Origin of the sequence: Nonomuraea sp. NPDC003804 (genome assembly GCF_040610675.1) — a bacterium.
Lineage (GTDB): Bacteria > Actinomycetota > Actinomycetes > Streptosporangiales > Streptosporangiaceae > Nonomuraea.
This window is the reverse complement of the sequence record NZ_JBEXMT010000009.1, coordinates 112,922-170,297: the sequence shown is the minus strand read 5'-3', so window position 1 is coordinate 170,297 and position 57,376 is coordinate 112,922. Positions and strand designations below refer to the sequence as shown.

Sequence of the window (57,376 nt, the reverse complement as noted above, 5' to 3'; positions counted from 1 at the left end):
CCATGCTGACGGGGCCGTCACGAGCGCCCCCATGAATGGGACTGGGAGATCCGTTATGAAGCGTGCACTGATCGCATTAGGTATCGGCTTGGGCCTGGTGGGCTCCACCGTCGTCTCCTCACCGGCTCTGGCCGCGAGCCCGGTGATGCTCCCTCTGGCCTCCAGCGTGTCGGCTGCTCAGCAGGCCGCGACGTTCTGGCTCGCCGACGGGGCCGCCAACCTGAAGAGCGCCACACCCTACGCCGTCCAGACCGTGGTCCATGGGGAACGGACGTCCACCGCCATCGCCCCCGACGGCAAGCCCGGCCTGGTCGCGCCGATGCCGGGTCCGCTCTCGCTGACGGGAAAGCTGCCGACTACCTCGGGCAAGGTGTTCTTCGTCGGCGCCGACGGTCAGCCGCACTGGTGTACGGGCACCGCCATGCGGTCGAACTATCGCAACCTCGTCGCCACCGCCGGTCACTGCGTGTACGACACCCAGCGCGCAGGCGCCGCGCTCGACAAGTGGGTCTTCGTTCCCGGCTACTCCGAAGGCACGACCCCGTCGGGCCTGTACGTCGGAAAGCAGGCCGTCGCCCACTACGACTTCGACGTGTACGCCGACTACGACCGCGACTTCGCCTTCGTGAACGTGTACAACGGCGTCGTCTCGTCCTCCTCCGGCGTGCTGACCGATGCCGGCAGGCTGGTCGACAGCGTCGGCGGGCAGGGCTTCCTCTACAACCAGCCGACGCCTTCCTCGGTCGACGTCTTCGGCTACCCTGCCGGCTTCAACCCCGACGGAACCCAGCCCTACACCGGCCACACCCTCGAATCGTCCACCGGGCCGACATTCCCCGTGAAGCTTTCCGACCTCTCCGCCGACCGACCCGTCGGTGTCGACTCCCGGTTCACCGGTGAGGGCTCCCTCGGCTCCTCCTGGCTGTACCACTACAGCCGAGACAGCCGCCTCGGCTACCTGAACGGCATAACGATCAGCGTCTCCGACACCGACGGCGACGACCGCTACGACACCAGCGTCTCCCCGTACTTCGACGGTGAAGTGGCTGCGGTCTACTCCGCCGCGAACCAGCTCGCGAGCGGTCCCATCGTGTAGAAGGCCGCTGCGCCCGCCCCGCCGGGCGGGCGCAGCGTTGTTCGGGTGGAACTCGGCGTGTTCGTCGCCTTCGAAGGCCTCGATGACGAGGCCGAACAGCACTCCGTCGAACCTGCGCTGGAAGGGCCGGATGGCGATGTCGTCGAAGCGGACGCCGGGGAGGGCGTCGGGCGGATCTTCTCGACAGGTTGTGCCGGTTTCGTACGGCAGGCGACGCCCGGACGGCTGATGTGGGATCGACACCCGCCGCCGGGCCTGGTCTCAGGACGTGATGACGACCTTGCCCGGAGCGTGCCCCTCTTCCTGATACCTGATGGCCTCAGGGATCTCCTCGAACGGGTAGACCCGGTCGATGACCGGGGTGACCTTGCCGTCTTCGATGAGCTCGGTCAGCGTCAGCAGGTTCCGCTTGTTCTGCGTGCAGCGGACCACGTCCGCCAAGGCCATCCTCTGGGACACGAACGGCGACACCGCGAGCGTCGAGAACATGCGGCCGGCGGGTCGCACCCATCGGCCGGCGGGCCCGCCGACGACGACGTAGGTGCCCTTGGGGGTCAACGCCCGCCGGCAGGCCGCTCCCGGATGGCCGCCCGCGACGTCCAGCAGCAGGTCGTAGCGCTGCCCGTTCCGGGTGAAGTCCTCTCGGGTGTAGTCGATGACCTCGTCCGCGCCGAGCGACCGGACCAGGTCCACGTTCCGCGTGCTGCAGACGCCGGTGACCTTCGCGCCGAACGCCTTGGCGATCTGCACGGCGAACGTGCCCACGCCTCCTGAGGCTCCGTTGACGAGCACACGCTGCCCCGGCTGAACGCGTCCCTGGTCGCGCAGTCCGATCAGGGCGGTGCCGGCGGCCATCGGTACCGCGGCCGCCTGCTCGAACGACAGGTTCGTCGGTCGCGATGCCAGTTCGCCTTCCCGGACGCAGACGTACTCGGCGAAGCCGCCCTGCTTGGGCATCGCGAACACCTCGTCGCCGAGGCGGAACTCTGTCACGTCCTTGCCGACCGCCTCGACCTGCCCCGCCACGTCGGCGCCCAGGACGCTGATGTTCGGCCTGCGCAGTCCGGGGCCGCCGCCCATCAGGCGCGCGATGTACGGCTCGCCTCTCATGAAGTGCCAGTCGTACGGCTGGACGGAGGTGGCGCGTACCCGGACCAGCACCTCGTCGTCGCCTGGCACGGGCGTCTCGATCTCGACGAGATCCAGGACGTCGGGTGAGCCGTACGAGCGCAGGACGAACGCCTTCATCACATTCTCCTCATCCACGGCGAGTGCGGACTTCCATCGGGGGCCGTCACGCTCCCGCATCGACGGCGTGTCGTGAAAATCAGCGTAGAAGGCGTGGTCAGGGGGCTCATCAGCCGAAAGTACGCCCGTTTGGCGGACGATCGGCCAGGTCAGGCAGGGCCGTTCTGCCGATGACCCGCCGTCGCCTCAGCCGTCACGATCGAAGGCATGACCGACGAGAGCCCGGCGGGACGCCTGCCGTCGCCGCAGCCGCCGCGAGCCGGCCGGTTGAAGGACGGCCGGAGCGAGGCCACAGCCCCGTCCTCGAGGGCGGGGTGGCTCGTGCCGACCGCGCTGATCGTGCTCGGCGCCGTTCCCGTGGTCGCCGGTGCCGTACGCCTGACCGAGCTTGCCGGCGGCGCGGCGATCACGCCGGAGAACGGACGGTTCTTCGCGGCGCCCCTGCCCGTGGTGCTGCACATCATCGGCGCCAGTGTGTACAGCGTGCTGGGCGCCTTCCAGTTCGCGGCGGGGTTCCGCCGCCGCAGGCCGGGCTGGCACCGTGTCGCCGGGCGGCTGCTGGTTCCGTGTGGACTCCTCGCGGCGCTGGCGGGGCTGTGGATGTCCCTGTTCTATCCTCGCCCCGAGGGTGACGGCGCACTCCTCGCGGGGTTCCGGCTCGTGTTCGGCGCGGCCATGGTCCTGTCCTTGCCCTGGGCCTGGCCGCGATCCGGCGGCGGGACGTCGCCGGGCACCGCGCCTGGATGGTCCGTGGTTACGCGATCGGCCTGGGCGCGGGCACGCAGGCGGTGGTGCTGGCGCTCTGGTTCCTGCTCATCGGCACGCCCGGCGAGATCTCCAGGGCGCTGCTCCTGGGCGGCGGCTGGGTGATCAATCTCGCCGTGGCCGAACGGATCATCCGCGGCGGGACCCGCCCTTCTCAGGGCCGCTGGACACGGTTGGTCTCGTAGGCCCACATGGCGATCTCGACGCGGTTGCGGGCGCCGAGCTTGGCCATGAGGCTGGCGATGTGGGACTTGACGGTGCTGAGTGAGATGCGTAGCTCGTCGGCGATCTCGTTGTTGGTTCGCCCGCGTGCCACAGTGGCCAGGATCTGTTCTTCACGTTCCGTGAGCACCTCGACGGGGTGCGCGGGGGGAGAGGCGGGCCCGGTACGGGCGAAGGCGCCGAGCAGCCGGGCGGTGATGCTCGGAGCGATGAGCGCGTCGCCGCTGGCGGCGGCGTGGACGGCCTGCGAGAGCAGGTGTGCGCCGGCGTTCTTGAGCAGAAACCCGCGGGCGCCGGCCCTCAGGGCGGCGTAGACGTACTCGTCGAGATCGAACGTGGTGATGACGACCACGGCGAGGGGGTCCTCGACGGACGGCCCGGCGAGGGAACGGGTCGCCTCGATGCCGTCGAGGCCTGGCATGCGGATGTCGAACAGGCACACGTCCGGGCGCAGGCGCCGCGCGAGCTCGACGGCTCGCCGCCCGTCGGCGGCCTCACCGATGACCTCGATGTCCGGCTGGGCGTCGAGGATCATCGAGAGCCCGGTACGGACGATCTCCTGGTCGTCGGCGACGATCACCCGGATGCTCATGTCACCGACCCGGTTCGAGGCAGCACCGCGGTCACCGTCCATCCCCGGTCGGGGTCGGGGCCGGCGACGCAGGTGCCGCCGAGCAGGTCGGCGCGTTCGATCATGCCGATGAGCCCGTACCCCGGCGACCCGGTCTGGCGCAGGAGGCTGCTGTCGCCGTCGTCGCTCACGCGCAGGCGCACCGACGTGTCGTCGGCGGCGACGCGGACCACGATGCGGGTGGCATGGCGCGCATGCCGCCTGGCGTTGGTGACCGACTCCTGGGCCAGGCGGTACAGCGCGGCCCCGACCAGCGGGGGAAGGTCGTCGAGGTCGCCCGAGATCTCCACGTCGACGGCCGGGACGGAGGGGCCCTGGCTCGCGAGCCGTTCGAGATCGGCGACGCCCCGTCCGGGCGCCAGGTCCGCCTGCTGGTCCTGGCGAAGGACACGGACCATGGTGCGCATCTCGGCGAGGGCGCGCGCCGCCTCCGCCTCGATCACGTGGAGTGCCTCGGTCGCGGCGTTCGGCCGCGACGCCGACGTGGCGATGCCCGCCTGCGCGCGGATCGCCATCGCCGAGACGTGATGAGCGACGGTGTCGTGCAGGTCGCGGGCCAGCTGTTCGCGTTCGAGCAGCTTGACCTGGTCGAGCTCGCGCATCCTCGCCCTGGCCCGGTACCGGGACGCCACTCCCAGGGCGATGGCCGACGACATGACCGCGAACGCCGCCACCGCGTCGGCGAGGACGATGCGGTCGAAGACGATCGAGAGGAGGACCGCGACGAGCATGATCGCCAACCCGGCCGCGGCCTCGCGTCCCGACCCCCACCGGAACAACGCGTACACCAGGACCAGCAGGTACACCATCGTGTACGTCTCCGGAGACTCGCCGCCCGTCAACAGCGGGGCCAGGCTCGTGGTTCCGAAGGCGATCGCGAGCATCGGCAGCGGTCTGGTCCTGCGCCACAGCAACGTGGGCACCAGCCCGAGAGTGACCAGCACCGAGACGGCCCGCCAGGGAAGGTCCGGCCGCAGGGCTCCCTCGAGAACCGCGATCGGCACGAGGACACCCACGAGCGCCCAGTCCCGCCACACCCGCGGTGGCGGGTCGGGGGGACGTGGCTCGTTCCACGCGGAGCGAAGGAGGCCGTACACCAAATCATGGTAACGAGTGCCCCTGTCCAGCCCGAAGAGCAAGTTCACATTTCCCGCGGGATCGGACGTTACGGCGGGAGCGCTTGCCGACCCCTTGGCGGTCGTCCCCGGCGTACCGGAGCCGGCGTAGCTCGGGGTGGTGCTCGTAGGCGATCCGGGCTCGCCGCCTCCGGCAGCCCTGCCGGAGGCGGCGAGGTCGCATCACGCGACGGCGGTCCCCTCGAGCTCGACCATCAGGTCGGGGATCGCCAGCCGTGTCACCCCGAGCATCGTGGTGGCCGGTGCCACCCCGGCGGCGCCCAACCGCGACGCCAGCACGCCGTAGTGCTCGAACAGCCGATCGACGTCGGTGGTGTAGACGTTGAGCCGGACGAGGTTCGCGAGGGACATGCCGGCCTCGCCGAGCACGGCTTCCAGGTTGTCGATGCTCAGCGCCAACTGCGCCGCCATGTCATCGGCATGCTGGGGCTTGCCGTCGCCGCTCATCGCGGTCTGCCCGGCGCAGTACAGGGTCCGGGTGTGCCCGGAGACGACCTCACCCTGGTTGTAGCCCAGCTCCACCGACCACGGCCACGGGTTGACCGCCGTTCGCTCCACTGCCATATCAGCTCCATAGGATTCGTCGACATTACGGACGCCCGTCGGCTCGGTAGCCACCGCCTTTGACGTCGTGTTGCCAAGCCTCTCGGCAAATCACGACATCCTGTGTCGTGTATCCCTGTAGGGTTTTTGGATGCGCGCTGACCGGTTGGTCTCGCTGGTGCTGCTGCTGCGGCAGCACGGCCGGCTGTCCGCAGCCACGCTGGCCCGCGAGCTGGAGGTATCCACCCGCACCGTGCTGCGCGACATCGAGGCGCTGTCCGCAGCCGGCGTCCCGGTCTACGCCGAACGCGGCCGGCACGGCGGGTTCGCGTTGTTGCCCGGCTTCCGGACCGAGCTCACCGGACTGAACCACGACGAGGCCCTTGCCCTGCTGATCGCCGGATCGCGGCGCGGCGCGCAGGCATTCGGCCTCGGCTCGGCGCTCGCTTCGGCGATGCTCAAGGTGGTTGACGCGCTACCCGAAAGCTATCGGGACACCGCGGCCGGCGCGGCCGAGCGATTGCTCATCGACCCGGAGACCGACCTCCTCTCGCGTCGGCTGGTCGCTGAGGAGGTGCCTGACGCCGTAGTGGCCGAGGTCCGGCGCGCGGTGCTCGCCGGACACAGACTGCGCATCCACTACGCGGCTGTGGACCAGACGCCGAAGTGGCGCACGGTGGACCCGATCGGCCTGGTCACCGTACGCGACCAGGGCTACTTGCTGGCCACGAGGTCCGGCGCGGACCGCACCTACCGGCTGTCCCGGGTCCTGTCCGCCGAGGAACTCCCCGAACCGGCACAGCGTCCAGACCGGGTCGATCTGGACCGGGTCTGGCGGCAACGCAGCACGCAGTTTCGGACCGGCGGCGACCAGGTCACCGTGCTGGTACGGGTGGACCCGGCCCGGCGGGAGGACCTGGTGGGCACCGCGCTGGCCGTCCTCGCCGAGGAACTCGACTCGGACGGCCGGCTGCGGCTGGAGGTGACCTTCCAAGATCCGAGACACGCCGAATGGGCGCTGTGGCAGCTGGCCACGAACGCGGAAGCCCTGGCCCCGCAGTGGTTGCGCAACTCCCTGCGCGACCGCGCCGCCGCGATCGCCACCCGCTACGGAGCGTCCTCCTGAGAGTCGCCGCCTTCTCCGGGCCGCCGCCTGGTAGGTGCCGAGCGCCGAACGACGCGTGCACAACGCGCGGCGCCGCCTTGCGGCAGACGGTCATGGTCTGTTCGTCCGACGGCGGCCTTGATCTGAGTGGAGCACGTCGACCTTGCCGGCGAGTACGTCGGCGGCTCTACCCGCCGCGGGCAGCGCGACGGAGCTTCGCGAGCGGCACGGCTGGCCTGTCTGGGGGTTTGATCGATCACCCTGAGTGGCAGGAGCGTCGACAGGGATCGCGAGGCATGGTCAGGCGACCAGGCGCAACCAGGCTTCCGCGAGTGCGGCGTGACCGGCCGGCGTCGGGTGCACGCCGTCCGCAGCCCAGTACTCCGGTCCGGTCGTCGCGGCGAGCTCGGCGAACATGCCGTCGGCGGCGAGCAGGTGCGCGCCGTACTTGAGGGCGAGCTCGCGCACGACCTGGATCTTCGGGTCCAGGTCGGCGCGCCACTTCTTCCGGTCCTCTACGCCGAGGTGCGCGTCGCCGACCTCGACACGGCCGCGAATCGGCAGGAGGAACGGCTCGACGAGGACCAGGTCGGCGCCGGCCTCGGCGAGGGGCGCGAGCAGGCGGTCGTAACCTGCCGCGTAGTCCTCCGCGGGGATCACGTAGCCGTCCGGGGCGTACGTGTGCCAGCCGACGTCATTGACGCCGACGAGGATCGACACCACGTCGGGGCGTGCGTCGAGCACGTCCGCCTGCCATCGGGGTTCGAGGTCCATCACCTTGTCGCCCGCGATGGCGGAGTTCAGCCAGGTCACGGCCCGGTCCGGGTGCCGGAGTCCCCACTCGCCCGCGATGCGCAGCGGGTAGCCGAAGCCGAGGCCCTGTTCGCTCTCCAGCCGTTGGCAGTCGGTGATCGAATCGCCGGTGAACATCACGGTGCTTCCCGGTCGGAGGGTGATCGTCATGTGTTCTCCTGAAAGTCGGGTCAAGTGGTGTCAACGTTGCCCATGGCAGTGATGGGGGGCGGGGTAGCTGCTTCAGATCGCCGGACTGCCGAACCAACGGCGGGCGGCCCGCTCGAACGCTTCACGATCAGGGACGCGATCACCTGCCCAGGCGACCATGCCGTCAGGCCGGACGAGCACGGCACCCAGTCCGAGGTCGTTTCTCGCCGGCCCGGCTGCGTATCGCATCCGCCCCTCCCAGCTCATCGCTGAGCGGTGGAGGCGTCGGCCGATGCTGAAATCGAGCGCGACGCCTCGCCCGTCCTGCATCAGGTCGCCGAGGCGAGTGCCGTCCTCAAGACGAAGGTCCGGAGCGTTACGGCCGATCAGCGGCTGCTCGCTGCCGAGGTCGTAGCGGATCGACGATCCCGACATCTTGTCGAACACGTAGGTCGTTGCGTCACGGGTCCCGATCAGGTCGCGGATCACGGCCTGCCAGTAGGAGTGGAACGGCCAACCGGGTTTAGTGTCACATCTGTTGACAGTGCTCCATGATGGAGCCGACACCCTCACTGGGCTCATGGCGTGGCAGGGGAAAGCTGATGTGCGAGGAGGCCATCCATGGCGGTACCGACGTTGACCCCTGAGCAGCGGGCTGTGGCGGTGGTTAAGGCCGCCGAGGCGCGGAGGGCGCGTAGCGAACTGTTGGCTGGGGTCCGGGCCGGGACGGTCACGGTGGCGCAAGTGTTCGCCCGGGCGGAGGAAGAGATCGTTGTCCAGAAGACGAGGGTCGTTCAGGTGCTGCGAGCGGTGCCTGGTTATGGGCCGGCGAAGGTCGCCGCGTTGATGGCGACGTGCGGGGTCGAGGCGAAGCGACGCGTCGGCGGACTTGAGGAGGCGCAGCGCGAGCGGCTGCTCACAGCGTTTGCGGGGTAGTTCCTGATCCTCCGCCTGGGTCGGCCCGATGGGCGGGCTGCAGGACCTGGTCCTGCAGACGCTGTCGAAGCTCGGCTTGTTCGGGCGTGAGCGGATCGTCTGGGCGTCGGATGCGGGTTCGGCGGGGGCGGGGGATGTGGTCGGCGTCCTGGAGGCTGGCGAAGTCGGCGTGCGCCTGGGCGACGGCCTCGGGGTATGCCTCCTGCTTCTCGTGCTCGGCGAGCGCTCGGTAGATGCTCGCGACGCTGGGGGCCAGGCCCTTGCGTTTGCCGGTGGGGATGATCAGGTCGGGCTGGATCTGCTCGACCGATTCCCCGTTCGCCCGGCGGCGGAGCACGGTGTGCAGCATGTCGTCGGTGATGACGGGCGGCCGGCCGCCGTGCTTGCCCTTGCGGGCCGCCGCGTCGAGTCCTTCGAGGGTCGACTCGCGGACGTTCTCCCGTTCGGTCTCGGCCATCGCCGCGAAGAACGCGAACAGCAGGCGGCCGGGCCCGCTGGGGTCGTACATCCCGGGCAGGGGCCCGGCGAGCATCTCCAGGACCAGGCCGTGCGCGGTGAGGTGATCGGCCAGGGCGGTGAGTTCGGCGGCGTCGCGGCCCAGGCGCTTCATCTCGTAGACGGTGAAGATGACCCGGCAGTGCGGGGCGTGGGCCTTGATCTGGCGGGCCAGCGCGAGCGCGGCCTCAAACTGTGGCCTTACGCGCACCCGGGTGCTGATCTTCTCGGAGAAGATCTTCTCGCGGCCGATGCCGTGCGCGGACAGCGCGTCCAGTTGCGATTGCAGCTCCTGAGTGAGCGAGCTGCACCGTGCGTACCCGATGCGGATGTCGGCGGTCGGAGCGTCCGGTGCGAGGGCGAGCGGAACCGGGGTGCCGGGGCGCCACGGCTGGCCGGGTCCGCGGTCGGCGGGGGTCGGCACACGCAGGAGCTTGGCGAGCCGGGGCACCTTGGTGAAGCGGCCGGTGTGGTAGGTGCCTGCGACCGCGCCGGAGCGCGCGCGGCACGGCGAGCCGGGCTCGGCCGTGCAGCGGGGGCAGGGGTGCCGCTCGACCTCGTCGGCATCGCGGTCGGCATCGCTGGGGGATGTCTCTTGAGGGGCCGTCATGCCCATGGATACTTTCACAAACATTTCTCAGAAGTACCCCGAACCCATCTTTGCGTGAGAACGAGTTCTGCGAACCGAACCGGGGCTTCGCGATTCCCGCGCAGCTCTTTTTGATCTTGCTCTGGGAATGGATCGTTTATGAGAACGCCGACAGCAGTCGTCGTCGCCCGCCGTTGCCGAAGGAGTGGCTACGCGCCGTGCCCTGGGCGATGCTCTCCGGTGCTTCGGCGGGAGCTCGGTGCACGGCAGGGGCGTGACGGTCGGGGCGGCGTCGTTCGCTTTTGGCTGGCCGTTCTTGCGGCTGCGCCGTGTTCTGGCTCCGGCCCCGGATCTTGCGCGATCTTCACGACGTCGAGCCCGGCGGCACGGGCCTGCGTGGACATCCGCGCCTGGATGGACCAGTGAACGAGGCCCCAAGCCGTTCGCGTGGACCAAGACAGCCGAGGAGATCCTCGAATCCCCCGCTCAATATTGCCGACGAATTTCAGGTGGATGACACTAGCCCCAGCTCAGGGCGGTATCCGACGGTAATCCTGCCAGTGCGGGACCCTGGAGGACCTCGCGGGCGCCGCCGTCTTCCTGGCCTCAGCGGAGTCGGTCTGGGTGACGGGCGGTGATCTGGTCGTGGACGGTGGCGACGCGGTGGTGTGAAAGCAACCGCACCGGCAGGCCGCGCTATCCGGTGGGCGGGTTCCCGGTTACCTGGCGGGCGGTGACCAGGCCTGATTCGTAGGCCGCGATGACCGCCTGGGCGCGGTCGCGCACGGAGAGCTTGTCGAAGATGCTGGTGATGTAGTTCTTGACGGTAGAGAGGCTGAGGCCGAGGGCGCGGGAGATCTCGGTGTTGTCGAGGCCCGTGGCCATCAGCCGCCATACCTCGACCTCGCGGGGTGTGAGTTCGTCCAGGCCCGTGGGTGTCGGCCGGGTGCCGTGAGGCGCCCGTACGTAGGTGGAGATCAGCTGGGTGAGCAGGCGTGGAGCGACGGCGGCGTCGCCGGCGTGGACGGTGCGGATCGCCGCGCTCAGGTCCTCAGGTGAGCTGTCCTTGGGCAGGAACCCGTAGGCTCCGGCGCGCAGGGCGCCCACGAGGTACTCGTCCATGTCGAAGGTGCTGAGGGCCAGGACCCGGCTGCCGGGCACGGTGGAGGCGAGTTCCCTGGTCGCGCCGACTCCGTCGAGGACGGGCATCCTGATGTCCATCACCACGACGTCGGGGCGTAGTTGGCGGGCAAGGGTGACGGCCTGCGCGCCGTTCTCGGCCTCTCCCACGACCTCGAAGGACGGGTCGGGGGAAAGGATCAGCGACAGGCCGCGCCGTACCAGCAACTGGTCGTCCACGATCAGCACTCTGATCGGCGGCGCGGTCATGGGTGCGCCCCTTCGTGCTGGACGGCCTCGTCCGTGGTCAGCGGCAGGTCGGCCACCACGGCGAACCCCCCGTCGGCCTGCGGGCCCGCGGTGAGGGTGCCGCCGTGCAGGGCGACGCGTTCGCGCATGCCGATCAGGCCGTATCCGCCGGCGCGCGCCCCCTCCTGTGGCGGGCTGCCCCCGCCGTCGTCGCGTACTTCGATGGTGACTCGATCCTGACGGTAGGTCAGCTTCATGGACGCGCGGGCTGTCCCCGCGTGCTTGCGGGTGTTGGTGAGGGCCTCCTGGGCGATCCTGAACACTGTGAGGCCGATGGTCGGCGGCAACGGGCGCCACTGTCCGTGGACGCTGAACTCGGTCGGCACTCCGGCGAGGCGGGATTCGGTCGCCAGGCGGTCGAGGTCGTCGGCGTCCGGCTGGGGCTGGGACGGCGCGGCCGGGGGTTCGTCGCCGTCCCGTAGGACGTCCAGGAGCTGGCGCATCTCGCGCAGCGCGAGCCGCCCGGAGGACTCGAGGGTGACCAGGGCGTCCTTGACCACCTCCGGTTCTGCGAGGTTGGCCCGCGCTCCGCCGGCCATCAGCTGCATGGTGGTGATGTGGTGGGCCACGATGTCGTGCAACTCCCGTGCGATGCGGCGGCGTTCGTCGGCCACCGCACGGTCGGCGAGGAGTCTGCGGTTGGCGTCCACTTCCCGCTGCCAGCGGTTCATCGCCATGGCGGCGCCGACGACGATCAGGGTGGTGAGGGGCGGGGTGATCGCGTCCTGCCAGGGCGGAATGCGGCCGTTGCTCTGGCTCAGCAGCGTCACCGCTACCGTGACGACGGCCGCGAGCGCCGTCACGCGGTCGGGGCAGGCCCTGGCGACCGAGTACAGGGCGACCACCAGCACGGCGCCGAAGTGCCAGGGCAGCGGCACGGTCAGGGTGGCAGTCGCGTCGAGTGCCAGGACGGCGGCGAGCGTCGCCACCGGGTAGCGACGCCGGGCCAGCAGCGGAAGGGCTGTCAGCGCGACGAAGAGGAACCCGGTCACGCTCACGGTGTGCCGGCCGTCGGAGGCGTTGAAGAACACGTAGCTGAGCAGGTTCATCACGCAGGCGCCGCCGATCACGAGCGCGTCGTTACGGCTCCACGGCAGCTCCCGGGCATCGCCGGACCCGACGTATCGGCTCCTGGACATGTCTGACTTCCCCCTGTACCAGGCCTCTTGGCCCCCGAACCAGGGTTGCACAGCAGTCGGAATGCTCTCACCGCGCGGACCCGGACTAGGACCAGGGTCCTGGTCGCGGCCGCGGGGGAGGACTCAGGGCCCCGGTCAGGATCATCCGCTGCCAGGAGGTTCGCTGCTCTTCTGACTGATGGTCTGGATACCGGCCGGGAACCCCGGCACCAGGTGAATCTGCCAGGAGGCAAAAATGAGTGTTGGCCAGCGCCGATTCCATGCGGTCGTGGCGACAACGGCCGTGGCCGTGTCGGCCGGTGTGCTGGCGGTGAGCCCGGCGCACGCTTCTTCCCCCGGTTACGACCGGGCGGCCCTGCAAGCGGACCTGGACGCGATCCGCGACGCCGGCACGCTGGGAGTGCAGGCTCGGGTGCTCTCGCCCCGCGCCGATCTGGCCGCATCCAGTGGTACGGCGGTGCTGGGCCGTAAGGTGCCGGTCCCGAGCGGCGGGCATTTCCGGATGGGCAGCAACACCAAGACCTTTGTCGCCGCCGTGATCCTGCAGCTCGAGGCGGAAGGGCGGCTCTCCGTCAACGACAGCGTCGAGCGGTGGCTTCCCGGGCTGGTGCGCGGCAACGGCAACGACGGGCGCGCGATCACCGTCAAGCACCTGCTCCAGCACACCAGCGGCCTGCACGACTCCGTAGGCGACATTGAGAAGAAGATGCACACGGAGCGGGGTTACCGCACTTACCGGTTCCTGCGCATGAGCCCGCGGCGGCTGGTGGCGCTCAGCGTCGGCCATCGACCGCTGTTCGCCCCCGGCTCCCGCTGGAGCTATTCCAACATCAACTACACCTTGGCCGGGATGATCATCGAGAAGGCCGTCGGCAACTCCTGGCGCGAGGAGGTGACGCGCCGGATCATCAAGCCGCTGAAGCTGCGGAACACGACCCTGCCCGGCGACTCCCCGCTCCTGCCCAAGCCGCACGTGCAGTCCTACACCGAGGACGCCAAAACCGCGCGCCCGTTCCGCTCCACCCTGCTCAGCCTCGGCTGGGCCGGCGCGGCGGGCGAGGCCGTCACCACCACAGAAGACCTGGCCAGGTTCTGGCGTGCACTGCTGGGCGGGCAGGTGCTGTCGCAGCAACAGCTGAAGAAGATGATGACCACGGTCCCCGTCGGCGTGCCCGGCAGGGAGTTCGGGCTGGGTATGGCCAAGCAGCGACTGAGCTGCGGAGTCACGGCCTGGACGCACCCCGGCGGCACCCCCGGGTTCATCACCGACAACGCCGTCACCCAGGACGGCCGTACCAGCGTGATCGTCTCCCGGACCACCTACCCCGGCACGCGAGAGCAGGGCCAGGCTACGGCCCGCCTGATCGACAACGCACTCTGCGCCGCCTCCGTCCGCAGGAGCACGTCGTGATCCGCGCCTTGACCGGATATTCCACCAGACACCCATGGAAGGTCATCGCCCTCTGGGCGGTGCTGGGCGTCGCGTTGAGCGCCCTGACCCCGACCCTGTTCGACCGGGTCACCCAGAACCAGACCGGGGACTTCCTGCCTCGCAGCTACGACTCGGCCGCCGCCCTGAACATCGCCAAGGAGCGGTTCGGGGTGAATCCCGACGCGACCACGGTGACGGTGCTGGTCGCCCGCTCCGACGGTAAGGCCCTCAACGCCGCTGACCAGGAGCGGGTCGAGGCCGAGGCGGCGAAGCTGGCCAAGCGCCGGGTGATCATGCCAAGGGAGGACGACGGTCCGCAGCAGTACCTGGTCCCCGACCGCTCCCAGACCCCCACGATCGCCCCGGCGATGACGGCGCCCGACCGGAGTTTCGAGCTGCTCTCCGTCGAACTGATCGGCAATCGTGCGGATAGGGGCGTCCAGGGCGTCTACCGGACCTTCAGGGACGCCGCCCGGACGCAGTTCTCAGAGGCGGGGATGCGTACCGGTTTCACCGGGCCTCTCGCCGACGCCGTCGACACCGTCGATTCCCGCAAGATCGCCACGACGGTCGGGGGCGGGCTCATCATGGGGCTCATCATCCTGCTCAACGTGCTGGTGTTTCGCAGCGTGCTGGCGGCCCTGCTGCCGTTGCTCGCGGTCGCCCTGATCGGCTTCGTGGCCGCGGGTGCCGTCGCGGGCGCCGCGATGATCAGCGGGCTCAAGCTCGACGCGAGCACCCCCGGGCTGATCAACGTGGTCTTGTTCGGCATTGGCATCGACTACCTGTTGTTCCTGCTGTTCCGCTTCCGCGAGGCACTGCGGGCCAGGCCCGAGCAGTCAGCCCGCGAGGTGGCCGGGCAGGTCTCCGGCCGGGTGGGCACCGCGATCACCTCGGCGGCGCTGACCATCGTGGCCGCCTTCGCCACGCTGGGACTGGCGACCTTCGGGCAGTTCCGCTCGATGGGCCCCGCGATCGCCGTCGCGATCCTGGTGATGCTGCTCGGCAGCCTCACCCTGCTGCCGGCGCTGCTCGCGGCCACCGGCCGCAAGATGTTCTGGCCCTCCAGCACGGCCTTGCACCGCGAGACGCGCGAGGGCCGTGCCGCCCGCTTGGGTGAGCTGGTCACGCGACGCCCGCTGATGATGCTGACCGCCTCTGTCGCCCTGCTCGCCGCACTGGCCGCCGGGCTGATCGGCATCCGCATGGACTACGGCCAGGGCAGCCCCGGCACCCAGACCCCCGCCGCAGCCACCGCGGCCGAGATCTCCCATGCGCTGCCGGCCGGCGTGTCGGACCCGACGAGCGTCTTTGTTACCTCCAAGGACGACGGCGCCCTCACCGCCGACCGGCTGGACGGTCTATCCCGTGCGCTCACCCAGGTTAAGGGTGTGGGCCGAGTCGCGAAGACCGTCCTGAACAAGGACCACCGCGCCGCCAGGATCGACCTCTATCCGACCGCGGACCCGCAGAGCCAGCAGGCCCGCGACCTGGCCTCCGGACCGATCAGGGCCACGGTCGCCCAGCACACGCCCGCCGGGACGACGGCACACGTGGGCGGGACCCCGGCGATCATCGCCGACATCTCGACGGCCGTCGAGCACGACCTCACGATCGTGTTCCCGGTCGCGGCCGCGCTGATCGCGCTGATCCTCCTGCTGCTCCTGCGCAGCCTGCTCGCGCCGGTGATCCTGATGCTCTCCGTCGGGCTCGGCTTCGCCGCCACCCTCGGCGCCGCCACCCTGCTGTTCCAGCACATACTCGGCAAGCCGGGCGTCAGCTTCACCCTCCCGCTCGTGTTGTTCCTGTTCGTCGTCGCCCTGGGCACCGACTACAACATCCTGATCACCGACCGGATCCGGGAGGAGATGCGGCGACCAGGTCCGGCCCGCGCCGCCGTGGCCCGCGCCGTACGGCACACGACACCGGCCATCACGACGGCCGGCGTGGTGCTAGCCGCTTCCTTCGCCAGCCTCGCCACGTCCTCGGGCAACGAACAGATCGCCTTCGCGATGACGCTGGGCATCATGGTTTCCGCGCTTGTGGTGTCGCTAGTGCTGGTCCCCGCACTCGCCGCACTGCTCGGTCGGGCCGTCTGGTGGCCGGTCCGCCCTCGACCTACCACGAACCCGCAGGACCGTGCGCCCGAACCCGCCCCGGCACCCGACCGGGCCCCAGCCTCTTGGGGCTCGCCATAGCCGCCGCCCCTGACGGCATGGAAGGGGTACGGCCGGAGTACGCCAGAAACACACCGCTTGGTGCAGGTATCTCGCCTGGTGTCAGCAGCCGTGTCGTCGTGCTCGGAGGTGATGCGGGCAGAGGTCTCCCGCCGAGACTGTTCCGACCCGAGGGAAAGCGCGTACGGTACAAACGGTTCCGGTGCAGGTTCACCCCCGATTACCGCTGACCGGGGGTGCGCAGCGGCCGGAAGTTGCCCTCGCGCACAGCCTCGGGCAGGGAGAAGTTGTAGCGGCCCAGGAAGTTGAGCCACTCGAAGCCGAGCGGGGACAGGCGGGCGATATCGGCGGTGGCTATCTTCTTGCCCTCGGCGCGGATCTGTTCCAGCGCGCGGGCCGTATAGACGGTGTTCCACAGAATGCAGACGTTGGTTAGCAGGCCCAACGCCCCTAGTTGATCTTCCTGCCCTTCCTTGTACCTCTGGCGTAGCTCGCCTTTCTGCCCGTGGAAGATCTTGCGGGCCAGGGTGTGGCGGGCTTCTTGCCGGTTCAGCTGGGTGTTGACCCGCCGGCGCAGCAGTTCGTCGTTGAAGTAGGAGGCCAGGTAGACCGAGCGATCCAGCTTGCCCAGCTCCATCAGAGCGCGGCCGATCGGGGTGGGGGTGCCGCCGCCGGTCAGGTAGCGAAACAGCTCGGCCGGGCGGACCGCACCGGTCTGCAGGGAGCCGGCCACGCGCAGCAGGTCGTCCCAGTGGTCGTTGATGAGGCCGATGTTCACCCGGGTTTTGATCATGGTGTTGAAGCGGCCGTAGAAAGCAGCAGGGTCAGCCCGGTACAGAGTGGAGCTGCCGACGTCAGCCAGGCGCGGGGAGAACTGCCAGCCCAGCAGCCGGAAGACGCCGAAGGCCAGCTCCGAGGCGCCGGCGGTGTCGGAGACGATCTCGGTGGGCCGCAGCGAAGTCTCCTGTTCCAGCAGGCCTTCCAGGATGTAGTACCAGTCCTTGGGGGTGCCGGGGATGACGATGCCATGGAAGCCGGTGAACTGATCGGAGGTGAAGTTGTAGTAGGTGACGCCGCGCGCGCCTTTGCCCTTGCCGAAGTACTTCGTGTTCGGCCCAGCGTTGATGGTCTTGACCGGGACGACGAAGCGCAGCCCGTCGGCCGAGGCCAGTTCGCCGCCGCCCCAGGTCTGCACGATCTCCTGGGTGGCGTGGTAGTCGACCAGGGTGGCGTTGGCGGCGGTCAGCGTGGCGGCGCGGATGTAGTTCTGCTCGGCCCAAAACAGCCGGTCCAGAGCGAGCGCCGGTTCGTGGTCGCTGGCCATGGGCCGCATCCCGACATTCATGGCCTGGGCGACCAAGACGGCCGCGATCGACTTGACCATGTCCTCTCGCCGGGAGGGCGCCTCGCCGGACACGTGAGTGAAGGCGTCCAGGCAGCCGGTCCACGAGTGCACTTCCAGCAGCACTTCGGGCAGGTCGACGACGGGCATGCGGGCCTCGACGTCGGCGCGTAGCGCGGTCAGTGAGGCGGGTTCGTCCAGCGCTTCCAGCCCGGTCAGGACGAGGTGGTCCTTGCCTTCGGGGGATTTTTCGATGCGCAGCCACTCGTTGCGCACCGATTCCTCGCCCGACAGGCCCGCGGCCAGCTGCTTGTAGGCGAAGTCCAGGGTGCGCGCCCACCGCTGCGTGTCGGCGCCCGGCTCGGCCGACAGGCCCAGGTCGCGGCAGACCATGGCGCGGGCTTTGTCCCAGGCCGCTCCGGCCAGCAGCCCGGCGGTGGGGTCGCCCCATTTGGGCAGGCCGGGCACGAACACCTCGTGGCGGCGCAGGCACTCGCGTAGCCGCTCGACAGTGGCCACCGTGTAGGCCAGCGTGTTGACCTCGCCAGCCTTCTCCCCTCGCTTGGGGAAGACCCGCCGGTGCCAGGCCGAACTCAGGTGCGCCGACGGCACCTCATCCGGGCGCACGGGGCTGCGGCGCCGTTCCAGGCCTTTGAGGAAGTCGATCGCCTCCAGCAGCTCAAAGCCGCGGCGCGCGCCCTGCCCGCCGCCGGAGCGACCGGCTTCGGCCGCGCCGGCGTGGAAGTCGATGACCTTCAGCAGCTTGGTCAAGAACCGGCGGATGGTGGCGTAGCGCTGCAGCAGCTGGTCGTGGAAGTCCTCATCGGGCTCTTGGGCGAGCTCGCCGATGACCTCGGCCGCGGCGTGGATGGCCAGCAGGTCCATGCCGTCCAGCGCGGCCCGCACATCACCGTCCGGGTCGGCGGCCACATCCCGGATCGCCAGCCACACCTCGCGCAACACGATCGCGGCGCTGTCCAGGTCCTTGAGCGTGCGCAGCCGCTCCTTGCCCGCCTTGAACGCCGACGTCCGCACCAGATCACCCATCGCCAAGTCGAACACCTCGATCGCCTCATCAGCTGAGACCGGCTCCATCACCGCGGCGAAGGCGACCAGGGTGGCCAGCTTGCGATCCCCAGCCAGGTCGGCGACCGCCTTGGCCCTGGCGGCCTTGGCGAAACGGGCCAGCGCGGCGACCTTCCCGGCCGGGACCGCCGATAGATCCCACGCTGAGGCGCCCAGGCCGCGTAACTCCACATGCCGCTCCAGCGCCTTGCCCACCCCGGCGGCGGACACGTCGGTCGGGCTCTTGCGCAGCCGGTCCAGGCCCGAGATCCGCCGTCCCTCGGCCACCGTGACCAGCTCTTCCAGCGCGTCCTTCTGGTTCGGGCTGGGCAGCGAGGCCAAGATCTTGTACTGGCGCAGCGCGACCCGCTCACGGATCTCCGACACCAGTCGTTCCACCGTGCTGATGCCGGGTAGCAGAATCTTCGCCTCGACCAGGCGGTGGGTGAGAAGGTCCAGCAGCACGATCGGGCGTTCGTTATTCGACCAGGCCCGCCGGTAGATCCAGCACGCCAGCGCAAACGCGTGCTCCTCGAACACCTCAAAGCCGTAGGCCTCACGGATCTGCTTCTGGTGATCCCAGCGCGCCTCCTTCTCCCCGTACCCCTTCAGCGCGGAGGCGTCCAAGCCGAGTTGCTCGGCGACGTAGTCGACCACCACGGCGGGCACGTCCTCGGGATCGGTCAGGAAGCAGTTCAAGAACCGAGCCGTCCCGAGCTGGACGGCATAGCCGAGCTGGTTGCGGGCCCCGTTGGCGGCCATCGCCCGCCGCCGGTCAGCGGCTTCCAGGTGGAAGAACCCGCCCAGCTGGGTGAAGTCGGGGACCTCGTTGAACCTGCCCCACCGGCCACGCTGGTCCTCGGTGAGGAAGTTGACCGGCATCACGCACTCCCGCTGCTCGTGGGCCAGGCCGGGTCACCGGCCCGCTATCAGCTGAAAGTGTGGCACCTAAATGATCTTCGAGATGTCCGGCCAGAGCTCGCCGAGATATTGATCATGAAATGTAATGTTCGCCGTTCCCCGATCTCGCCATCCCAGCGAGGTTCAGGAGGGCCCCGGAGCGGGCGACAGCTCGGCCAGCATGCGCCGTACCTGCTCGTGTGACATCCCCACCTGCCGGCCGATCCGCCGCAGTCCCCACCCCTCATCCCGCGCATCGGCCATCGCCTGCGCCGAGGCCGCCGCCACCACGCCTTCCAGCATCACCCGCAGCTCCGCCAGCCTGGCCAGCCTGATCGGCGGCGCCACCCCCACCAGCTCCGCGCAGAACCGCTCAACATCCGCCCGGACGAACGCCACGCCCTCAGACTCCGCCATCGGGCAAGACTTGCCTGCTCAAGCCCCACTGTCAACAAATCTGACAGTAAGCCCGGTTCGCCGTACCGCTCCTACTCGGGGCCCATCACCGCCTGGATCGCCTGGGCATGCGGGTCCGGTCTCATGGCCGCCGCCTGGGCGCGCGTCCAGTCGAGCACCCATGCGCCGATCGGATGGCGCTCGTGGGTGTAGGTGTCGACAAGCCCGTCCGGCGCGTAGCCGTGCACGGTCGCCGCGAGCTTCCATCCCAGGTTCATGGCGTCGCCGATGCCGAGGTTGAGTCCCTGTGCTCCGAGGGGAGAGTGGATGTGAGCGGCGTCGCCCGCGAGCAGGACGCGGCCCTGCCGATAGGTCGTCGTCTGCATCGCCCGATCGGTGAAGCTCGAGGCGAGATGGACGTCGCTCAGCGTCACGTCGGTGCCGGACACACGGCGCAGAACCGCCTGGAGATGGTCGCGAGTGGGCCGCTGCGAGCGATCGAACGCGCCGCCGTCGAACTCCATCATGCCGATGTGCCCTTGCGCGGGCATCTGGAGGTACATGCCCGTCGGCGTCAGATTGAACCCGGGGCGCAGCTCGCCGGGTTCGGCGATGGTGGAGAGCATGACGTAGCCGGTGAACTGCGGCTCGGTGCCGACGAAGTCGAAGCCCGCGAGTTTACGCACCGCGCTGCGTCCGCCATCGCAGCCGACGAGCCAGCGCGCCGCGTACTCGTGTTCGCCGGCTCGCGCGACCACGGTCTCATCGTCCTGCGCGATGGCTGAGACCGTGACGCCGCGCCTGACCTCCACGCCGAGCATGGATGCCCGCTCGGACAACACCGTCTCGACGGCTTCGAGGTTCGTCATCACGCCCTCCATCGCCGGGCTGGGAAGCCGGAACGGCAGGGCGCCGACGTCGACCTTGGCCGGATCGAGCATCATGCCGGCGAAGTGGCCCACGCCACGAGGGGGTGACGGCTCGTCCGCGTCGGGGTTCGCGCCGGGATCGTCGTCGACGCCCGACGCCTTCAACAGCGGGTGCAGCATCCCGCGGCGGTAGAACACCTCGACCGACGCGGCGGACAGGCCCCGCATCCCCAGCGGGTCCGCCTTCCACGGGGAGCGGGGCTCCGGCTCCCGCTCAAGCACCAGGACAGAGCAGCCTGCGAGGCCAAGCTCGCAGGCCAGGAACAGACCCACCGGGCCGGCGCCCACGATCACTACGTCATGCACGAGAACTTCCCCTTCCGAAGCTCGCTCTTCAGACAGGCAAAGACTGAGGCGGGCCGCTCACACGGGGCGCACACGGCGCTGACAGAGGCGCACATGGCGCTGACACCCCCGTCCTGCGACGCGTCAGTGCTGCGTTCGAGACCCGGCGTGCTTCGCCTGGTGGCGTGAAGGGGAGGGCGACAGGGCCCGTGGGCGGAAGGAAGCCAGAGCCCTGCCGTGATTTGGGGACTCGAGAGCGCGTGCGCGAAGATCGGGAGATGGACGAGGATGCGCGGCTTCGCGTCACGCTGCTCGGCGCCTTCCAGGCGTCCCGCGGTGGCGCCGCCGTGCCCGTTCCTGGTGCGCGGTCGCAGGGCCTGCTCGTACGGCTGGCGCTCGCCGGCGGGCGCGCGGTCGAGCAGGGCGTCCTGGTCGACGCGATCTGGGCCGAGAACCCGCCGGCCGGCCCCGCCCACGCCCTGCAGGCTCTCGTCTCGCGGCTGCGCCGGACTCTCGGCTCGGCCGGCGACGTCACGCAGGTCGCGGGCGGCTATCGGCTGGACGTGGACGCGGCCGACGTGGACGCGCTGCGGTTCGAACAGCTCGCCGCCGCCGGCCGTGACCGCCTGCGCGCCGACGACCCGAATGCCGCGGCGGCCATGCTCGGCGAGGCCGTGGCGCTGTGGGACGACCGTCCCGGCGCCGAGCCTGCGGTCGTCGCCGCGGTGGCGCCCGCCGCCGCGACCCGGCTGGCCCACGCCTCGGTCGAGGCCGTCGCCGACCTCGCCGACGCCGAGCTGTCCCTGGGCCGTGCCGAGGCGGCCGCCGCCCGCCTGACCGTCCTGCTCGCCGAGCACCCCGTCCATGAGCGGGCGGCCGCGCTGCTCATGGACGCGCTCGCCGCCCAGGGGCGTCGCTCTGTCGGCAAGAGGCGAGCGTGCGGTCGCGCTTGTCGAGCCAGGTGAGGAACGATGTCGCGTATTTGATCTGATCGGCAGCGTCGCGGCGGACACTCGGCGTGATGTTGCTCCGCTCGGCGCGGTCTCGAAGAGCGGGAAGGACGCGCCAGGTTGCGAACAGTCGGATCGTCTTGATGTGCAAGGGGTTGGTGACGCTGGCCAGGCGGCCGGGGAGCCAGCGTTGGAAGGAGCAGATGTATTTGTCGACGGCGGGTTGGACACCGCTGGCCATCAGGAGTTCTTCCAGGTGAGCGATGGTCCGCCAGGGCTGGAGTTCGTGGAGACGTCGTGGGTGAGCGGGATCTGACCGCGAGCGAGCTGGTTCAGAAGAGCCGACGCGTTTCCCGGATGGTTGCGGCGCATCGCCAGCCAGGCCAGCCCGCTGCCGGGCCGTTCCATCGCCACGAGCAGGTCGAACAGCGGTATAAGCTCCGGGCGGATGCGGCCGGTGCCATCGTCCAGGACGGCGGTGAGCCGGTCGCCGAGGGTGCAGCGTTCGCAGAGCCGCCCACTCAGAAGCCGTTGTCTTACCGAATGTAGTTCCTGCGTTTCAGCGCGCCTGGGCGGGTGCCTACCGCAGGACGGGCCTGCCCTCAAGCACCGCCTTCAGGATCTTCAGGCTGTCGCGGATTCTGTCCTCTTCGAGGAACTCAGGGAGGACCGCCTCCGCCACGCTGGCGACCTTGCCTTCCCCGCCGAGGTAGACAGCGGCATTGGCTCCCTCTGCGTACTCGTCCAGGTGCCCGCGAACACAGGTGTCGGTCGTTGGTTTGCCGGCGAAGTAGATACAGCCCCGGCCGCCCATCTCAAGCCAGGTATGTGCAGACACCGGCCCTTTGACGACGAGGGCGGCCGGGTCGTACAGCGAAGTCGCGAGAAGGTTCCGGACGGTCAAAGACCGGCCGACGAACAGGCAACTGTCCCAGAGGCACACCAGATCCTGTGCCACGACCGAGCCGGTGACGTAGAGCGAAGTGTAGACGTCCGCGTTGCAAAAGGTGATGGGACCGCTGACGGTTAGATCGCCATCGATGACGTAGACCGTGTCCTCGTCCTCGCAGGGCGTGTTGCCCAGCGCCAGCGCACCGTCGATCGTCAGGTCACCGCGGTGGACGTAGAAATGCTCGGGTTCCTCACCGAAATAGTCGTCGACATCCCAGCTGGTGCGGTTGCTCGCTTCGGCCATGTCGTACTGCTCCAGCGCCTCCTCAACTGGCACGGCATCCCAGTTTGCAGTGGGCGATTCGAGAAACATGCCTCTCCCTTTCGACAGTGGGGTCATCGGCGGGTGGTCGCCGCCGCAGCGTTCGATAGCTGCCGTGATCCTCCCTCACAGCTACGACAGCATGCTGACGGGCGATCCGAGTGAAGGTCACTTCTCCGAGTTCCTTCATCCGAGCGTCGCCCGTCGCAGGTCGCGATCCGTCCGAGCCCTGCTGCCGAAGGCGTCGATCCCGAGGTCCAGACCTGTCGCGGCGTTGTCAGACGCAGGACGTAGGCTCCCGGTCCGATGAGGTGCGACTACAGGCGTGGCACATGCGAGATGACGGCTGGCGACGGGACTGTGAAACTGGCGGCGTTGCGGACCGGGGCCAGGCCCAAACTGCGCGCGGACCTGTTCGCGGTGCTGGAGGGGTCGCTGCTCCGGCGCAGCTCGCAGGCCAACACCGCATTTACCGACACCGATCAGTTCGTCCGTCACCTTCGGCGGGACTCCGCGAAATCCAGTACCGCAGCGACCTGATCGACGGATGCCTGAGAAGCCGTTGTCGTGCCGAACTTGGCGTCGGGTTATAGGATTTGGCTTCCTGGCAGGGTGATTTCTGTGCTGTCCGCGCATGCGAGCAGGGCCTCTCGGAATCTCAGTGGTTGTCGAAGCCGAACGAGAGGTCCAGGAGGCCCTGTTGCCACGGTTGTACGCGGTCGCGGCGGGCGAGTCCAGTCCGTTCCACCGTGAGTGTGACTGCCTCGCGCATATGTACGGGAACGCGGACGGCCGGCCGGTCCGGGCACGCGTGTACCCGTCGGACATGACCGATGCCGAGTGGCGGGTCGTGCGGGCGGCGCTGCCGGTGCCCGCCTGGTTGGAAGGGCGGGGCGGGCAGCCGGAGGCGTACTGCCACCGGGAGATGGTCGACGCGGTGCGCTTCCTGGTCGACAACGGGATCAAGTGGCGGGCGATGCCGGCCGATTTCCCGGCCTGGACCTGCGTCTACGCGTTCTTCCGCCGCTGGCGCGACCAAGGCCTGGCCGGCGAGTTCCACGACCGGCTGCGCGCGCGGTGCCGCATCGCCGAGGGCCGGGCGGTGGAGCCGACCGCGGGCAACATCGACGCGCAGTCGGTCAAGGCCGCCGCCGCGGGTGGGCGCGTTGACCGCGGACGCCGTCGCGTTGGAGGCCCGTAAGATCGCCCAGCTCGAATCCGAGACCGGCTCGTTCCCGCTGGCCCGGTCGTCGGCCCTGGCCTGGCTGGATGAACCAGGGGTGGTGTCGCTGACCGAACGCCGCCTCGCCGCGCTGCCACCCGACACCCGGCCGCTGCCCTCGGTGGCCATCTACGACCAACTGCTGCGCCGTCCCGCAGCAGGCAGCCCTCCGCACTCCGGTGCGGAAGGAAGGCCCTGACCATGACAGTTCCCCGTCATCGCGGCCGCGGGCTTTCCCCGGCAGAAATCGCTGCGCGAGTTCGACTTCGAGGCCAACCCCAACATCGATCCCGCTGTGTCTGATCGGCGACTCGGGCACCGGCAAGTCTCACCTGCTCATCGCGCTGGGCACCGAAGCGGCCATGGCCGGGCACCGAGTCAAGTACACCCTGGCCGCCAAACTGGTCAACGAGCTGGTCGAGGCCGCCGACGAGAAGATCCTCACCAAGACCATCGCCCGCTACAGCCGCGTCGAGCTGCTCTGTCTTGACGAACTGGGCTCCATGGAGCTGGACCGGCGTGGTGCCAAACTGCTCTTCCAAGTGATCACCGAAAGGGACGAGCGCGCCTCCGTCGCCATCGCCTCAATGAGTCATTTTCGGGATGGACCAAGACATTTACCGACCCTCGGTTGTGTGCCGTGATTGTTGATCGGCTCACCTATGGCGGCAACATCATCGAAACCGGAACTGTGTCCTACCGCTACACCCAGACCCAGGCCGCCAAGGCCAGCCAGCAGGCTCCCAACTGACCACCGGCGTGCTCTTCCCCGATAGCCGCCGAACTCGTCGGCCGCAGGAGCAGGTCAAGGTGGAGCGCCCGCAGCGCAGCGAGGACGAGCACCTTGACCTGCGACAAGGACCGACCATCATCCGGCGCCGGGGAGGCGCGTGCACCGCCAATTGAGGTCGGCGTAGGGGTTGACCTAGGCATAAACATCGTCGGCCTCGGTGAGGTCGACACCCCTGACGACCTACGCGCGGCTGTCCTGCTTGGCGTCGTCGTCCACACGGCCGTCGTCGTCCGTGATCTTGAGCTTTCGTACGGCGGGAGTCAGCACGAGGGGTAGGTGGGCCGCCGCGGAGCCGAGGCAGGCGATCCACAGGAGCTGGTGAACGGTGACCGCCTCGCCCAGCAGCCCGCCGACGACACCGCCGAGCGGCAGCGAGCCCCACATGAGGAAGCGGAGGCTGGCGTTCATCCTGCCGCGCAGGGCTTCAGGGCAGATCGCCTGGCGGTAGCTGCCCTGGGCGACGTTGTACATGACTCCGACCAGGAACATGAGCGCCATGCCGATCGGGAACAGGGCGAGCCGCCAGCCTGGTCCTGTGAAGGCGACGAGCACGTTGAGCGGCAGCATGAGGACGGCTGCGCCGTACATCGTGGGGCCGTGACCGAAGCGGGCGATCACGCGTGGCGCGAGGAGCGCGCCGAGCAGGCCGCCGGCCCCCGCGCCTGAGATCATCAGGCCGTAGGCCGTCGCGCTCACGCCCAACTCGTCGACCAGGTACAACGGCTGGACGATGGCCCAGATGCCGCTGATGAACATGGTCATGGCGCCGACGAGGCCGATCAGGCGCAGGATGGGGTGGCCGAACACGTAGCGCAGGCCCTCCATCAGGCTCACGCGCCCCCCGGAGGGGGTCTCCTCGGCCTTGACGGTCGCCAGCAGGGTGGCGGAGATCAGGTAGCTGACCGCGTCGACCACGATGGCGATGGGCGCCGTGAGTACCTGCACGAGCCAGCCGCCGAGCCCGGGGCCGAAGAGCACGGAGAGGCTGCGCACGGACTCCAGGGTCCCCATGCCCTTGGGCAGCTGCTCCTTGGTCACGATGGAGGGCAGGAAGCTCATGTGGGCGACGTCGAAGAAGGCCGTGCCGACGCTGACGATCACGGCGACCGCGTAGAGCTGGGCCAGCGTGAGCGCCTCGAACAGAGCGGCGATCGGGATGGAGGCCAGGGCGACCGCGCGCAGCACGTCGGCCGTCACCAGGATGGGCTTTCTGCGCAACCGGTCGACCCACACGCCGGCGGGCAGCCCGAAGAGGAGGAAACCGATCATCCCGGCCGCGCTGAGCAGGCCCAGCTCGAACGGGCCCGCGTCCAGCACCAGCAGCGCGACCAGCGGGAGGGCCACGCGCGTGACGTGGGTGCCGAACTGGCTGAAGCCATCGGCGGTGACGTAACGACGGAAGGCGGGGGTCATCCGATCTACCCTAGGGGCGCGCCAAGCTCACGTGGACGAAACAGGAACTAAGTTCCTAACTGACAAGAGAAGGGCGAGAACGGTGGCCATGACCAGGCGTGCTGCAGGCTCAGGGAGCAGGCCGTGGGCCGGGCCGATGCATCTGCGGTACAGGCTGGAGCATGGTCAACCAGAGTGGTACCAAAACTCGCCTTCAGATCATGGCCGGTTGATCACCAAGTGGCGCCAAAAGAGGCCGATGCTTGGTCCCGGAAGTCACCGACGAAATCACACACGTCATCCCTCCCGCACGGCACCGGACTTCACGCCTGATCAGCGCAAACGCAGGAACTACGTTCGGTAAGACAACGGCTTCTCAGGAGCTTGCCTTCGCAGCCGCAGCGGGAGCAGTTGAATGTCTGGGAGAAGCCCCGCACAGGTGGTGCAGATCGCGGCACCGTCGCAGCTTCTACGTCCAGGAAGCGCGCGGGCCTGGCCGCATTCGGGACAGGTGCCCCGGGTTCGGAGCGCGCGATCGGCGCAGGTCCGGCAGATGTAGCCGTCCGGCCAACGTCCGGATTTGGGTCCGCAGCGACCGCAGCGGCAGCACTCGGCGTGCCACCGCTCGTGCTGCTTCTCGTTTGCGTAGCTGCGGGTCATGCGTCGGGGAGGATGCGCGCCCGCCGTGGCCGGAGCTTCTCGATTCCGGCGGGCGGGGTGGGCAGGTCGCTGGTGGCGGTCTTGCGGACCCCGGCGTTCTCGGCGGTGGTGGCGACCAGGTCGGCCGGAGTGCAGGAGAGGATGTCGCAGAGCGCGGACATTACCTGCAGCGATAGCCGCTCGGGAGTGCCGGAGACTAGGCGGTGTACTTGGGATGCCGACAGGTCGATGCCGATCTCGCGCAGCAGCGGCACGAGCTCGGTGGCCGTGTAGATGCGCTGATCGTCCATGATCTCGCGCAGCCTCCAGGTGTAGCCGACTTTGCGTTTCATGATTCTCTCCCCGGCTGAGTCTTGAGCGCGGCCGCGATGGTGGCGTCCAGGTGCCGACGCAAGGTGCCGTCAGTGCTCACGATCACTGTCTCTGCCCCCGATGAAGATCTCCCGCCAAGCCCCCATGACCGAGAACGAGCGCCTCGCTGCCCTCCGCCGCCTGCTCATCGATGCTGACATTCCCCAACTTCTGCGTGTCGTTGGCATCATCGTGCTCCGCTACGCGCAACCCCTTACGCGGGTCGTCCGGCTCACCATCGACGACCTGCTCCGCGACGGAGAAGCCCTTCTCCTACGGCTCGGAGAGCTGCCCCCGCCCGTCCCCGGAACCGGTCGCATCCCTGCTCCTGGCCTACATCGAGGACCGCGACAACATGAACTCCGCCACCAACCGCGCCTCTCGCTGGATGTTCCCTGGCCGCCGAGCAGGCCAGCCCTGCCGCCCCGACCATTTGTCCGCGCTTCTCAAAGAGATCGGCATCCCAGCGGCCGCCGGCTGCGGCGCCGCCGTCCGGCAGCAACTCCTGGAGATGCCTGCCCCTGTCGTCGCCGACGCCCTCGGCTACCACGACAAGACCACCGCCCGGCTCCTTCGGGAAGGCGGTGGAGCATGGAGCCGCTACGCCGCAGGAGATCACGGAACGTCACCATCAACCCCTACGGGAATGACGACTCGCGAGAGTTGAACAGGCGAGCCAGTAAAGCGCCTGCTCAGGGAAGATCCGAGCGCTGCCGTTGGCCACGAAGTTTCTCCAGCGCGGCCGCGACCTCACGAACCTGCTCAGGCTGCCGGGTGCACCAATCGGAGACATCGTTGAACCATCGGTTCCAGACGGAGCCGACAGCATCAGCAGTGATCTCTTCTCCACCGCAGACGAGAGTGGCGAGATCACCCACCTCGGGGTCATATTCGTCCTCCGGAGCCCCCATGCCCAACAGACCCTCGGGGTCGTACCGATTGATCAATGCACGGACTGCGGCGGCTACCTGATCACCAGTCATGACTCCAGCATGCCCCAGACGGCAGAGCTTCCGCTGCGACTACTGTCGGCCACATCAGCACTCGACGGCTGGACGAATACGCGACAGTTGATTACGCGACTCCACCAGCATCAACCCCGGGAACGTCGTCGCCGATCATCACCTCATTCTCGCGCCTACCTGATGCCCCCCAAGGGGATCATCGTTCGACTCTCGCGACCACGCTCTCGCCTGGAACGTGGCGGACCGCGTCGGCGAGCGTCTCCGCGGCGATGAGATCGCGGTGCGCGGCCACCGCCGCCGCCACCTCCTCGCCGCCCTCGATCCGCACGCGGACCCGGTCGGCCACCTCGAACCCCGCCTCGCGCCTGGCCTGCTGGACGGCGCGGATGAGGTCACGCGCCACACCCTCCAGGAGCAGTTCGGGGGTCACGGCCACGTCCAGGACCAGCACGCCGTCCGGGATGGCGGCCGAGTGGTCCGCGTCGGCGGCGACGGTACGGAGCTCGTACTCCCCGGGCAGGAGTTCGACGCCACCCGCCGTCACCACCCCGCCGTCCGCCGCCCAGTCGCCTGCGCGCACCGCCTTGATCACGCGTTGCACGTCAGGCCCCAGCCGTGGGCCGAGGACCCTCGGGATGACGGTGAGCACCTGCTCGCTCACCTCAGCGAGATCGCCGGTGAGCACGACCTCCTTGACGTTGACCTCCTGCTCGACCAGCGCCACGAACGGCGCCAGCCGGGCGAACGCGGGTGTCGCCACCGTCAGCCGGGGCAGCGGCAGGCGCACCCGCAGCCCCGCCGCCTTGCGTAGCGCCAGGGCCGCGGAGCACACCTCGCGCACCTCGTCCATCGCGGTGACCAGGTCGTCGTCTCCCCCCTGAGGGCGGGGGAACGGCGTCAGGTGCACGCTGCGGCCGCCGGTCAGGCCCTTCCAGATCTCCTCCGTCACCAGCGGTGCCAGCGGCGCCATGACCCGGGTCAGCACCTCCAGCACAGTGTGGAGGGTGCCGAGCGCCTGCGGGTCACCGGCCCAGAACCTGGTCCGCGAACGGCGCACGTACCAGTTGGTGAGCACGTCGAGGAAGGTCCGCACCGAGCCGCACGCCCCCGACAGGTCGAAGGCGTCCATCCGGGCGGTCACGTCGGCGACGAGCCGATCGGTTTTGGCCAGGGCGTAGCGGTCGAGCGGATGGGCGGACTCCCTCTCCCGAGCGCCCGCGTACAGGGAGTAGAACGACCACACGCTCCACAGCGGCATCAGCACCTGCCGGACGGCGTCGCGAACGGCCTGCTCCGACACCGCCATGTCGCCGCCGCGCATCACCGGCGACGACAACAGCATCCAGCGCATCGCGTCGGACCCGTACCGGTCGAACATCTCGTAGACGTCCGGGTAGTTCGACAGGCTCTTGGACATCTTCCTGCCGTCGTCGCCCAGCAGGGTGCCGTGCACGAGCGCGGTGCGGAAGGCGGGCCGGTCGAACAGCGCCGTGGCCAGCACGTGCAGCGTGTAGAACCAGCCGCGCGTCTGCGCGGTGTACTCCACGATGAAGTCACCGGGGTAGTGCGACTCGAACCACTCCCGGTTCTCGAACGGGTAGTGCACCTGCGCGTAGGGCATGGAGCCCGACTCGAACCAGCAGTCGAACACCTCAGGCACCCGGCGCATGGTGGAACGGCCGGTCGGATCGTCCGGGTTCGGCCGGGTCAGCTCATCGATGTACGGCCGGTGCAGATCCGTCACCTGGGTGCCGAAATCCCGTTCCAACTCCTCGACCGAGCCGTACACGTCCAGCCGCGGGTAGGCCGGGTCGTCGGACTTCCACACCGGGATCGGCGCGCCCCAGAACCTGCTGCGGCTGATCGACCAGTCGCGCGCCCCCTCCAGCCACTTGCCGAACTGGCCCTCGCCGATGTGGCCGGGCACCCAGGTGATCTCCTTGTTGAGCTCGACCATCCGGTCGCGCACCTTGGTGACCGCCACGAACCAGCTCGACACCGCCTTGTAGACCAGCGGCGTGTCGCACCGCCAGCAATGCGGATAGGAGTGAACGTAGCTCTCGTGCCGGTGCACGAGCCCGCGAGCCCGCAGATCGTCGATGATCGGCCCGTTGGCCTCGAACACCTGCAGCCCCTCGAACGGGGGCACGAGCGCGGTGAAACGGGTGCGCTCGTCCACCGTCATGACCGGCGCGATGCCCGCCGCGGCGCACACCTCGTGGTCGTCCTCGCCGAACGTGGGCGCCAGGTGCACGATGCCGGTGCCCTCCCCGGCGTCGACGAAGCCGGCCGCCAGGATCCGGAAATCGCCATCGACGAAGTCGAACGGCGGGACGTACCTCCTGCCGACGAGCTCCCGGCCCTTGAACACCTCGACGACCGTCGCGCCATCCGGTACGGCGTCACGACCGACCACGTACCGCTCGCCGTCCAGCTCCGCCACCGCGTAGTCCAGGTCGGGGCCGACGGCCAGCGCCTGGTTGCCCGGCAGGGTCCACGGCGTCGTCGTCCAGACCAGCGCCTTCTCGCCGGTCTCCAGCGGGAAAGCCACCGTCAGCGCCGGATCCCGGCGGTCGCGGTAGGTGTCGTCCATCTTGGTCTCGGTGGCCGACAGCGGCGTCTCGCACCGCCAGCAGTAAGCCAGCACCCGGTGACCCTCGTAGACCAGGCCCTTGTCGTGCAGCGTCTTGAACGCCCACAGGACGCTCTCCATGTAGTCGACGTCGAGCGTCTTGTAGCCGCCGGCGAAGTCCACCCAGCGGGCCTGCCGGGTGACGTACCGCTCCCACTCGCGGGTGTAGCGCAGGACCGATTCCCTGGTCGCCGCGTTGAACGCGCCGATGCCCAACTGCAGGATGTCGGCCTTGCCGGTGACGCCGAGCTGCTTCTCGGCGGCGACCTCGGCGGGCAGCCCGTGGCAGTCCCACCCGAACCGCCGCTCGACCCGGTTGCCGCGCATCGCCTGGTAGCGGGGGACGGCGTCCTTGATGTACCCGGTCAGCAGGTGGCCGTAGTGGGGCAGGCCGTTGGCGAACGGCGGGCCGTCGTAGAAGACGAACTCCTCGTCCCCGCCGACGGACGCCTCGAACGTACGGTCCTGCGCCCAGAAGTCGAGAATGCGCTGCTCGACCTCGGGGAACACTGGTTCGGACACTGCGCACTCCTCACATCCATCGGTCGGATGCGAGGACGGAGACTCCTCCGCGGTACCACCCCGCTTGGCGTCGAGACGCCCACTCGTTCTTCGGCTGTGACGGGCCGGCCCCGTCCGGTTCTACTGAGCCCTCGCGGGCCGTTCTTCCGGAGGCTTCCCGGTGATGGCCGGATCAACGCCTGTGCCCGGAAGCATAGCGGGACAACCCCGATCTTCCGCCAGCCGTTATCGCCCACGCGTGGTCGCACAGGCGGACTCCCATGCACCTGCGGTCTTGCCGTACCACTCGCTCCTGAAAACGGACACTCAAGCTGTCAACGACACCTCGCCGGAGCTGCTCGGTGGCGGCCACCGTTTCCTGCCACACCTGTTCCGCCTCCGCTCGACGGCACCCGTCAGTGTTGGTCTGCCGATGGCTGCGCTTGACGGGCTCGACCTCGGCGGATCCGTTGATCACGTTGCTCGAGAGCGAAGATCTGCTGAGCATACGGTTTATGGAGCTCGGCGTCGGCTTGCGCGACGCTCATCGGCTGGCGGGGCGTGCCGGCAGCGGCTGCCGCGTCGACCAAGGCGAAGGCCTCGGCGCGGGGGAGCGGGCGCGCTTCGATGACCTCACAGCCGAACGGGCACGCCGGCCCCCGTGCTCTCATACCGATGTCGTCGGTGCAGTCGATAGGCCCGCACAGGCCACAGCATGCTACAGCCGGGATCTACGCGTACACCTCGGCCAGCGCTGCGTCGGCAGCTACGGACCGGCGGCTGGCGGCGGGCTCGTGGCCGCTGCCGAGCGCCTGCTCATCCATGTGCCGTCTCCGGCTCCGGACCGGCGGGCAGGCCGCGGCCGGGGTGAGGCCAGGTCCCGGCGCGCCCGTGGCGATCGCCCCGACAGTGCGTCAGCTGTCGGCGAATCCGGAAGTGCAGAGCTGGGTACGGGTAACCGTGCAGAGCCGGTGAGCTGTCAAGCTGAGCACGTTGGGATCCTCGTCCCTTGGAGGTTTCGATGCGTGCAGGCGTCGTGGTCACCGCACAGCCAGGCGTGGAGGACCTCGCCGTACGGGCCGAGGAGTTGGGCCTGCACAGTTTCTGGGTCAACGACACCCCGATGGTCCACGGCGACGCCTTCGTCGCCTTGAGTCTGTGTGCGAAGGCCACCAGCCGCATCAGGCTCGGCATCGGCGTGACCTCACCGGCGCTGCGCTCGGCGCCGGCCGCCGCGGGTGGACTCACCAGCCTCAACGCGCTGGCACCGGGCCGGATCATCTGCGGGGTCGGGACTGGAAACACAGCCCGGCGCACGCTGGGCATGCGGCCGACCACGGCGGCCACGGTGGAGACCTTCACCGCCGCACTGCAGGGCCTGTGCGCCGGACGCACCATCGAGTACCGCGAAGGTGACCGGGTTCGCGACGTCCGTTTCCTGCACGCCGGAGGGCAGGTGAACACGGCCGACCCGATCGAGTTCGTCGTGGCCGCGCTGGGGCCGAAGGCCGCCGCCGTCGCCGGCCGCCGCGGCACCGGCCTGATCTCTTTCGGCCTGCTGGACCCCACCGCCTGGCACGCGCTGCACGACGCCCGCCGTAGCGCCGCCCGCGGGACACCCCGCGACCCCGATTCCCGCACGGACCCTCGGGCGGACTCCTATGTGGTCACCGCGCTGCACATACTCGACGAGGACGAGGACCCCCACGGCGACGCGGCCCGGGACGCGACCGGCCACCTCGTCCTGTCGCTGCTGGCCTTCGCCGCCGACACCGCCGCCGACACCGCCGCCGACACACCCGCCTTCGCCGAGCAGCTCGGCCCCGCCGAACGCGAGACGGTGCGGCGGCTGCTGGACCGGCGCGGCACCAGCGCCACCGCACCCGACCGGCACACCAAGCTCTACCCCAACTACCTCGGACGCATCGCACCGCAGGACCGCGACCTGATCCTGCCCTCGCTGATGAACACCCTGGCCTTGGTCGGCACCCGCGACGACCTCCGCGCCCGCATCGCCACCCTGCAACAAGCCGGCATCGACGAACTGCTCATCCAGCCGGTGATCGACCCACCCACTGAGATGGCCCAGCTAGCGAAACTCCTCACCTGAGCGGACCCGAATCCGTTCCGCTGAATGAGGCAGAACGGCAGCGGGGTCTCGCTGATCAGCTCTGCTCGTCTATTCGTACATGGCTCTGTACGCGAAGCCGCGCCGCCAGCGTCACGATGACCCTCGAACCGAAAACCGGACAAGCCATTGAGCACCTGGAGAAAGCCGTCGACGCGGCCCTGTGCCGCTGAACCACACCTCCTGACCGGCAAGGGCTTTATGGACGAACGAGCCCCGGAGACCTGTAGATCAGCTACCTGGCCGGTCCGGAGCGTCGGGACACAGATTGAGGTTGGTCCCTACGTCATCGGGTGAGCTTCTCCGCGGCCACGGATTCGGCTGTGTGGGCCTGCCTGTTCTTCATGGTCAGGGCCAGGAGGATTGCGCTGGCGGTGAACGCAGCTGCGACGGTGAAGGCCGTGGTGACTCCCTCGGTGAGGACGTGGTGGGCCGGTCCGCGTGAAGCGCGCGTGGCGGCGCCGAACACCGTGACGAGGATGGCCAGCCCCAGCGCACCGCCGATCTGCTGCATGACATTGAGCAGGCCCGAGGCGGCGCCGGCATCCTCGGTATCGCCCGGCTGACCGACGACTCCAATTCGATCAGCCGAACGTGTCCTGGGAGCTAGACGGCAACCAGTCCCAGGCCCGCGCCGCGCGAGCGGCCCTCCTCGAACAACTGACCCGACCACACCACTTCGTAGCCGGCGCCCACCTCGACTCACCCGGTATCGCCCGCGTTACCGCCTCCGGCGACGGTTATGCGCTGGAGTACCTCGCACCACCGATCGGCTGATCGAGCCTGTCGGCTCCGGGCTGCGCTCGCGATGGCGGCCAAGGAGGGCAAGCTCGTCTGGCCCGGCTGGTCGCCCACGAACTCGACCACCTGGACGGGGGTTGAGGAACATCGGAACGACAACCGGAGCTGAGCCTTGACCAGCCCTGGTGGGCGGTCGGTGACGCCGGCGGCGTCGGGGGATCCTGAAGTCGTGCCGCAGATAACGCCCTATTATCTGGGGCATCGTTGATCGCGACCTGCGGCGACGGTTCCGGGCCGCTACGCGAAGCGGCCCCTGTTATCTGTGGCGAGGGGGAAGCGGTGGCCGCCGTGGCGCAGCTGCCCGCCGGGAAGGCGCTCACCGTCCGCGGCGCCGCAGACGCCTTCCTCGACGCGCTCGGCAACCCGAACACGGTGCGGCACTACGCGATCGGGGTCGGCAAGACCGCCGAACGGGTCGGCGAGGGCCGGCCGCTCGGGCAGGTCGCGGACGACGAGATCGGCGAGGCCCTCGAAGCGCTGTGGGGCTCGACGGCGGTGAACACCTGGAACGCCCGCCGGGCGGCGGTGCTGTCCTGGCTCGCCTGGTGCGCCGAGCGCGGCTTGGACGGTCCGGAGGTGCCGGCCTGGGCCAAGCGCTTGACCCCGCCGGACTCCGAGACGCCGGCGCGCTCGAAGATGGCGATCGACCGACTGATCGCCCGCCGCGAGGTGCACCTGCGGGAGAAGTACCTCTACCGGATGCTGTACGAGACCGTGGCGCGGGCGGAGGAGATCCTGCCGCTGAACATCGAGGACCTGGACTTCGCTGGCCTCCGCGCGCTGGTGAAGGCCAAAGGCGCGCAGTCCAAGGCCCGCCGCCGCTGCCAGGCCCGCGAGGATTTCGTGCTGGAGCCGGTGTACTGGGACGCCGGCACCGCCCGGCTGCTGCTGCCGCGGCTGCTGAAGAACCGCAGCCGCGGCCCGGTGTTCGTCACTCACCGCCGCCCCCGGCCGGGCAAGGTCGTCTCGTCGCGAGACGTGTGCCCGGATTCCGGGCTGGCCCGGCCGTCGTACGGCCAGGCCCGCGCCCTGCTGGACGAGCACACCGCGCTGCACGGGGCGGGCACAGGCCCATCGCCGAACTCACCAGCCTGCTCGCACCCGGCGACACACGCCGAGGCGGCGGCACGTAACCGAGCCGGCCGACCCGTCGATCCTGATCATCCCGACCGACCCGAAACCACCGAGCCCTGGAGTTGACATGGCTGACATGATCGTGACCGACCCCGTCACCCGCGACGTTCTCGCGACCTTTGAAGGCGTGCGATCCCGGCTGTTCGGGCGCTTGGAGGGCCTGACCGACGCCGAGTATCACTGGGAGCCGGTCAGCGACTGCATCAGCATCCGCCCCGGCGACGACGGCGTCTTCCGCGTCGCCACGCTATTTCCGGAATCGGGTCCGGAGGAACCGGACCCCGTCACGACGATCGCCTGGCGCATCTGGCACATCGGCAACCTCTGCCTGCGCGGCTACGTGATCTACCTCTTCGACGACGTTCCCGACTACGGCGACCGCCACGAGTGGCCGGGCACCGCCAAAGAGGGCATCCAGGCGCTCGCCGAGGACTGGGAGCACTTCATCTCCCGGATCGCAGCCCTCGGTGACAAGCGCCTGTTGGCGCCGATCGGCATGGGCCCCGGCGGTTGGGCCGATGAGACCTATCTGAAGCTCGCGCTGCACGCTCTGAAAGAGGTCACACATCACGGCGGCGAAATCGGCCTGCTGCGCGACCTGTACCTGCGCGAAGGCGTCTGATTTCGGCGGTGGGCGACCTTGTCCGGCGGCCGTGTGCCGCCGGACCACGGCCGGGGTCGGCGGCTATCTCCTTCCTCCCGGTCTACTCATCGGCCGCGTCTGGGTCACACAGGGGCCTCAAACCGCCGGGCAGATCGGGCAGCCGGAAGGAGTAGCGGCCAGCACGTTGACGTGGTGGCGCACGAACGGCGAGAGCCGAGCGACGTCCGCGCGCAGCTTCGTAAGCGCGGCGTCCATGTAGCGGGTTGAGAACAGCACCATCGCGTTGAGCACGAGCCCGAGGGCGCCGATCTGGTCTTCCATGCCATCCTGGTAGCACTGGTAGAGCTGCCCGCGGCGGCCGTGGAAGATCTTCCGGGCCAGGTCGTGACGGCCCTCCTGAAGGTTGGCCTGGGTCTTGATCTGCCGCCGGTGGTCGGGCTCGTCGGCCAGGCGCAGGATGTGCAGGAACTTGGAGATCCGCTCGTAGTGGGCGATCGCGTCGCCGAGCTGGGTGGGGCTGCCGTCGCGGCTCAGCATGCGGATCACGTCGTGCGCGCGGACGGCGCCGGTGTGGATGGAACCGATGATCCGCAGGATGTCCTCCCAGTGCCGCTCGATCTTCGTGAGGTTGATCCGGCCGCGGGGACGTCGTTGAACGGCCCGTAGTCGGCCGTCTTGTGGATGCGCCACATCTTCTGATCCGGCAGGTCGGCCAGCTGAGGCGCGTAGCTGTAGCCAGCCAGGGTCAGCAGCCCGAACACGATGTCGCTGTAAGTGCCGGTGTCCGTGACGATCGTCTGCGGACGGCGCCCGCCGTCGCGGTCGTAGAGCACGTCCATTACGTACAGTGAGTCGCCCGGGGTGCCGGCCACCACCTTCCCGCCCAGCCCAGCGGCCTGGTCGTTGAGCATGTTCAGCCAGGTGGCGCCGCCACGGCGGCCGAAGTACTTCGGGTTCGGTCGCGCGTACACGGGCGATGGCGGTGGGCCGGACTCCGATGCAGCCGGGTTGCTGTCCTCCACGGTGAGTTTGTCGAGCGGCTGGGACGGCCGGGTGCGGTGGGAGTTCGACTTCGACCACTACGACGGGGGAGACCCGATGAGCAAGGGCGCCCGTAACCGACGACGCCGCCGCCGACCGCATCGCGAAGCTTCGCGCTCGTCCGGGCGGGCGGTGTAGCGGGCGGCGGTGAGGGTGCGGGTGAGGAAGTCCCTCTCGGCCGAGGTACGAGACGTCGTCAAATGGTGGCGGGTGCCCCGCTCGGGGTTGATGAGGATGATGTAGAGGACTGGCCTGTAGTCCGGTCGGGTAGCCGAGACCGGTGGGTCAGCTGGTTTCGCCGGCTTCCAGCAGGATCTTCAGCAGGTCCTGCGGGGCGTCGCGCATGAGGTTGTGCCCGCTGTCGAGCGCGTGGGTGGTCCATGCGGGGTCCTGGCGTAGCCGCTGGTAGGTGGTGGTGAACGGTGATGGGGTCGGCCATCCTGCCGCATACACGTAGACGTCGCGGCGGCTGTGGGTGGGGCTGCTGGTGACGCGCAGTGGCTGGAGCAGGGAGGCAAGGGGGTGAGGTGTGGCTCGCGGGTCGAAGAACGGCATCGGACGGACCGCGTTGCCGGCCTCGGTGACCTCCAGGTACCACTGCCGTTCGTTGTCGGAGACCAGGTTCCACATGGATTCGCCGTCGCCTGGTACGACGGCGTCCAGGTAGACCAGTGATCTGACGCGCTCGGGCAGGCGGTCGGCGACTCCGGTGATCACCATTCCGCCGTAGCTGTGGCCGATCAGAACCGCGTCCTGGAGTTGCTCGGCCACCAGCACACCGGTCACGTCCTGGATGTGGGTGTCCAGGTTCACGCTTCCGTGCAGGAGATGGCTGCGCTCGGACAGCCCGGTCAAGGTCAGGGGGTATGCGCGGTGCCCGTGGGAGCGCAACTGTTCGGTGAGCTCGTGGAAGCACCAGCCGCCGTGGCACATGCCGGGAATCAGCACGAAGGTGGTCACTGACGTTCTCCTTGTCTGGTGGCCGGCGAAGGCCGGCGTGCGGGTGATCTTAGGTGCCGGTCTGGTGCGTTGCGGTGGTGGCCGTGGCGGGCGGCGCGGGCGACCGATGGTGGCCTACGGTCGCGGCGATCGCCGCTGCGGCGGCGCACAGAATCGCGGTCCAGGCCAGCGTGGCGTCGGTCGAGGTGTGATCGGTCAGGATGCCGGCGATCCACGGACCGGCGGTCTGGCCCACCGCGAACACGGTGGTGAAGGCTGCCAGCGTGGCCGTCCAGTCGGCGGGTGGGGTTCCGGCCTTGACCAGCGCGGTGACGGCGGCAGGCACACTCATGAACGTCGCGCCATAGACGATCGCGGACGCGAGAACGAGGGCCGGGGCCGGAGATGCCAGGGCGAGTGCCGCTCCACCGGCGAGCAGGACCAACAGCGCAGCGAGCGCGCTGCCGCCGCGCCAGTGGGTGATGGGACGACTCCACAGCGCCGGTGCGGCCACGACCGCCGCCCCCAGGGCCGTCCAGATGAGCGTCACCTGCGCGAGGGGGGCGTGGCGCTCGGCGAGGTAGGCGGACAGGAAAGTGATGTAGGTGATGTATCCGGTTGCGAACAGCAGGTAGGCCAGGAGCATGCGCCGCAGAGGGCGCAGTCGCGCTCGTCCGGCGGTGACGGCCCTCTCCTCCCCCCCGAGGCTCGCGGCCGTCCAGCTCACCAGGGTCGCCAGGCCGGCGGCCAGCCCCATGCCGACCCAGGCGATGCGCCAGTGGGTGCCCAATGCCGGAATGGTCGCGCCGCTGAGGATGATGCCCAGCCCCGTGCCGGCAAAGTAGACGACGATGGGGGCACCGGAGGAGGCGCGCATGGCGATCCGCGATGCGATCACACCGCCGGTGATGAACACCACCGCCCCAGTCACGCCCGCCGCGGCCCTGGCGGCCAGCAGCGCCGGATAGTGGCCGCTGACCGCGGTGACCGCCAGCGCCACCGCGGTCAGCACCATGCTCCAGCGGAAAGCGGCCGCGCTGCCCATCCGCCGGACCAGGACGGCGGTCACCAGCGCGCCGAACAGGTAGCCGAGCCCGTTGGCGGCGCTCATCACGCCGGCCTGGGTCAGACTCCAGCGAAGATCATCGCGCATGGCCGGCAGGAGCAGACCATAGGCGAAGCGGGCCAGGCCCAGAGCCGAGGCGGTACCCGCGGCCAGCCGCACCGCCTGCCACACCGGCGGCCTCACCGTCCCCACACCGACCCGGCCGCCAGGACCCGGCGATCGGGGGCCCTGCGCGGGGCGGCCCCACTGCGACGATCGCACCGACGAACAATGATCATGTTGACACCACCCAAGAGATCGAACCGCTCGGTTCGATCTGCGGAGCCTAGCAGTAATCGAACCGAGCGGTACCATCTGTGTGTGCCAGTGACCAAGGGAACGACGATCGACCCGGTGCGCACCCGCGCCGCCATCCTCCAGGCGGCCACCGCGCTGCTGTACCAACGCGGACTCGACGGCATCGGCGTCGCCGAGCTGTGCGCGCGGATCGGGGTGTCCAAGGAAACGCTCTACCGGCACTTCGGCACCAAGGACGGCCTCGTCGCGACCATGCTGGAGACACGCAGCCAGCGGGTGTCCGACTGGCTCGCCGCGGCCGTCGCGGCGGCCGGAGACAACCCCGCCGACCAGTTGGCTGCAATCTTCGACGCCCTGCAACAGTGGCATGACGAACCGACTTTCCGCGGCTGCGCCGTGGTGAACGCGGCCACCCAACACCACGACCAAACCGTGCGCGCCATCACCGCACGGCACCTGGACCGCTACCTCGACCTTCTCTCCGACATCGCCACCCGCGCCGGAGCCGCCGCCCCCGCCGCTCTCGCCCACCAGTTGCTCATCCTGGTCGAGGGCGCCACCGTCGTCGCCGCACACCACCGCACGGCCGGAACGGCCGACCAGGCCCGCGACGCCGCCCTCACCCTGCTCGCGGCCGCCACCGCCGCCCCGCACGACTCCTGACGCCGCAAAGCCGCTCCACCGCCACGAGCAGATCCGGACCCGCCTGATCGCCATCGTCACCGGTCGCTCCGGCGCGTACGGCGCACGCGGACCGGCCTGGCCGCGACCACCGGACGCCTGCTGGCCAGTGCGCCAGCAGACCCCGCGCAGGAGCGCGGTGGGAGGCGCCCTTGAGCAGGCGGTGCGCGACGGTCACCTGATGCACCGCCTCCTGCCAGCGGTAGAACGAGGTCACCGCGGCCAGCCGGGCCTCCCACGTACTGACCGACAGCCCACCACCCGCCCCGGCTGCGACCATGGGCGCGGTGGCCACAGTCTCACGGTGCCGGCCGTCGTGAAGCCAGCGCACGAAGGCCGCCATCGCCGGAACGCCCAGCCGGTCCCAGCCCTCGGCTTCGTCGCGGTGCTCCAGGAACGTCCACCACTGCGGCAGCGCGGTCGCGAAGCTGCGCACCCGTGTTGGGCGACCAGCTCAGGGGGCGGGCCTCCAGCCATTCCTCGACTGCCCCACCGTGGCGAAGGTGGAATCGATCACCGTCCACGTTCGCCGCCAGGTGGTCGTACGGCGACGCAGTAGGCCATAGCCGTTGTTCCGCACGTTGCTGAAAGAACCGACGATAAGCCTGACGCAACAGTCAGTAGTCGACGAGGAGGGTCGCTGCGGCTTCGCCACTGATGCCCAGTCCAATAACCAGGACGGGCATGGTCGAGGAGCATGACGACTCCAGGGGGAAGTTGGCGGGCGGCTGCGCCGATGGAAGCCGATGAAGACGACACGCGGCAGGAAGAGGTGGCGGCGCGTGTTCGTCGCAGGGGCGGGCGCCCGCGGAGCGCAGGTCCGCGGGCGCCCTCGCGGGCTACCGGGCCGGCGAGGAGTCGCCGGTCAGCTCGCGGACGATGCTCATGTCGTCGAACGGCACCTTGCGCTCGCCGATGATCTGGTACGGCTCGGCGCCCTTGCCCGCCAACAGCACGATGTCGCCGCGCTGGGCCTCCAGCAGGGCCCGGGCGATGGCCTCGCGCCGATCGATGATCCGCACGGCCGAGGCGTCGGTGGCCACCACGCCAGGCATGATCTGGTCGATGATCGCTCCGAGGTCCTCGGGGCGCGGGTTGTCGCTGGTGACGACGACGATGTCGGACAGTTTGCCGGCGATCTCGCCCACCGGGGCGCGCTTGCTGGGATCCCGGTCGCCGCCGCAGCCGAACACCGTAATCACCCGACCAGACCGAATGGGAGAACGCCGCACGCGAGCACGCGACGGCGCGCCAGCAGGTGGAGAGCCTGCATGATGAACGGGCGGGCTTGGCCGCGCGGCCGCCCGAGGAGGACAGCACCAAGAAATCCCTGCTCTCCACGAGCTCCGCGGGCCGTAGACGCCCAGCCGATCATCGTGGTGGCACGGCGTTCGCCGTTCCAAGCGGCTCGGAGATCAGGTCGCATGCTGGACATGTCCAGGCGTCTACGTGGTGCTCGCAGTAAGTCCCGAGCCGTCCAGATGCGGAGTGCTTTCGAGCCGAGGTCGCTCGTGTCGCCTCGCGACGTCTCGCTCCCAGCCGCTTCCAAACGTTCCAAGTGGAACCCAAGCGCTCCCCGCCACCATCCGTTCCCGTCATCTGATGTGAAAGGACGAGACATGCGCTTGTGGAGCGTTCTCTTTGCGGCGATCGTGCTGATGCTGGCCGGTACGGTCCCAGCCCAGGCCGCCGACGGAGTGGAGGTCTCGGTGACGCCGACGGGGATCGCACCTCCCTCCTACACCGGACTCTGCGCGCCGTCGATGCAGTTCACCGCCACCGTGCAGGTCACCGCCAATGGCCCTGGCACCATCTCCTACCGCTGGTCGCACTGGCAATGGGGGCGGAGGCCTCAATCGGTCACCTTCACCGAGGCGGGCACGAAGACGGTGACCGAAGTCATGTCCCACTACGCGGGCAGCAGCGGCTCGCAGAGCCGGACCATCACCGTGACGGGCGCCAACCAGGCGCAGGCGACCGTCACCTACCAGCTGTCGTGCACGGACGCCGTCCCGCAGACTGCCCAGATCCAGCCCGCGAACGACTACATCGGCCGCTGCGGCGCCGACGTGGTTCACACGATCAACGCGCGGATCGACTCCCCGGTCGCCCAGGCCGTCCGCTACCGCTGGGTCGATGGATTCGGCCAGCCGCTTCCCGGCCTGGACGGCGATCGGGAGGTGGTGTTCACCGAGCCCGGCAGCAAGACAGTCAGCGCGCCGTTCCAGCGGGTCACCCTGCCCGACGCCCCGTACGGCGGCGCCGCATACATCCGGACCACCAGCCCGTCACAGGTGGAGAGCGGCCAGCTGTACTACCGGACGACCTGCGTGAGCGCGGAATTCACCAAGCTGACCTGGCTGTCAGGCAACTGCCGCACCGGCGCGCCCTTCAGGTACTCACTCACGGGTGCCATCGAGAGCAACGGGCTGGGTGAGATCTCCTACGCGTGGTCCCGTCAGGTGCCCGACGAGGGTGACGAATGGATTCGCGACCCCTGGCAGACCCTCACCTTCACCACCTCCAACTCGCCCGGCCGTCAAACCGTCAGCAAGACCTGGACCGCGCCGATGGGCCAGAGCGGCCTGTGGCGTCTGGAGATCGCAGGCACCGATGGCATCGTCGCCTCCGAGAGCCGCCCGTACATAAACCGGTGTGGCTGACGCGGCCGGTCCCCGCCACCGCGTCCCCGCGGGAAGAGCGACTTACCGCGACGAGCGCCCCTGCGGACGGCGGCGGAGGTCCGCCGGGTTCAGCCGCTGACGCAGCGCCCGTAAGTGCGCGATGAAGGCGGCCACCGGGTCGTCGCCCGACCCAAGGCGGTGTCCATGGCCGTGCTCGGCGACCGGCTCATCACGTTCGGACACTCGCCAATGCTCTCTTCTCTGCGCTGGTCAACGGCTGTCCACGCCCGGCGGGTGTCCGGTTGTCGTCCGCACCCGCTGTCCACTGGTGGTGGACACGGCATCCGCCTTCCGAAAGTGATCTCACGCCATCACGGCACACCATCTCGTCCCCGACAGGAGTTCCTCTCGTGAGATCCTTTCAGCGCATCGCGGTCCTGGTCGTCAGCACGGCCCTGGCAACGGCCGCCATCACCGCGCCCGCATCGGCGGAGCCTTCGCAGGTCTTCTACATCGCCCCTCACGTGACGGTGACGGAGGCGAACACCGACGGCTGCCGCGGCGCAACGCAGTACTTCAACGCGCGCGATTACCAGAACGTCGAGATCAACTGGACCAACGCCACGAACGAAGACCACCCGTGCCTCCGGGTGGACTACTACCCGGTGACCACCTCGCGCTTTTGCAACTTCTACTTCTACGTCCCCAGCAACTACGCGACCGCAAGAATGGAGTGGCAGCTGGAGAGCCAGACCGGCGAGCGCCTGGTGAACCTCGTCTTCGACGAAAACCCGTACTCAGGATTCACCTGGCTCGCGTCCAGTGGACACGTGCCCGGCGACGCGCCCGTGTCCCACATCTGGTTCACCGACGGCACTGCATGGCCGTCCGGCCGAATCGGCTGGGGCGTGGACGCCGGCCATGGAATCATGCAGGTCTGTGACGCCTGATCAACGTCGCAGCCAGGAGTAGACCAGAGTCGATAGCTTGCCCTGCCTCGTCAGGAGCGCACCCCGCCCTGCCGGGCGTTCGGCCGGCGGCCGGCCCGGCTGCGGCGGGCGACAAGTCAGGGCTGGCGCTCGCCGGGTAGGGACGGCGCAGTAATGCGCCGCCCCTACCCGGCCTCGGGTTCGTGCGATCAGGGGCAAAGTAGCCGGAGAGCCCCTGGGCAGAGTCCTTGATCAGGATGGAAAGCTGTGGCGGCTCGGGGTCATCCGGAAACGCCTCTTTCTCCGCCCAGCGCTGCCTCACGCGGGACAGCGGTGGGGTGATTTCACGGGCGAGGAGCGGCCCCACCTTCGGTGGGTTCTGGCCCCACGTGTTCAGCGCGCTCCATGGTCGTCAGTGAGATTTGGCCCCACCTCGCTGCCGAAGATGGCCGCCGCTCGCAGGTCACCGTCAGGACAGCGCAGGCCGGACGGCGATGGCCTCGCTGCACGGGAAGATGCCCGACCACGCAGCTGAGGAGCCGTTGTACGACCTGTAGGTGCAGAAGCTCTGCGTCAGCCCTTGCCGAGGACGCAGAACTCGTTGCCCTCCGGATCGGCGAGGACCGTCCACGACACATCGCCCTGGCCGACGTCGGCGCTGGTCGCGCCCAGAGCCCACAGCCGGGCCACCTCCGCCTCCTTGTCGTCAACGGGGTACGGCAGCAGGTCGAGATGGACGCGATTCCACACGGTCGTCACGTCGGAGGCGCGGCGAAGCTCCAGATACGGCCCGACGCCCTCGGCGGAGCGCAGCACCGCATGATCGTCGGTCATCTCGTGCAGGGTCCAGTTCACCGCCTCGCCCCAGAACCGGGCCATGGCCCGGGGGTCCGCGCAGTCGACCACCACCGCGGCGATCGGCCCGGTGTCCCGGTAGATCTCCCGAGGCTCCAGCACGCAGAACACGTTGCCCTCCGGGTCGGCCAGAACCGTCCACGGCACGTCGCCCTGACCCACATCGGCGGGCGTAGCGCCGAGATCCTGGAGGCGCGCGACCAACTCGGCCTGATGGGCCGCAGAGGTGGTGGCGAGTTCGATGTGCACGCGGTACTTCACCGTTTCGGGGTCCGGGACGGTCACGACATCGATGTAGAAGCCGGCGGGGTCCGGCCAGACGAAGCCCTCGGGCTCGAGGTTGGTCACGCCGGGTCCCTCGCTGGAAACACCCCAACCGAGCGCCTCCGCCCAGAACCGGCCGAGCGCCGAGTCGTCCCGAGCCTTGAAGTTCACCTGAACGAGTCTCAATGCCATGCCGCCGATCATATGGCCAGGTAGATGAGGCCCTGTCCGCATTCAGCTGCTCAAGGCGGGCTCGTCGCCTGGATGGGGGAGAGGTGGCCAGCCTCAGACCCGAGCGGGTGGAGCCAGGTCTCACGCGAGCACGAATGCGCTTCACCGGAATGGGGCCGGCGCCGACGCGTAAGAGGGTCCACTTCATGTTCCTGAAGTCAGCGGGGTGGTTCAGCTGATTCCGATGACAAGAGCATCGCGGGCGGTGCGGGCTGGTGGTCCACTCGTCGTCGGGTGCGGTGGCGTACGCGGTGAGCACCAGCCGCCGGCCCAGGCCGAGATTTGGTGGTCCTCGCCGACCGGGACAAGCCCGATCACACGTCGGCTCCGCAGCTCGCCATCGAGCACATCGGGTTAGGACGGACGGCCTACCGTAGGCGTGAGTGGGTCCTCCCGCAGGAGGACAGGTCCGGCCTGTCGGCCGCCGGCCCCCGGCTCGTGGGCGGAGACAAGAGATCGCCGCCAGGCAGGAGTCGGCCGGACCGCCGCGTCACTAGCGTCGAAGCATGCGATCTGATCTTGGCGTCTTCCTGAAGGCGGCTGTGAGCAGGCCCTTGATGATCGGCTCGTTCGCCCCCACTTCGGAAACGCTGGCCGCGCAACTGGTCGAGGTGGTGCCGAAGCGGGGCGCGCCGACCGTGCTGGAGCTGGGTCCAGGGACCGGTGCGATCAGCGGGCTGATCAGATCGCGGCTACCGGCCCATGCGCGGTTCGTGGCGGTGGAGACCGACCCCGCGATGGTCGATCATCTGGCGGAGACCCGTCCGTGGTTGGAGGTGCTGCACATGGACGCCGCCGATCTGGGTTCCCGCATCGGCGAGGGCGAGGTGGACGCCGTGGTGAGCGCGCTGCCGTGGACGCTCATCCCGGAACGGGCTCAGGGGCGCATCCTCGAGGCGGTCTCGCGCGTCCTGGCGCCCGGCGGCAGCTTCACCACGATCGCCTATCTGACCGGCACCCGTTTCGGCCCAGGCAGGCGGTTCCGCGGGCGGCTGGGCGCGGCCTTCGACGAGGTGCTGACGACCAGAACCGTCTGGCGCAACCTGCCGCCCGCGCGCACGTACGTCTGCCGACGCCCGATCGTGGCCACGCCGCCCGAGCGGGAGGGCCGCTCGTAGCGAAGAGAAGCGGTATCTGGCAGACCAGTGGAGCAGACGTGACAACGGTGGCTGCAAGGCCGGCGGATCGGGGCGGGCTGGTGACCGCGTCCGACAGCGCCACGGTGAGAGCGATGACCGCAGAAGGCGCGGACCGCTTTGGCGCGGGCTGATGGGCGATCTGTCCTCCAGCCAGCCGGGCATCGTACGCGCCCATGGACGGGCAGCGGTCTCCCTACAATGGCCGGATGACACGACGTGGCGGGGTGAAGTGGGCTGACAGGAGTCCTGGCGTGCTTCCCGCCTGGGCGCCCCGGCGAGCCGGTGGCCTCGCACGTCCCCCGCGCAGCCGCTTCTCCTCGAGGCGCGGGCCGGGGCCGACCGCCCGATCGTGTCCATCCCGATGCCGCCACTCGGCGACTCCTGGCGAGTCGAGGAGCCCGATGTGACAGGATGCGGCAACCGGCGGAACCCGATCCGCAGGGTGTTCTCGCGCGAGGAGCTGACGGCGTTCGACCCGCGCGGCGTCAGGTGTGCGGTGCCTCATCTCGGCCTGGCGGGCGCGCGCCGGGTCTGCCGAGCGACGTGCTGAGCGCCGCGGGGCTGAGCGCCGAGGAGGAGACCGCCTACCGGCTCCTGGTCAGGACCGCCGGGGTCGAGCCCGCCGAGCTGGCGGAAGAGCTCGGCGTCGAGAGCGAAGCGGCGCGGCGGGTGCTCGGCTCCCTGCTCGCCAAGGGCCTGGCGCGCGCCGTACCTGGAGAGCTCGACAGGTTCTGCGCCGTCGCGCCGGACGTGGCGCTCGCGGCCCGGCTGCACAGACGGCAGGAGGAGGTGGACCGGGCCAGGCAGGCCGTGGAGCAGCTCACCGGGGAGTACCTGGCCCATGCGCGGCGTCGGGAGGCCGCCCAGCTAGTCGAGGTGATCACCAGCAGGACGGCGCTGCGCGAGCAGCTACGGCTGCTGCAGGACAACGCCCGTCACGAGGTCGTCTGCCTCTGCCGGGCCGGGCACGTGGCGATGACCTCGCAGGAGAACACCGAGGAGCTGGCCGCGCTGCGACGCGGGGTGGGCTACCGCGTCGTGTACGAACGCGCCCTGCTTGAGGAGCCAGGCATGCTGGTCAACCTCGCCGACGGGATCAAGCTGGGTGAGCAGGCGCGCGCCCTGCCCACCCTGCCGGTGCGGATGATCGTCGCGGACGGCGAGCTGGGCGTGCTCCCGCTGATCCAGCACACCGGCGGGCTGACCCAGCTCACCGCGGCGCTGATCAGGCCGAGCAGCCTGCTGGACGCGCTCAAGGCGCTGTTCGAGAGCCTCTGGGAGCGGGCCACCCCCGTCAGTCTCACCACGCCAGGCAGCCCGCTCGACTCCGATCACCTCTACCTGCTGTCGTTGCTGGTGGCGGGCGTGCCCGACAAGTCGATCGCCACGCAGCTGAAGGTGTCGCAGCGGACCGTCCAGCGCCGGATCACCCACCTGATGGAGCAGGCGGGCGCCCAGACCAGAATGCAGCTGGCCTGGCACGCCGCCCGCGAGAACTGGCTGTGAAGGTCAGTAGGCCCTGATCACCGTCTGCGTGACCTGGTTGCCGCCGGAGTCGGTGGCGGTGACGCGAAGCGACGGATGCGGGCGAAGGACGACCGCGCTGTAGCGACCGTGGCCGAGGGTGAGAACGGGCTGCCTGCGCCAGGTCACGCCGTCGTCGTAGGACAGCTCCAGCCGCAGGTCCTTGGCGGTCAGCCCGCTCACGCCCTTCTGGTGCCGTACGGCGAAGCCGAGCAGGCCGGGCTGTACGTCGTAGTCGACCTGCAGCAGCGGCAGCACCTGCTGGCCCTGCTTCGACCTGAACGTCCAGGCCGTCTCGGTCGCGATCGCCCGCGTCCATTCCTCGGAGGTTCGCTTGGTGGACAGCTCCAGGCGGTACTCGGCCTCCTGCGGCACGGCGGGGAAGGCGCCCCACGCGGCGTCGCGTTCCTCCACGAGCTTGCCGTCTCTCAGGAACCTGGCCGAGGCGCTGTCGTTGTCGACCCCTGCGCGGGAGGCGTGGCCGGAGGCGTCGACGAACTCGGGGACGCGGATCTCCAGGGTGTCGCCCGTGCGGGTGGAGGGGGCCAGCCAGTCCGGGATGGCGGGCCGTACGACGGGCGCGTGCCAGCTCTCGCTGACCTGCTGGCCGGGCTGGTAGGTGCGGGGCGGCTCGGTCAGGCCGTCGCGCAACCGGTTCATGTCGTCCCAGGTGAACTGGTGGTTGACGATGTGCTGCCACAAGGAGCCGTCCGCGCTGACGTACTCGGCCCGCCGCAACGGCGTCCGCACGATCCGCTGCGTCTCCATCTGGTTGCCCAGGGAGTAGGCCTGCCAGGGCCGCCAGCCGAACCGCTGCTCCTTGGCCCACCCGAAACCGCCCGTGTCCTGATATTTCGTATCCACCCGGGCGGTGTTGCGGTTGCTCACCTCGTGCACGATCTCGTCCGGCACGTGCCCGCTGGAGACCTGCATGACGTCATAGAGGTACGGCGACGCCATCGTCCCGCTGATGTCCAGCAGGGCGTGACCCTTCCTGACCCGTTCGAGCAGCCGTTGGCCGTGATCGTTGGCGATCAGCATGACCGGGATGGGCAGTGAGACCTGGACCGGGTTCCAGCCACGCCCGAGCGCGTCATCGGGAGTCATCACGATGATCGCCGCGACCGCCCCGGCCTTCACCGCCGCCTGAGCGGCGTCTTCCCACGCCACTGACGGGTCGCCCATCACGGCGACCTTGCCCCGAGCGGCGCCCGCCCCCTCCGCGAGCCGCCACAGGTGACGGCCCTCCACGCCGGGCGAGCCGCCGAGAAAGCCCATCGGGTACGCGGAGCCCGCCACCCGCGCGGAGATCTTCGGCGCGACCAGCTGCCAGCGGGAGGCGAACTCGAACGTGCCCTCGCTGACCGGCTGGGTGGGCGAGACGTTGAGCCCCTCGACGACGTCGAAGTTCATGACGCCCTGGGAGATCTTGCGCGAGCCGAAGGCACGGTGGGTGAAGTAGGTGAAGATGCCCACCTGTTCCACCGGCTCGCTCACCTTGACGGTGACGGGGCTGGTCCTGCGGTAGTCGAGGACCACCTCCAGGTCACGGTCGACCTTGAGCTCCGGAATGACGACGAGCCCGTCGCGCGGGTGCATGCGGCCCCAGCCGTTCGCCAGGTTGATCGCCTGCGTCATGTACGTGCCCTCGGAGACCTCCACGGTCAGACCCTGCTCGGGCACCCAGGTGAAGACGTCGTCCTGCTGCGACGCTCCGAACATCGACAGCGTGTCGGTGCCGGTGGGCTTGCCGGCCGCGTCCAGGGCGGTGAAGCGGACCGTGTGCTGTGGTCCCTTCCAGGTGAGCGCCAGCGTCGTGTGCACGCTCTCGGTTCCCGCGGTCGCGGTGACGTGCCCGCCGTACCTGCCGAAGGGCAGCTTGGCCAGATCCACCCGGACCTGGACCTCGGCGGTGCCGCCGGCGGCGACGGTGACGTTCCGCGCGCCGAGCACGGCGCCCGTGAGGGTGCTGGAGAGCTCCAGCGTCACCGGCGCCGCCGTGCCGTTGGTGTAGGTGATCGTGCCTTCGGCCGTGCCTGTACCCTCACCCTTCTGGTGCCTGCCGAGGTTGACCACGCCCGTGGCCGTCACGCCCTGCCGCAGGGCGCGCGCCACGTCGAGCCTGCCGCCGCCAGCGTCGTCGACCTGCTGGCCGTCCACCGTCCTGGCCGAGCCCACCAGGGCGTCCTTGATCTGCGCCGCCTTCCACTCGGGATGGCGCTGCTTGAGGATGGCGGCGGCCCCCGCCACGTGCGGGGTCGCCATGGAGGTGCCGGACGCGGCCGTGTACTGCTCGTCGACGGGCTGGCCCATCCCCGTGCCCGTCGCCCTGGCAGCGACGATGCCCACGCCAGGCGCCGTGAGGTCCGGCTTGGGCGCGTCGTCCAGTCGCGGACCTCTGCTGGAGAAGTCCGCGATGGCGTCCTTGCCGTCCACGGCTCCGACGGTCAGCGCGGAGGTGGCCGCTCCGGGGCTGCCCACGGAGTAGGCCGTACCGTCGTTGCCGGCCGCGACCACGAAGAGCGCGCCGGTCCGCTCGGTGAGATTGTCGACGGCGACGCTGAGCGGATCGGTGCCGTCGGTGACGTCACCGCCGAGGCTCATGTTGATCACCGACGCTCCCTCGGCGGCGGCCCATTCCATGCCCTCGATGACGCCGGAAAGAGTGCCGGACCCGTCGTCTCCGAGCACCTTTCCGATGATCAGCTCCGCGCCCGGGGCGACGCCCTTCTTACCGACCCCGCCCGCGATGGTGGCGGCCACATGGGTGCCGTGCCCGTGGGCGTCGTTCACGTCCGGGTCGCCGGTGAACACCTTGGTCCGCGTCACCCGGCCCGCGAGATCCTGGTGGGCCGCGTCGACTCCGGTGTCGAGGACGGCGACCTTGACGCCCTTGCCGTCGAACCCGGCCTGCCACGCTTCGGGCGCGCCCACCTGCGGCACGCTGTGATCGAGCGAGACCTTGACCTTGGCGTCGAGCCAGATCTTCGCCACGCCCTGGGCCAGGCTCGCCCGCTCACCGTCCAGAGACTTCCACAGCCGGCCGATCGTGCGCTTGTCCGCCGACACGGCCCGCCCGTTGACGCTCTCCAGCGGAGCCGCGGTCCTGGTGGCCATGGCGTCGTAGACGAAGAGCAGCGGCAGCTTGTCCGTCGTCGCGTCGTCGTAGCCCTGCTCGATCAGGTCGGTCACGGAGAACAGGCTCGGGTCCAGCCGCTTGGCCGCCAGGTAGGGCACCATGTCGACCGGGAGAACCCGCAGCTCGCCGTCCTCCTCGGTGGTGTGGAAACCCATCCGCTCACGGCCGGGCCCCGGCTTCACCTCTACCGCGGTCCTGCCCTGTTCCGCCTGCCTGACGGTCACCACGTCACCGGTGATCAACGTGACGCGGTGGACGCCGGAGGCGGCAGGCTGTGCCGTCGCCGGCGATGGAGAGCTCAGCAGGGCGGCGGCGGATATTCCCACCGCCGCCACATGTGCGGACCAGTGCATGGGGGGTGAACCTCTCGTATCAACAACCAGTGATCACGAGAGTGGCGATGGCGGGTCCTGCCCGCCAGTGCGCAGACCTGCCGTTTGTCTGCCATGTCGTTAATGCGACAGGGGTGCCGCGCTACCTGGACACATGACCGGCATCGCCCAGGCGCGTCAAAGGAGCACACCGACCACGGCCTGCTCACGCTGCCGCTCCTGGACGGCAACGGCGGTCTCCAGGTGCACACCGCGCAGCCGGATCGACGCGCCACCGCTGCCCGGCATGTTCGGCTGCAACATCGGCGACCTGCTCGACACCGGATCGGCACCCATCACCCGCGACTCCGGGAAGAGCCTGGTGATTCACCACCGCTGGGAGAAGAACCAGCGCTCGGCCGCAGGCCGTACCAGCTCGACCGCCGGCTGATGGCGCTCTCGCACCTCACCGTCGCGAAGGCGCCGAGCGGGGCCGGTCGATATGTGACGTTCGCTGCCCGACTAACCCCCCGTCCGGCCGGGCATGACCCCCTTGCGTGAGAACGGCGCACGACCGATCCGGCCGAGGGGGACGGCGATGGGACGGCAGGTCCGGCCGCGGCTGCGCGTGGCCAACCGGCACAAGACGCGCGCCACCTTGCGGCGAGGCCACCGCCGAACTCGCCCGCTGGGACCGGGACGCCCTGGAGAGCGACCCCGCCCGCCGGGCGCACGAAGCGCACCGCAGCCTGTGAGGGGTGAGCATGGTCGACCGCGAACAGCTGCCCGCGCCCGTCGAAGGGCTCGTGGTCACGCACTTCCTGACCGTCCGGGACGTGGCCCGCTCGCGCGCGTTCTACGCGGACGTCCTGGGCGGCGAGGTCGTCCTTGACGAGAACCCGGCGATCGTGAAGGTCGCCAACACCTGGATCATCATGAACCCCGGCGGCGGGCCCACCCCGGACAAACCGGACGTCACGCTGCGGGCGCCCGAGCCTGGCGACCCGGTGACCGCGTTCATGAACGTCCGCGTCGCCGACATCGCCGCCTTCCACACGCACGCGACGTCGCTCGGCGCCCGGTTCCTCACCGAGCCGATCGACCGCAAGGCCGAGATCCGCTGCTACATGCGCGACCCGGACGGGCACCTCATCGAGGTCGGCCAGGCCACCGGCATGCTGCACGGCGTCTACGCCGACCCGCCCGCCTGACCCCGTCCGGCCGGGGGCGGGCGCGAGCGGAACCTCGACGTGCGCCCCCGGAGGGCGAACCTGATCACAGGCTGCGGCCGAACCGGTCGAGGAGCCCTGGGCTCAGCTGGCCGGAAGCACGGCGTACAGGCCGACGCTGCCGCTGTCCGGGTCGGCCACCGTGGTGTGGTGCATTCCCCAGAACGCATCGAACGGCTCGGCGATCCCGCGATGGCCGGCCTCGACCAGCTCGGCGTACTTGGCGTCCACCCCGGCCGGGGTGTCGAACTCGCGGCACGGCACGGTGCGTGGTCCGCCGGACGGCGTCGTCCCAGCTGGGCAGGAACGGCGCGCGGGAGCCTTCTGCGTCCAGGATCACGTGCGGCCTGCGCCGGCGATCTACGGACCGACTCATCCCGCCGTGCCCGGACCGAAACCCCGCTCGCCCACGGAGCTGTGTGACCGCGCGTGACGTGCATCAACGCCCCGGCGTCGGGACGAGAAGGCCCGCATGAAAGGGCGCGGTCAGGCAGCGTGAAGCAGCAGGACGCCCTCACGTGTCCTCCGTTGAGAGCCCTTCGACGAACGCCTCCGGCCGGAGGCGACGAGGGAATGTCCGTATGGTCGATCTCGGTCGGCCATACGGCCGATCAAGATCAACCGCGCGGAACCCTAGCGTCGGGTGACGAGATCATCCGGACAAAGGAGCTTCCTGTGCGTGCACGAAAGATCGCCACGGCCGTCGCCACGAGCGCGACTCTGCTGGCGGGGATGGCGGTCACCGGCCAGGCGTCGGCAAGCGTCGCGGGTGACGCCGGGACCGGCGTACTGGCCCGGTTTCAGCACCAGATGATCAACTGGCACGGCTGTAAGACGGGACCGAACGACGAGACCGGCGAGGAGCTGGACGCGGCGGGCGCCCAGTGCGCCGAGATCACCGTCCCGCTGGACTACCGCAGACGCCAGGGACGGACCATCTCGGTGGCGATCTCGCGAATCAAGGCAACCGACCCCGCCAAGCGTCGGGGCGTCATGCTGATCAATCCCGGTGGTCCGGGCGGGCGCGGGCTGCAACGCGCGCTCCTCGGCACGTTCATGCCCGCCGTCGCGGCCCGCTACGACCTGATCGGGATGGATCCTCGCTTCGTCGGCCGTAGCACGCCGATCCACTGCCGGTGGACGACCGACACCCCCACCCGGTCGGCCGGCCCGACCCGCCGCACCTTCAACGAGAGCGTGGTCCTCATGAAGAAGCTGGCGGTCGGGTGCGTCCAGGGCAACCGTGGCCTGCTGCCGTACGCCAGCACCCGCAACACCGCCCGCGACATGGACGTCATCCGCGCCGCCCTCGGTGAGCCCAAGCTGTCCTACCTCGGCTATTCCTACGGCACCTACCTGGGCGCCGTCTACACGCAGATGTTCGGCGGCCGGGCCGACCGGGTCGTGCTCGACAGCGCGGTCGATCCGGACGTCTACGGTCCCGATCTGCTGTCCGAGAACGGCCCGGCGATCACCGCCGCACTGAAGCACTGGGCCTCATGGGCCGCCGCTCACGACGCCGAGTACGGCCTGGGCGCCACCGAGGCCGAGGTCCTGGCCACTGTGGAGCGCGTCAACCAGGCCGCCACCCGGCGCCCGCTGCGGGTCGGCGGGTACCGGATCGACGCCCACCACGTCCCCTATCTGCTGTTCATCCGCCTCTACGACGACAGCGCAAGGGCGTACGCCGGCTTCGCCGCGGAGGTGCGGGTGCTGGCCGACGCCGCCCGTGGCGAGGCGGTCACTACCGTCCCGGCCTCGCTGAAGGAGACCCTCGACGGCCTGTTCACCGGCTCGGGGACGGCCGAGGACCGGGCGGGAACCTCGATCCTCTGCGCCGACCGGGCCGCCTCTCGCGACCTGGAGACCTATTTCCGCGCGATCCAGGCCCACCGTGCCGGCGAGCCGCTGTTCGGGCCGATGACCCGCAACATCAGCCCCTGCGCCTTCTGGCCGACCACACCGGTGGAGGCGCCTACCGTGATCGGCAACGACACCCCGATGCTGATCGTCGGCGCCGACGGCGACCCCGTCACGCCCCACCCCGGCCAGCGAGCCATGCACCGAGCGCTGACCGGCTCCCGCATGGTCACCCTGCGCGGCGCCTTCCGCCACGGCGCCTACCTCGCGGCGGGCAACGCCTGCGTGGACGCCACCGTCAACCGGTATCTGGTGGACGGCATCCTGCCCGACGGCGCCACCACCTGCGACAAGGACAGCGCTCCGGCCGGACGACGGTGAGCCGTTCATGAGACGTGATCGGGCTCTACGGCCAGGGCGGGTAGTAGGGCCCGTCAGGCAAGGTTGACAGCGGCGGCCAGCACGAGGCGGCATCAAAGAGCGGCGAACAGGTGCTTGTCGTTCTTCGGGGTGCCGGTGACGTAGGCGGTGGCGGCCCGGCCCTTGCGATCTTGGCCGCTGGGCACCCGCACCCCCGGCAGCCCGCCGTCGTGCATCCGGACCAGCCCACAGCTCAACGGATAGGTGTACACGCCGAGCCCGTACCGGCTGCTCTGAGGGTCGGAGGCGGTGACGGCGCCGGCGGGCATGGTGCGCAGCGTGCGCTCGGGGACGTCCTGCCAGAACCGCTTGAGATCTTCCGGCCGGATCGCCCCGAGTGACCGGCTCCACCAGCGCACACCGCGGGCAGCCCGGGGTCGACCTGCTCGGCGCGCTTGCGGACCGCTCCGGAGTGACGCATCCGGCCCTCCCGGCGGACGGCACCCCTCGTTCCGGGCGGTCTTACATCGAGTAGGCGCCGGAGGCGAGGGCGATGACGCCGACCACGGTCATCAGCAGCGCCGAGCCGGGGTGCATGGCGATCGAGATGCGGATGTCCTGCTTCTTCCAGGCGAGCCAGACGCCCGGGAAGAGGAAGACGAGCTTCGACAGGACCGTCCAAGGGGCCCAGAAGTGGTACACCGAGAAGAAGAAGGTGTTGAAGAACGGGGCCCACTTGCCGAGCTGCGGGAGGCGGGGCAGCAGGAAGCCGCGGAAGTAGTACTCCTCGAGCAGGGGCAGGGTGAAGCCGGTGAACGGTGCGCAGATGAGCAGCGTGGTGAGCACGAGCTCCTGCGAGTAGCCCTGGAGGTAGGCGGTGCCGTCGGGGCCGGCGCCCTGGTAGTCCACCCAGGTGAAGAACCAGTCGTAGACGATGTTGTCCAGCGGGGTCAGCGAGAGCGCGACCACGGTCATCCACACGAGGCACGCGGCCCCGAGCCAGAAGACCTTGCCGCGCGACACCGGCTTGTCGCGGTAGTGGACGACGCCCTTCATCGTGAAGCGGCCGGTCTGCTTCTTGCCCAGCCACAGCAGGAACAGCTGGAGCGGGAAGAGCACAACCGCGAGGGCGATGGCCCAGGCCAGGAAGATCGGGAAGCCTATCGCCCGGACCAGGGGGGCGGCGATGAACGCGTACACGGCGACGATGACCGCGCCGGGCACCAGGTGCAGTGCGATGGAGAACGGGACGGAGTGACGGTCGGCGAGGAGCTTCGCGACGAAGCCTCTCGGTTGGGCGCCTTGGGTGTCTGCCGGGGGCTGCATTGCTGTATCCATGCCGAGAATGGTGGCCCCGCGACCTAACGCGGACCTGACATCGCGCTGACACGGCTTCGAGTCGCCGTGAAAGGCTCAGGTCACGGCGGGTCTGGCCACAGGTGAGCAGGTCGGTGCGCCCCTGGCCAGCCGCTGCCACGTCAAGCTCGACACCAGCGGATGGCGGCCGCTGCGGCCGGCGCAACTGCGCGAGCTGGGGCTGACGCCCTGACTGGCCCTGTGCCGCCATGTGGAGGAGGCGTGGGCGGGGGTGGCCCGCGCACGGCGCGGACCACCACCAAGCTCACGGATCGGTCTGTGTGAGCAGGAGAACAAACGTGGGACTGCCCACGTACGTGCCCGAGTCAACGCGTGCGACTTCAGGCGTGGGCGGGTTCGACTCCGAACCACCGCTGCAAGGCTGCCCGGAGTGTTTCGATCTCCATGGGATCGGGCCGGGGTGATGCAGATGCCCAGGCCACATAGCAGTCCGGTCGAAGGAGCAGGGCGGTGGGCGCGGGGGTCTGGGAGCGCGCCGTGACGATATCGACCTGGTCGTGCCGTAGGGCAAGTGTCTCCGCCAGTGATGCTTCTTCGGTCAGGTCGAGCAGCAGAGGGCGTGCGGTTCTGGTCAGCTCGGCCAGCCGGACCGGCCCGGTCGGGGTGTGCAGCTCCATGTTCGGGGCGAACCGGCCGGTCAAAGGGTGCGGCTCGCGTTCGCCCATGTCGTAGCGGACGTCGGCGCCCGCGGTGAGTGCGGCCAGGCGCTGCACGGTGTCCGGGTCGCGGAGCAGTTCGGTGAACACCTCGCGCAGTCCGGTGACATCGCCGCCTGGGGCGATCAGGGCCGCCTGTGCCTGCGCGTTCAGCACCATGCGCTGGGCGGCCGATCGCCGCTCTGTCTCGTAACTGTTCAGCAGTCCGGACGGGGCGCTTCCCCGGATCTCGGCGGCGAGTTTCCAGCCGAGATTGACCGCGTCCTGCAGGCCGAGGTTGAGCCCTGGACCGCCTCCCGTGGCGGCGTACACGTGCGCGGCGTCACCGATCAGGAACACTCGGCCGTCGGCGAACCGTTCGGCGATTCGGGTGTTGCCGCCGGTCAGCCGGCGCAGCACGTGCGGCCCTGCGCCGTCGGGCGGACCGAGCGGCACGTCGACGCCGAGCACGCGGCGGATGCTCGCCCGCAACTCGTCGAGGCTCATTGGAGCGTCGGTCTCAGGCCGGTCCCACTCTGTGGTGCTGACCAGCGGTGGGTGGCCGGGCATCGGCGCGTAGGAGAACCCTCCGTGTTCGGTGCGGTGGGGCAGGAACGGCAGAACAGCGCCGTGGCCGGGCACGTTCAGCGCACCGGTCGCGGGATCGACCCAGTCCGCCGGGACCGTCGCGTGCGCTGAGCAGACGGTCATCCGGTCGTAGGTGATGC

General features: G+C 69.5%; 50 protein-coding genes and 3 pseudogenes (1 of these 53 only partly in view). 23 read left to right on the top strand and 30 right to left on the bottom strand.

Features of this window, described 5'->3' with window-relative positions; translation table 11 throughout:
- Positions 1-55: 55 nt before the first annotated feature.
- Positions 56-1,096, top strand: a complete 1,041-nt coding sequence (locus tag ABZX22_RS14890; protein WP_354908671.1) for a hypothetical protein — start codon at positions 56-58, stop codon at positions 1,094-1,096.
- Between the two features lie 261 nt (positions 1,097-1,357).
- Here ABZX22_RS14890 and ABZX22_RS14885 read toward each other — a convergent pair whose 3' ends face one another.
- Complete coding sequence (locus ABZX22_RS14885) at positions 1,358-2,344, bottom strand: NAD(P)-dependent alcohol dehydrogenase (protein ID WP_354908669.1); 987 nt, start codon at positions 2,342-2,344, stop codon at positions 1,358-1,360.
- Between the two features lie 149 nt (positions 2,345-2,493).
- Complete coding sequence (locus tag ABZX22_RS14880) at positions 2,494-2,808, bottom strand: hypothetical protein (protein ID WP_354908892.1); 315 nt, start codon at positions 2,806-2,808, stop codon at positions 2,494-2,496.
- Here ABZX22_RS14880 and ABZX22_RS14875 point away from each other — a divergent pair.
- Positions 2,702-3,294: pseudogene (locus tag ABZX22_RS14875) on the top strand (DUF2306 domain-containing protein). The gene ABZX22_RS14880 and the pseudogene ABZX22_RS14875 sit on opposite strands and share 107 nt — an antisense overlap.
- Here the strand turns inward: ABZX22_RS14875 and ABZX22_RS14870 are convergent.
- The 3 genes from ABZX22_RS14870 to ABZX22_RS14860 all read right to left on the bottom strand — a co-directional run bounded on the left by ABZX22_RS14870 (position 3,264) and on the right by ABZX22_RS14860 (position 5,656).
- Positions 3,264-3,923: a response regulator transcription factor gene (locus tag ABZX22_RS14870; RefSeq protein WP_354908667.1), complete on the bottom strand. Its 660-nt coding sequence runs from the start codon at positions 3,921-3,923 to the stop codon at positions 3,264-3,266. The pseudogene ABZX22_RS14875 and the gene ABZX22_RS14870 overlap by 31 nt on opposite strands.
- Positions 3,920-5,059 carry a histidine kinase gene (locus tag ABZX22_RS14865; RefSeq protein ID WP_354908665.1) on the bottom strand — a complete coding sequence of 380 codons (1,140 nt, stop codon included), beginning with the start codon at positions 5,057-5,059 and terminating at the stop codon, positions 3,920-3,922. Before ABZX22_RS14865 ends, ABZX22_RS14870 begins: the two co-directional genes overlap by 4 nt.
- Positions 5,060-5,260: 201 nt before the next feature.
- Entirely contained in the window at positions 5,261-5,656 is a 396-nt protein-coding gene (locus ABZX22_RS14860; protein ID WP_354908890.1) for a RidA family protein, read from the bottom strand.
- Between the two features lie 136 nt (positions 5,657-5,792).
- Between ABZX22_RS14860 and ABZX22_RS14855 the strand changes: the two genes are divergently transcribed.
- A complete protein-coding gene (locus tag ABZX22_RS14855) occupies positions 5,793-6,767 on the top strand; it encodes a WYL domain-containing protein (protein WP_354908662.1) in 975 nt (324 codons plus the stop codon).
- 279 nt (positions 6,768-7,046) lie between these two features.
- On the opposite strand, the gene ABZX22_RS14850 is transcribed toward ABZX22_RS14855, so the two are convergent.
- Complete coding sequence (locus ABZX22_RS14850; RefSeq protein ID WP_354908659.1) at positions 7,047-7,709, bottom strand: SGNH/GDSL hydrolase family protein; 663 nt, start codon at positions 7,707-7,709, stop codon at positions 7,047-7,049.
- 72 nt (positions 7,710-7,781) lie between these two features.
- Positions 7,782-8,177, bottom strand: a complete 396-nt coding sequence (locus ABZX22_RS14845) for a hypothetical protein (protein ID WP_354908657.1) — start codon at positions 8,175-8,177, stop codon at positions 7,782-7,784.
- Between the two features lie 132 nt (positions 8,178-8,309).
- On the opposite strand from ABZX22_RS14845, the gene mihF reads away from it, so the two are divergent.
- Positions 8,310-8,624, top strand: coding sequence for an integration host factor, actinobacterial type (gene mihF / locus ABZX22_RS14840; protein WP_354908654.1), 315 nt, complete (start codon positions 8,310-8,312; stop codon positions 8,622-8,624).
- Here mihF and ABZX22_RS14835 read toward each other — a convergent pair.
- Entirely contained in the window at positions 8,605-9,729 is a 1,125-nt protein-coding gene (locus ABZX22_RS14835; protein ID WP_354908651.1) for a recombinase family protein, read from the bottom strand. The genes mihF and ABZX22_RS14835 overlap by 20 nt on opposite strands.
- A 549-nt stretch (positions 9,730-10,278) precedes the next feature.
- Here ABZX22_RS14835 and ABZX22_RS14830 point away from each other — a divergent pair.
- Entirely contained in the window at positions 10,279-10,380 is a 102-nt protein-coding gene (locus tag ABZX22_RS14830; protein ID WP_354908887.1) for a hypothetical protein, read from the top strand.
- Between the two features lie 24 nt (positions 10,381-10,404).
- Here ABZX22_RS14830 and ABZX22_RS14825 read toward each other — a convergent pair whose 3' ends face one another.
- Positions 10,405-11,097: a response regulator transcription factor gene (locus tag ABZX22_RS14825; RefSeq protein WP_354908648.1), complete on the bottom strand. Its 693-nt coding sequence runs from the start codon at positions 11,095-11,097 to the stop codon at positions 10,405-10,407.
- The gene (locus ABZX22_RS14820) at positions 11,094-12,275 is read right to left on the bottom strand and encodes a sensor histidine kinase (protein ID WP_354908645.1); all 1,182 of its coding nucleotides are present in this window, start codon (positions 12,273-12,275) and stop codon (positions 11,094-11,096) included. The genes ABZX22_RS14825 and ABZX22_RS14820 overlap by 4 nt, the downstream gene beginning before the upstream one ends.
- 268 nt (positions 12,276-12,543) lie before the next feature.
- Between ABZX22_RS14820 and ABZX22_RS14815 the strand changes: the two genes are divergently transcribed.
- Both ABZX22_RS14815 and ABZX22_RS14810 read left to right on the top strand, forming a co-directional pair.
- On the top strand, positions 12,544-13,686 hold the full coding sequence (locus tag ABZX22_RS14815; RefSeq protein WP_354908643.1) for a serine hydrolase domain-containing protein: 1,143 nt from the start codon (positions 12,544-12,546) through the stop codon (positions 13,684-13,686).
- Positions 13,683-15,905, top strand: a complete 2,223-nt coding sequence (locus ABZX22_RS14810) for an MMPL family transporter (protein WP_354908640.1) — start codon at positions 13,683-13,685, stop codon at positions 15,903-15,905. The genes ABZX22_RS14815 and ABZX22_RS14810 overlap by 4 nt, the downstream gene beginning before the upstream one ends.
- A 199-nt stretch (positions 15,906-16,104) precedes the next feature.
- Here the strand turns inward: ABZX22_RS14810 and ABZX22_RS14805 are convergent, their stop codons facing one another.
- The 3 genes from ABZX22_RS14805 to ABZX22_RS14795 form a co-directional block, all read right to left on the bottom strand.
- A complete protein-coding gene (locus ABZX22_RS14805; RefSeq protein ID WP_354908638.1) occupies positions 16,105-19,173 on the bottom strand; it encodes a Tn3 family transposase in 3,069 nt (1,022 codons plus the stop codon).
- Between the two features lie 162 nt (positions 19,174-19,335).
- Positions 19,336-19,608, bottom strand: coding sequence for a hypothetical protein (locus ABZX22_RS14800; protein WP_354908635.1), 273 nt, complete (start codon positions 19,606-19,608; stop codon positions 19,336-19,338).
- A 71-nt stretch (positions 19,609-19,679) separates the two neighbouring features.
- The gene (locus ABZX22_RS14795; RefSeq protein ID WP_354908632.1) at positions 19,680-20,810 is read right to left on the bottom strand and encodes an FAD-dependent monooxygenase; all 1,131 of its coding nucleotides are present in this window, start codon (positions 20,808-20,810) and stop codon (positions 19,680-19,682) included.
- A gap of 269 nt (positions 20,811-21,079) precedes the next feature.
- On the opposite strand from ABZX22_RS14795, the gene ABZX22_RS14790 reads away from it, so the two are divergent.
- A complete protein-coding gene (locus ABZX22_RS14790; protein WP_354908631.1) occupies positions 21,080-21,766 on the top strand; it encodes a BTAD domain-containing putative transcriptional regulator in 687 nt (228 codons plus the stop codon).
- A gap of 282 nt (positions 21,767-22,048) precedes the next feature.
- Entirely contained in the window at positions 22,049-22,300 is a 252-nt protein-coding gene (locus tag ABZX22_RS14785) for a hypothetical protein (protein ID WP_354908629.1), read from the top strand.
- A gap of 31 nt (positions 22,301-22,331) precedes the next feature.
- Here the strand turns inward: ABZX22_RS14785 and ABZX22_RS14780 are convergent, their stop codons facing one another.
- A complete protein-coding gene (locus tag ABZX22_RS14780) occupies positions 22,332-23,015 on the bottom strand; it encodes a hypothetical protein (RefSeq protein WP_354908627.1) in 684 nt (227 codons plus the stop codon).
- A 775-nt stretch (positions 23,016-23,790) separates the two neighbouring features.
- Here ABZX22_RS14780 and ABZX22_RS14775 point away from each other — a divergent pair.
- The 3 genes and pseudogenes from ABZX22_RS14775 (at position 23,791) to ABZX22_RS14765 (ending at position 24,937) form a co-directional block, all read left to right on the top strand.
- Positions 23,791-24,165, top strand: coding sequence for a transposase (locus ABZX22_RS14775; protein ID WP_354908625.1), 375 nt, complete (start codon positions 23,791-23,793; stop codon positions 24,163-24,165).
- Positions 24,152-24,385: a hypothetical protein gene (locus ABZX22_RS14770; protein WP_354908623.1), complete on the top strand. Its 234-nt coding sequence runs from the start codon at positions 24,152-24,154 to the stop codon at positions 24,383-24,385. The genes ABZX22_RS14775 and ABZX22_RS14770 overlap by 14 nt, the downstream gene beginning before the upstream one ends.
- Positions 24,366-24,937: pseudogene (locus tag ABZX22_RS14765) on the top strand (ATP-binding protein). The gene ABZX22_RS14770 and the pseudogene ABZX22_RS14765 overlap by 20 nt, the downstream one beginning before the upstream one ends.
- Positions 24,938-25,159: 222 nt before the next feature.
- Here the strand turns inward: ABZX22_RS14765 and ABZX22_RS14760 are convergent.
- The 4 genes from ABZX22_RS14760 to ileS all read right to left on the bottom strand — a co-directional run bounded on the left by ABZX22_RS14760 (position 25,160) and on the right by ileS (position 31,501).
- Positions 25,160-26,392, bottom strand: a complete 1,233-nt coding sequence (locus ABZX22_RS14760; RefSeq protein WP_354908621.1) for an MFS transporter — start codon at positions 26,390-26,392, stop codon at positions 25,160-25,162.
- Positions 26,393-27,027: 635 nt separating this feature from the next.
- On the bottom strand, positions 27,028-27,363 hold the full coding sequence (locus tag ABZX22_RS14755; RefSeq protein WP_354908619.1) for a helix-turn-helix transcriptional regulator: 336 nt from the start codon (positions 27,361-27,363) through the stop codon (positions 27,028-27,030).
- Positions 27,364-28,074: 711 nt separating this feature from the next.
- The gene (locus ABZX22_RS14750; RefSeq protein WP_354908618.1) at positions 28,075-28,365 is read right to left on the bottom strand and encodes a hypothetical protein; all 291 of its coding nucleotides are present in this window, start codon (positions 28,363-28,365) and stop codon (positions 28,075-28,077) included.
- A 178-nt stretch (positions 28,366-28,543) separates the two neighbouring features.
- Positions 28,544-31,501 carry an isoleucine--tRNA ligase gene (gene ileS / locus ABZX22_RS14745; RefSeq protein ID WP_354908616.1) on the bottom strand — a complete coding sequence of 986 codons (2,958 nt, stop codon included), beginning with the start codon at positions 31,499-31,501 and terminating at the stop codon, positions 28,544-28,546.
- A gap of 1,000 nt (positions 31,502-32,501) precedes the next feature.
- Between ileS and ABZX22_RS14740 the strand changes: the two genes are divergently transcribed.
- Positions 32,502-33,590, top strand: a complete 1,089-nt coding sequence (locus tag ABZX22_RS14740; protein WP_354908615.1) for an LLM class flavin-dependent oxidoreductase — start codon at positions 32,502-32,504, stop codon at positions 33,588-33,590.
- Between the two features lie 304 nt (positions 33,591-33,894).
- On the opposite strand, the gene ABZX22_RS14735 is transcribed toward ABZX22_RS14740, so the two are convergent.
- On the bottom strand, positions 33,895-34,122 hold the full coding sequence (locus ABZX22_RS14735; RefSeq protein WP_354908613.1) for a hypothetical protein: 228 nt from the start codon (positions 34,120-34,122) through the stop codon (positions 33,895-33,897).
- A 566-nt stretch (positions 34,123-34,688) separates the two neighbouring features.
- Here ABZX22_RS14735 and ABZX22_RS14730 point away from each other — a divergent pair.
- Positions 34,689-35,609 (top strand): site-specific integrase, encoded by a 921-nt coding sequence (locus tag ABZX22_RS14730; RefSeq protein ID WP_354908611.1) that lies wholly within the window; start codon positions 34,689-34,691, stop codon positions 35,607-35,609.
- Position 35,610: 1 nt separating this feature from the next.
- A complete protein-coding gene (locus tag ABZX22_RS14725; RefSeq protein ID WP_354908608.1) occupies positions 35,611-36,165 on the top strand; it encodes a DinB family protein in 555 nt (184 codons plus the stop codon).
- Positions 36,166-36,282: 117 nt separating this feature from the next.
- Here ABZX22_RS14725 and ABZX22_RS14720 read toward each other — a convergent pair.
- From ABZX22_RS14720 to ABZX22_RS14710, 3 genes and pseudogenes are all read right to left on the bottom strand, one after another.
- Positions 36,283-37,058, bottom strand: a pseudogene (locus ABZX22_RS14720) (Tn3 family transposase).
- A gap of 415 nt (positions 37,059-37,473) precedes the next feature.
- The gene (locus tag ABZX22_RS14715; protein WP_354908606.1) at positions 37,474-38,148 is read right to left on the bottom strand and encodes an alpha/beta fold hydrolase; all 675 of its coding nucleotides are present in this window, start codon (positions 38,146-38,148) and stop codon (positions 37,474-37,476) included.
- A 49-nt stretch (positions 38,149-38,197) separates the two neighbouring features.
- The gene (locus tag ABZX22_RS14710; protein WP_354908604.1) at positions 38,198-39,352 is read right to left on the bottom strand and encodes a YbfB/YjiJ family MFS transporter; all 1,155 of its coding nucleotides are present in this window, start codon (positions 39,350-39,352) and stop codon (positions 38,198-38,200) included.
- 201 nt (positions 39,353-39,553) lie between these two features.
- Between ABZX22_RS14710 and ABZX22_RS14705 the strand changes: the two genes are divergently transcribed.
- Positions 39,554-40,153: a TetR/AcrR family transcriptional regulator gene (locus ABZX22_RS14705; protein ID WP_354908601.1), complete on the top strand. Its 600-nt coding sequence runs from the start codon at positions 39,554-39,556 to the stop codon at positions 40,151-40,153.
- Here ABZX22_RS14705 and ABZX22_RS14700 read toward each other — a convergent pair.
- Positions 40,110-40,607 carry a hypothetical protein gene (locus ABZX22_RS14700; protein ID WP_354908599.1) on the bottom strand — a complete coding sequence of 166 codons (498 nt, stop codon included), beginning with the start codon at positions 40,605-40,607 and terminating at the stop codon, positions 40,110-40,112. The two genes, ABZX22_RS14705 and ABZX22_RS14700, sit on opposite strands and share 44 nt — an antisense overlap.
- A 403-nt stretch (positions 40,608-41,010) precedes the next feature.
- Entirely contained in the window at positions 41,011-41,373 is a 363-nt protein-coding gene (locus tag ABZX22_RS14695) for a cyanophycin synthetase (protein WP_354908597.1), read from the bottom strand.
- Positions 41,374-41,823: 450 nt separating this feature from the next.
- Between ABZX22_RS14695 and ABZX22_RS14690 the strand changes: the two genes are divergently transcribed.
- Together ABZX22_RS14690 and ABZX22_RS14685 are read left to right on the top strand one after the other, a co-directional pair.
- Complete coding sequence (locus ABZX22_RS14690; protein ID WP_354908594.1) at positions 41,824-42,834, top strand: PKD domain-containing protein; 1,011 nt, start codon at positions 41,824-41,826, stop codon at positions 42,832-42,834.
- A gap of 371 nt (positions 42,835-43,205) precedes the next feature.
- On the top strand, positions 43,206-43,745 hold the full coding sequence (locus tag ABZX22_RS14685) for a hypothetical protein (RefSeq protein WP_354908592.1): 540 nt from the start codon (positions 43,206-43,208) through the stop codon (positions 43,743-43,745).
- A gap of 552 nt (positions 43,746-44,297) precedes the next feature.
- Here the strand turns inward: ABZX22_RS14685 and ABZX22_RS14680 are convergent.
- Positions 44,298-45,035 carry a VOC family protein gene (locus ABZX22_RS14680; RefSeq protein ID WP_354908589.1) on the bottom strand — a complete coding sequence of 246 codons (738 nt, stop codon included), beginning with the start codon at positions 45,033-45,035 and terminating at the stop codon, positions 44,298-44,300.
- A gap of 545 nt (positions 45,036-45,580) precedes the next feature.
- Here ABZX22_RS14680 and ABZX22_RS14675 point away from each other — a divergent pair.
- A complete protein-coding gene (locus ABZX22_RS14675; protein ID WP_354908587.1) occupies positions 45,581-46,192 on the top strand; it encodes a methyltransferase domain-containing protein in 612 nt (203 codons plus the stop codon).
- 564 nt (positions 46,193-46,756) lie between these two features.
- Positions 46,757-47,719 (top strand): helix-turn-helix domain-containing protein, encoded by a 963-nt coding sequence (locus ABZX22_RS14670; protein ID WP_354908585.1) that lies wholly within the window; start codon positions 46,757-46,759, stop codon positions 47,717-47,719.
- A 3-nt stretch (positions 47,720-47,722) separates the two neighbouring features.
- Here the strand turns inward: ABZX22_RS14670 and ABZX22_RS14665 are convergent, their stop codons facing one another.
- On the bottom strand, positions 47,723-51,229 hold the full coding sequence (locus ABZX22_RS14665) for a S8 family serine peptidase (RefSeq protein ID WP_354908583.1): 3,507 nt from the start codon (positions 51,227-51,229) through the stop codon (positions 47,723-47,725).
- Positions 51,230-51,362: 133 nt separating this feature from the next.
- Here ABZX22_RS14665 and ABZX22_RS14660 point away from each other — a divergent pair, with 133 nt between their 5' ends.
- The gene (locus ABZX22_RS14660; protein ID WP_354908582.1) at positions 51,363-51,638 is read left to right on the top strand and encodes a hypothetical protein; all 276 of its coding nucleotides are present in this window, start codon (positions 51,363-51,365) and stop codon (positions 51,636-51,638) included.
- 313 nt (positions 51,639-51,951) lie between these two features.
- On the top strand, positions 51,952-52,398 hold the full coding sequence (locus ABZX22_RS14655; protein WP_354908885.1) for a VOC family protein: 447 nt from the start codon (positions 51,952-51,954) through the stop codon (positions 52,396-52,398).
- Between the two features lie 102 nt (positions 52,399-52,500).
- On the opposite strand, the gene ABZX22_RS14650 is transcribed toward ABZX22_RS14655, so the two are convergent.
- Positions 52,501-52,680 (bottom strand): hypothetical protein, encoded by a 180-nt coding sequence (locus ABZX22_RS14650; RefSeq protein ID WP_354908580.1) that lies wholly within the window; start codon positions 52,678-52,680, stop codon positions 52,501-52,503.
- Between the two features lie 411 nt (positions 52,681-53,091).
- Here ABZX22_RS14650 and ABZX22_RS14645 point away from each other — a divergent pair, with 411 nt between their 5' ends.
- Positions 53,092-54,657 (top strand): alpha/beta hydrolase, encoded by a 1,566-nt coding sequence (locus tag ABZX22_RS14645; protein WP_354908577.1) that lies wholly within the window; start codon positions 53,092-53,094, stop codon positions 54,655-54,657.
- A 92-nt stretch (positions 54,658-54,749) separates the two neighbouring features.
- Here the strand turns inward: ABZX22_RS14645 and ABZX22_RS14640 are convergent, their stop codons facing one another.
- The 3 genes from ABZX22_RS14640 to ABZX22_RS14630 all read right to left on the bottom strand — a co-directional run.
- Entirely contained in the window at positions 54,750-55,055 is a 306-nt protein-coding gene (locus ABZX22_RS14640) for a hypothetical protein (RefSeq protein WP_354908574.1), read from the bottom strand.
- Positions 55,056-55,158: 103 nt separating this feature from the next.
- Positions 55,159-55,962, bottom strand: a complete 804-nt coding sequence (locus tag ABZX22_RS14635; protein WP_354908571.1) for a CPBP family intramembrane glutamic endopeptidase — start codon at positions 55,960-55,962, stop codon at positions 55,159-55,161.
- A gap of 371 nt (positions 55,963-56,333) precedes the next feature.
- On the bottom strand, positions 56,334-57,376 hold the 3' portion of the coding sequence (locus ABZX22_RS14630; protein ID WP_354908569.1) for an FAD-dependent oxidoreductase. The gene runs 517 nt beyond the window's last position; only the last 1,043 of its 1,560 coding nucleotides appear in the window; its start codon lies beyond the right edge, outside the window — the gene reads right to left on this strand; it ends in the stop codon at positions 56,334-56,336.

Bases quoted from the DNA above. Each gene is read 5' to 3' on its own strand.
- ABZX22_RS14890 (WP_354908671.1), top strand. From the start codon at position 56: ATGAAGCGTGCACTGATCGCATTAGGTATCGGCTTGGGCCTGGTGGGC.
- ABZX22_RS14885 (WP_354908669.1), bottom strand. From the start codon at position 2,344: ATGAAGGCGTTCGTCCTGCGCTCGTACGGCTCACCCGACGTCCTGGAT.
- ABZX22_RS14880 (WP_354908892.1), bottom strand. From the start codon at position 2,808: ATGATGTGCAGCACCACGGGCAGGGGCGCCGCGAAGAACCGTCCGTTC.
- ABZX22_RS14870 (WP_354908667.1), bottom strand. From the start codon at position 3,923: ATGAGCATCCGGGTGATCGTCGCCGACGACCAGGAGATCGTCCGTACC.
- ABZX22_RS14855 (WP_354908662.1), top strand. From the start codon at position 5,793: ATGCGCGCTGACCGGTTGGTCTCGCTGGTGCTGCTGCTGCGGCAGCAC.
- ABZX22_RS14850 (WP_354908659.1), bottom strand. From the start codon at position 7,709: ATGACGATCACCCTCCGACCGGGAAGCACCGTGATGTTCACCGGCGAT.
- mihF (WP_354908654.1), top strand. From the start codon at position 8,310: ATGGCGGTACCGACGTTGACCCCTGAGCAGCGGGCTGTGGCGGTGGTT.
- ABZX22_RS14835 (WP_354908651.1), bottom strand. From the start codon at position 9,729: ATGACGGCCCCTCAAGAGACATCCCCCAGCGATGCCGACCGCGATGCC.
- ABZX22_RS14825 (WP_354908648.1), bottom strand. From the start codon at position 11,097: ATGACCGCGCCGCCGATCAGAGTGCTGATCGTGGACGACCAGTTGCTG.
- ABZX22_RS14820 (WP_354908645.1), bottom strand. From the start codon at position 12,275: ATGTCCAGGAGCCGATACGTCGGGTCCGGCGATGCCCGGGAGCTGCCG.
- ABZX22_RS14805 (WP_354908638.1), bottom strand. From the start codon at position 19,173: ATGCCGGTCAACTTCCTCACCGAGGACCAGCGTGGCCGGTGGGGCAGG.
- ABZX22_RS14800 (WP_354908635.1), bottom strand. From the start codon at position 19,608: ATGGCGGAGTCTGAGGGCGTGGCGTTCGTCCGGGCGGATGTTGAGCGG.
- ABZX22_RS14790 (WP_354908631.1), top strand. From the start codon at position 21,080: ATGGACGAGGATGCGCGGCTTCGCGTCACGCTGCTCGGCGCCTTCCAG.
- ABZX22_RS14780 (WP_354908627.1), bottom strand. From the start codon at position 23,015: ATGTTTCTCGAATCGCCCACTGCAAACTGGGATGCCGTGCCAGTTGAG.
- ABZX22_RS14775 (WP_354908625.1), top strand. From the start codon at position 23,791: ATGACCGATGCCGAGTGGCGGGTCGTGCGGGCGGCGCTGCCGGTGCCC.
- ABZX22_RS14760 (WP_354908621.1), bottom strand. From the start codon at position 26,392: ATGACCCCCGCCTTCCGTCGTTACGTCACCGCCGATGGCTTCAGCCAG.
- ABZX22_RS14755 (WP_354908619.1), bottom strand. From the start codon at position 27,363: ATGAAACGCAAAGTCGGCTACACCTGGAGGCTGCGCGAGATCATGGAC.
- ABZX22_RS14750 (WP_354908618.1), bottom strand. From the start codon at position 28,365: ATGACTGGTGATCAGGTAGCCGCCGCAGTCCGTGCATTGATCAATCGG.
- ABZX22_RS14740 (WP_354908615.1), top strand. From the start codon at position 32,502: ATGCGTGCAGGCGTCGTGGTCACCGCACAGCCAGGCGTGGAGGACCTC.
- ABZX22_RS14735 (WP_354908613.1), bottom strand. From the start codon at position 34,122: ATGCAGCAGATCGGCGGTGCGCTGGGGCTGGCCATCCTCGTCACGGTG.
- ABZX22_RS14725 (WP_354908608.1), top strand. From the start codon at position 35,611: ATGGCTGACATGATCGTGACCGACCCCGTCACCCGCGACGTTCTCGCG.
- ABZX22_RS14680 (WP_354908589.1), bottom strand. From the start codon at position 45,035: ATGGCATTGAGACTCGTTCAGGTGAACTTCAAGGCTCGGGACGACTCG.
- ABZX22_RS14675 (WP_354908587.1), top strand. From the start codon at position 45,581: ATGCGATCTGATCTTGGCGTCTTCCTGAAGGCGGCTGTGAGCAGGCCC.
- ABZX22_RS14665 (WP_354908583.1), bottom strand. From the start codon at position 51,229: ATGCACTGGTCCGCACATGTGGCGGCGGTGGGAATATCCGCCGCCGCC.
- ABZX22_RS14660 (WP_354908582.1), top strand. From the start codon at position 51,363: ATGACCGGCATCGCCCAGGCGCGTCAAAGGAGCACACCGACCACGGCC.
- ABZX22_RS14655 (WP_354908885.1), top strand. From the start codon at position 51,952: ATGGTCGACCGCGAACAGCTGCCCGCGCCCGTCGAAGGGCTCGTGGTC.
- ABZX22_RS14635 (WP_354908571.1), bottom strand. From the start codon at position 55,962: ATGCAGCCCCCGGCAGACACCCAAGGCGCCCAACCGAGAGGCTTCGTC.